Source organism: Streptomyces sp. NPDC031210 (assembly GCF_055570395.1).
The window spans coordinates 110097-165748 of the sequence record NZ_JBVIHH010000008.1; the positions used below are offsets into that span (position 1 = coordinate 110097).

51 protein-coding genes, 1 pseudogene and 1 riboswitch (2 of these 53 cut by a window edge) are annotated in these 55652 nt (G+C 73.2%); of the genes and pseudogenes, 26 read left to right on the forward strand and 26 right to left on the reverse strand.

Going from position 1 to position 55652, the window contains the following annotated elements; genetic code table 11:
- The 3 genes from ACZ45Z_RS16850 to ACZ45Z_RS16860 form a co-directional block, all read right to left on the reverse strand.
- Positions 1-219, reverse strand: the start of a protein-coding gene (locus ACZ45Z_RS16850; protein ID WP_468362583.1) for a hypothetical protein. 279 nt of this gene lie to the left of the window's left edge; only the first 219 of its 498 coding nucleotides appear in the window; it begins with the start codon at positions 217-219; its stop codon lies off the left edge, out of view.
- Positions 220-447: 228 nt separating this feature from the next.
- Positions 448-1131, reverse strand: coding sequence for a response regulator (locus ACZ45Z_RS16855; RefSeq protein WP_468362585.1), 684 nt, complete (start codon positions 1129-1131; stop codon positions 448-450).
- The gene (locus ACZ45Z_RS16860) at positions 1128-2456 is read right to left on the reverse strand and encodes a sensor histidine kinase (RefSeq protein ID WP_468362949.1); all 1329 of its coding nucleotides are present in this window, start codon (positions 2454-2456) and stop codon (positions 1128-1130) included. The genes ACZ45Z_RS16855 and ACZ45Z_RS16860 overlap by 4 nt, the downstream gene beginning before the upstream one ends.
- Before the next feature lie 515 nt (positions 2457-2971).
- Between ACZ45Z_RS16860 and ACZ45Z_RS16865 the strand changes: the two genes are divergently transcribed.
- Positions 2972-3535 (forward strand): GlcG/HbpS family heme-binding protein, encoded by a 564-nt coding sequence (locus ACZ45Z_RS16865; protein ID WP_468362951.1) that lies wholly within the window; start codon positions 2972-2974, stop codon positions 3533-3535.
- Positions 3536-3754: 219 nt separating this feature from the next.
- On the opposite strand, the gene ACZ45Z_RS16870 is transcribed toward ACZ45Z_RS16865, so the two are convergent.
- A complete protein-coding gene (locus ACZ45Z_RS16870; protein WP_468362587.1) occupies positions 3755-4330 on the reverse strand; it encodes a TerD family protein in 576 nt (191 codons plus the stop codon).
- A gap of 210 nt (positions 4331-4540) precedes the next feature.
- Between ACZ45Z_RS16870 and arfB the strand changes: the two genes are divergently transcribed.
- Positions 4541-4969 carry an alternative ribosome rescue aminoacyl-tRNA hydrolase ArfB gene (gene arfB / locus ACZ45Z_RS16875; RefSeq protein WP_468362589.1) on the forward strand — a complete coding sequence of 143 codons (429 nt, stop codon included), beginning with the start codon at positions 4541-4543 and terminating at the stop codon, positions 4967-4969.
- A gap of 71 nt (positions 4970-5040) precedes the next feature.
- On the opposite strand, the gene ACZ45Z_RS16880 is transcribed toward arfB, so the two are convergent.
- Entirely contained in the window at positions 5041-5655 is a 615-nt protein-coding gene (locus ACZ45Z_RS16880; RefSeq protein ID WP_468362591.1) for a flavin reductase family protein, read from the reverse strand.
- 314 nt (positions 5656-5969) lie between these two features.
- On the opposite strand from ACZ45Z_RS16880, the gene cdgB reads away from it, so the two are divergent.
- Both cdgB and ACZ45Z_RS16890 read left to right on the forward strand, forming a co-directional pair.
- The gene (cdgB, locus tag ACZ45Z_RS16885; RefSeq protein ID WP_468362593.1) at positions 5970-7634 is read left to right on the forward strand and encodes a diguanylate cyclase CdgB; all 1665 of its coding nucleotides are present in this window, start codon (positions 5970-5972) and stop codon (positions 7632-7634) included.
- 224 nt (positions 7635-7858) lie between these two features.
- Complete coding sequence (locus tag ACZ45Z_RS16890; RefSeq protein WP_468362595.1) at positions 7859-8773, forward strand: carbohydrate-binding protein; 915 nt, start codon at positions 7859-7861, stop codon at positions 8771-8773.
- Positions 8774-8903: 130 nt separating this feature from the next.
- Here ACZ45Z_RS16890 and ACZ45Z_RS16895 read toward each other — a convergent pair whose 3' ends face one another.
- From ACZ45Z_RS16895 to ACZ45Z_RS16905, 3 genes are all read right to left on the reverse strand, one after another.
- Positions 8904-9830, reverse strand: a complete 927-nt coding sequence (locus ACZ45Z_RS16895; RefSeq protein ID WP_468362597.1) for a 1-phosphofructokinase family hexose kinase — start codon at positions 9828-9830, stop codon at positions 8904-8906.
- A gap of 200 nt (positions 9831-10030) precedes the next feature.
- Complete coding sequence (gene nagA / locus ACZ45Z_RS16900; protein ID WP_468362599.1) at positions 10031-11302, reverse strand: N-acetylglucosamine-6-phosphate deacetylase; 1272 nt, start codon at positions 11300-11302, stop codon at positions 10031-10033.
- Complete coding sequence (locus ACZ45Z_RS16905; protein ID WP_468362601.1) at positions 11302-12234, reverse strand: ROK family protein; 933 nt, start codon at positions 12232-12234, stop codon at positions 11302-11304. Before ACZ45Z_RS16905 ends, nagA begins: the two co-directional genes overlap by 1 nt.
- Positions 12235-12488: 254 nt before the next feature.
- On the opposite strand from ACZ45Z_RS16905, the gene ACZ45Z_RS16910 reads away from it, so the two are divergent.
- The 3 genes from ACZ45Z_RS16910 (at position 12489) to otsB (ending at position 15176) form a co-directional block, all read left to right on the forward strand.
- Complete coding sequence (locus ACZ45Z_RS16910) at positions 12489-13757, forward strand: extracellular solute-binding protein (protein WP_468362603.1); 1269 nt, start codon at positions 12489-12491, stop codon at positions 13755-13757.
- 56 nt (positions 13758-13813) lie between these two features.
- On the forward strand, positions 13814-14128 hold the full coding sequence (locus ACZ45Z_RS16915) for a DUF3263 domain-containing protein (protein ID WP_468362605.1): 315 nt from the start codon (positions 13814-13816) through the stop codon (positions 14126-14128).
- 154 nt (positions 14129-14282) lie between these two features.
- Positions 14283-15176 (forward strand): trehalose-phosphatase, encoded by an 894-nt coding sequence (otsB, locus tag ACZ45Z_RS16920; RefSeq protein WP_468362607.1) that lies wholly within the window; start codon positions 14283-14285, stop codon positions 15174-15176.
- A 55-nt stretch (positions 15177-15231) separates the two neighbouring features.
- Here the strand turns inward: otsB and ACZ45Z_RS16925 are convergent, their stop codons facing one another.
- Positions 15232-16713 (reverse strand): alpha,alpha-trehalose-phosphate synthase (UDP-forming), encoded by a 1482-nt coding sequence (locus tag ACZ45Z_RS16925; protein ID WP_468362609.1) that lies wholly within the window; start codon positions 16711-16713, stop codon positions 15232-15234.
- A gap of 48 nt (positions 16714-16761) precedes the next feature.
- Positions 16762-17721 (reverse strand): glucosyl-3-phosphoglycerate synthase, encoded by a 960-nt coding sequence (locus ACZ45Z_RS16930; RefSeq protein ID WP_468362611.1) that lies wholly within the window; start codon positions 17719-17721, stop codon positions 16762-16764.
- A 172-nt stretch (positions 17722-17893) separates the two neighbouring features.
- A riboswitch (SAM riboswitch) is annotated at positions 17894-18045 on the forward strand.
- A 17-nt stretch (positions 18046-18062) separates the two neighbouring features.
- On the opposite strand from ACZ45Z_RS16930, the gene thrC reads away from it, so the two are divergent.
- The 6 genes from thrC (at position 18063) to ACZ45Z_RS16960 (ending at position 25061) form a co-directional block, all read left to right on the forward strand.
- Positions 18063-19346 (forward strand): threonine synthase, encoded by a 1284-nt coding sequence (thrC, locus tag ACZ45Z_RS16935; protein ID WP_468362613.1) that lies wholly within the window; start codon positions 18063-18065, stop codon positions 19344-19346.
- 62 nt (positions 19347-19408) lie between these two features.
- Positions 19409-19687, forward strand: coding sequence for a MoaD/ThiS family protein (locus ACZ45Z_RS16940; protein WP_468362615.1), 279 nt, complete (start codon positions 19409-19411; stop codon positions 19685-19687).
- A 414-nt stretch (positions 19688-20101) separates the two neighbouring features.
- Positions 20102-20308: a cold-shock protein gene (locus tag ACZ45Z_RS16945; protein ID WP_030576453.1), complete on the forward strand. Its 207-nt coding sequence runs from the start codon at positions 20102-20104 to the stop codon at positions 20306-20308.
- 405 nt (positions 20309-20713) lie between these two features.
- Entirely contained in the window at positions 20714-22339 is a 1626-nt protein-coding gene (gene groL, locus ACZ45Z_RS16950; RefSeq protein WP_468362617.1) for a chaperonin GroEL, read from the forward strand.
- 268 nt (positions 22340-22607) lie between these two features.
- Positions 22608-24107, forward strand: a complete 1500-nt coding sequence (locus ACZ45Z_RS16955) for a hypothetical protein (protein WP_468362619.1) — start codon at positions 22608-22610, stop codon at positions 24105-24107.
- Positions 24108-24299: 192 nt separating this feature from the next.
- A complete protein-coding gene (locus ACZ45Z_RS16960) occupies positions 24300-25061 on the forward strand; it encodes an alpha/beta fold hydrolase (protein WP_468362621.1) in 762 nt (253 codons plus the stop codon).
- Here the strand turns inward: ACZ45Z_RS16960 and ACZ45Z_RS16965 are convergent.
- The 3 genes from ACZ45Z_RS16965 to ACZ45Z_RS16975 all read right to left on the reverse strand — a co-directional run bounded on the left by ACZ45Z_RS16965 (position 25058) and on the right by ACZ45Z_RS16975 (position 27263).
- The gene (locus ACZ45Z_RS16965) at positions 25058-25993 is read right to left on the reverse strand and encodes a hypothetical protein (RefSeq protein ID WP_468362623.1); all 936 of its coding nucleotides are present in this window, start codon (positions 25991-25993) and stop codon (positions 25058-25060) included. The genes ACZ45Z_RS16960 and ACZ45Z_RS16965 overlap by 4 nt on opposite strands.
- A gap of 225 nt (positions 25994-26218) precedes the next feature.
- Positions 26219-26440 carry a DUF397 domain-containing protein gene (locus ACZ45Z_RS16970; protein WP_468362625.1) on the reverse strand — a complete coding sequence of 74 codons (222 nt, stop codon included), beginning with the start codon at positions 26438-26440 and terminating at the stop codon, positions 26219-26221.
- Positions 26424-27263, reverse strand: a complete 840-nt coding sequence (locus ACZ45Z_RS16975) for a helix-turn-helix domain-containing protein (RefSeq protein WP_468362627.1) — start codon at positions 27261-27263, stop codon at positions 26424-26426. The genes ACZ45Z_RS16970 and ACZ45Z_RS16975 overlap by 17 nt, the downstream gene beginning before the upstream one ends.
- Before the next feature lie 117 nt (positions 27264-27380).
- On the opposite strand from ACZ45Z_RS16975, the gene ACZ45Z_RS16980 reads away from it, so the two are divergent.
- Complete coding sequence (locus ACZ45Z_RS16980; protein ID WP_468362629.1) at positions 27381-27620, forward strand: hypothetical protein; 240 nt, start codon at positions 27381-27383, stop codon at positions 27618-27620.
- Positions 27617-27841: a hypothetical protein gene (locus ACZ45Z_RS16985; RefSeq protein WP_468362631.1), complete on the forward strand. Its 225-nt coding sequence runs from the start codon at positions 27617-27619 to the stop codon at positions 27839-27841. The genes ACZ45Z_RS16980 and ACZ45Z_RS16985 overlap by 4 nt, the downstream gene beginning before the upstream one ends.
- Here the strand turns inward: ACZ45Z_RS16985 and ACZ45Z_RS16990 are convergent.
- From ACZ45Z_RS16990 to ACZ45Z_RS17000, 3 genes are read right to left on the reverse strand one after another with little or no spacing between them, the layout of a single operon-like run.
- Positions 27807-29354 (reverse strand): PTS transporter subunit EIIC, encoded by a 1548-nt coding sequence (locus ACZ45Z_RS16990; protein WP_468362633.1) that lies wholly within the window; start codon positions 29352-29354, stop codon positions 27807-27809. The two genes, ACZ45Z_RS16985 and ACZ45Z_RS16990, sit on opposite strands and share 35 nt — an antisense overlap.
- Positions 29355-29412: 58 nt before the next feature.
- On the reverse strand, positions 29413-30351 hold the full coding sequence (gene murQ, locus ACZ45Z_RS16995) for an N-acetylmuramic acid 6-phosphate etherase (protein WP_468362635.1): 939 nt from the start codon (positions 30349-30351) through the stop codon (positions 29413-29415).
- 44 nt (positions 30352-30395) lie between these two features.
- Positions 30396-31334, reverse strand: coding sequence for a MurR/RpiR family transcriptional regulator (locus tag ACZ45Z_RS17000; RefSeq protein ID WP_468362953.1), 939 nt, complete (start codon positions 31332-31334; stop codon positions 30396-30398).
- A 142-nt stretch (positions 31335-31476) separates the two neighbouring features.
- On the opposite strand from ACZ45Z_RS17000, the gene ACZ45Z_RS17005 reads away from it, so the two are divergent.
- From ACZ45Z_RS17005 to ACZ45Z_RS17015, 3 genes are all read left to right on the forward strand, one after another.
- Positions 31477-31839 (forward strand): hypothetical protein, encoded by a 363-nt coding sequence (locus ACZ45Z_RS17005; protein ID WP_468362637.1) that lies wholly within the window; start codon positions 31477-31479, stop codon positions 31837-31839.
- Between the two features lie 51 nt (positions 31840-31890).
- Positions 31891-32187: a DUF4031 domain-containing protein gene (locus ACZ45Z_RS17010; protein ID WP_468362639.1), complete on the forward strand. Its 297-nt coding sequence runs from the start codon at positions 31891-31893 to the stop codon at positions 32185-32187.
- 90 nt (positions 32188-32277) lie between these two features.
- A complete protein-coding gene (locus ACZ45Z_RS17015; protein ID WP_468362641.1) occupies positions 32278-32811 on the forward strand; it encodes a pyridoxamine 5'-phosphate oxidase family protein in 534 nt (177 codons plus the stop codon).
- A gap of 6 nt (positions 32812-32817) precedes the next feature.
- Here the strand turns inward: ACZ45Z_RS17015 and ACZ45Z_RS17020 are convergent, their stop codons facing one another.
- Both ACZ45Z_RS17020 and ACZ45Z_RS17025 read right to left on the reverse strand, forming a co-directional pair.
- The gene (locus tag ACZ45Z_RS17020; protein ID WP_468362955.1) at positions 32818-34038 is read right to left on the reverse strand and encodes a Cmx/CmrA family chloramphenicol efflux MFS transporter; all 1221 of its coding nucleotides are present in this window, start codon (positions 34036-34038) and stop codon (positions 32818-32820) included.
- A gap of 169 nt (positions 34039-34207) precedes the next feature.
- The gene (locus tag ACZ45Z_RS17025) at positions 34208-34888 is read right to left on the reverse strand and encodes an HD domain-containing protein (RefSeq protein ID WP_468362643.1); all 681 of its coding nucleotides are present in this window, start codon (positions 34886-34888) and stop codon (positions 34208-34210) included.
- A gap of 176 nt (positions 34889-35064) precedes the next feature.
- Here ACZ45Z_RS17025 and ACZ45Z_RS17030 point away from each other — a divergent pair, with 176 nt between their 5' ends.
- The gene (locus ACZ45Z_RS17030) at positions 35065-35787 is read left to right on the forward strand and encodes a copper homeostasis protein CutC (protein ID WP_468362645.1); all 723 of its coding nucleotides are present in this window, start codon (positions 35065-35067) and stop codon (positions 35785-35787) included.
- A gap of 91 nt (positions 35788-35878) precedes the next feature.
- Here the strand turns inward: ACZ45Z_RS17030 and ACZ45Z_RS17035 are convergent, their stop codons facing one another.
- Complete coding sequence (locus ACZ45Z_RS17035) at positions 35879-38035, reverse strand: HelD family protein (protein ID WP_468362648.1); 2157 nt, start codon at positions 38033-38035, stop codon at positions 35879-35881.
- 434 nt (positions 38036-38469) lie between these two features.
- Between ACZ45Z_RS17035 and ACZ45Z_RS17040 the strand changes: the two genes are divergently transcribed.
- Both ACZ45Z_RS17040 and ACZ45Z_RS17045 read left to right on the forward strand, forming a co-directional pair.
- Positions 38470-38652: a hypothetical protein gene (locus ACZ45Z_RS17040; RefSeq protein WP_468362650.1), complete on the forward strand. Its 183-nt coding sequence runs from the start codon at positions 38470-38472 to the stop codon at positions 38650-38652.
- Between the two features lie 163 nt (positions 38653-38815).
- Positions 38816-40102, forward strand: coding sequence for a glycosyltransferase 87 family protein (locus tag ACZ45Z_RS17045; RefSeq protein WP_468362652.1), 1287 nt, complete (start codon positions 38816-38818; stop codon positions 40100-40102).
- Positions 40103-40234: 132 nt separating this feature from the next.
- Here ACZ45Z_RS17045 and ACZ45Z_RS17050 read toward each other — a convergent pair whose 3' ends face one another.
- Together ACZ45Z_RS17050 and ACZ45Z_RS17055 are read right to left on the reverse strand one after the other, a co-directional pair.
- On the reverse strand, positions 40235-41899 hold the full coding sequence (locus tag ACZ45Z_RS17050; RefSeq protein ID WP_468362654.1) for a DNA repair helicase XPB: 1665 nt from the start codon (positions 41897-41899) through the stop codon (positions 40235-40237).
- Between the two features lie 177 nt (positions 41900-42076).
- Positions 42077-44578: a helicase-associated domain-containing protein gene (locus tag ACZ45Z_RS17055; protein WP_468362656.1), complete on the reverse strand. Its 2502-nt coding sequence runs from the start codon at positions 44576-44578 to the stop codon at positions 42077-42079.
- A gap of 233 nt (positions 44579-44811) precedes the next feature.
- On the opposite strand from ACZ45Z_RS17055, the gene ACZ45Z_RS17060 reads away from it, so the two are divergent.
- Positions 44812-46116: a hypothetical protein gene (locus ACZ45Z_RS17060; RefSeq protein WP_468362658.1), complete on the forward strand. Its 1305-nt coding sequence runs from the start codon at positions 44812-44814 to the stop codon at positions 46114-46116.
- A gap of 129 nt (positions 46117-46245) precedes the next feature.
- A pseudogene (locus tag ACZ45Z_RS17065) lies at positions 46246-46977 on the forward strand (HAD family hydrolase).
- Here the strand turns inward: ACZ45Z_RS17065 and ACZ45Z_RS17070 are convergent.
- Complete coding sequence (locus ACZ45Z_RS17070; RefSeq protein ID WP_468362660.1) at positions 46941-47192, reverse strand: hypothetical protein; 252 nt, start codon at positions 47190-47192, stop codon at positions 46941-46943. The pseudogene ACZ45Z_RS17065 and the gene ACZ45Z_RS17070 sit on opposite strands and share 37 nt — an antisense overlap.
- Before the next feature lie 193 nt (positions 47193-47385).
- Between ACZ45Z_RS17070 and ACZ45Z_RS17075 the strand changes: the two genes are divergently transcribed.
- Complete coding sequence (locus ACZ45Z_RS17075) at positions 47386-47769, forward strand: cold-shock protein (protein WP_069572471.1); 384 nt, start codon at positions 47386-47388, stop codon at positions 47767-47769.
- Positions 47770-47885: 116 nt separating this feature from the next.
- Here the strand turns inward: ACZ45Z_RS17075 and ACZ45Z_RS17080 are convergent, their stop codons facing one another.
- From ACZ45Z_RS17080 to ACZ45Z_RS17095, 4 genes are read right to left on the reverse strand one after another with little or no spacing between them, the layout of a single operon-like run.
- Positions 47886-48734, reverse strand: a complete 849-nt coding sequence (locus ACZ45Z_RS17080; RefSeq protein WP_468362662.1) for a 1,4-dihydroxy-6-naphthoate synthase — start codon at positions 48732-48734, stop codon at positions 47886-47888.
- Between the two features lie 9 nt (positions 48735-48743).
- Positions 48744-49535, reverse strand: a complete 792-nt coding sequence (locus tag ACZ45Z_RS17085) for a futalosine hydrolase (protein ID WP_468362664.1) — start codon at positions 49533-49535, stop codon at positions 48744-48746.
- On the reverse strand, positions 49505-50008 hold the full coding sequence (locus ACZ45Z_RS17090) for a hypothetical protein (protein WP_468362666.1): 504 nt from the start codon (positions 50006-50008) through the stop codon (positions 49505-49507). The genes ACZ45Z_RS17085 and ACZ45Z_RS17090 overlap by 31 nt, the downstream gene beginning before the upstream one ends.
- Before the next feature lie 60 nt (positions 50009-50068).
- On the reverse strand, positions 50069-51457 hold the full coding sequence (locus tag ACZ45Z_RS17095; protein WP_468362957.1) for an MFS transporter: 1389 nt from the start codon (positions 51455-51457) through the stop codon (positions 50069-50071).
- Positions 51458-51866: 409 nt separating this feature from the next.
- On the opposite strand from ACZ45Z_RS17095, the gene ACZ45Z_RS17100 reads away from it, so the two are divergent.
- Together ACZ45Z_RS17100 and ACZ45Z_RS17105 are read left to right on the forward strand one after the other, a co-directional pair.
- Positions 51867-52784: a DUF3027 domain-containing protein gene (locus tag ACZ45Z_RS17100; RefSeq protein ID WP_468362667.1), complete on the forward strand. Its 918-nt coding sequence runs from the start codon at positions 51867-51869 to the stop codon at positions 52782-52784.
- 390 nt (positions 52785-53174) lie between these two features.
- A protein-coding gene (locus ACZ45Z_RS17105) for a sacsin N-terminal ATP-binding-like domain-containing protein (RefSeq protein WP_468362959.1) crosses the window boundary here: on the forward strand, positions 53175-55652 show its 5' portion. It continues 888 nt past the right edge of the window; 2478 of the gene's 3366 nt are visible here — the first part of the coding sequence; its start codon is at positions 53175-53177; the stop codon falls past the right edge of the window.

The window sequence follows — 55652 nt, forward strand, 5'->3', positions numbered from 1 at the left end:
GGTGTCGAGCTGCTCGACGATGTCGCACAGCGCCCAGGCGAAGTCCAGGACCGGTACCCATCCCCAGGCTGTGGACAGCTCACGGTCCGTCTTGGTGTCGGCGATGTAGACATCGCCGCAGAACAGGTCGTGACGCAGCGTGCGCACGTCCGCCGTCCGGTAGTCCATCTGCGGGGGGTCCGGGAAACGACGGGAAAGGGAATAGCCGAGGTCAATCACGCATTGATGGTGTCACGCCGGTGTGGTGATGGAAGCCCACGCCGGCCGGTCCACGGGCCGCCAGCCGGCCCGTGGATCAAGTGGATCAAGGAAGGGGTGCGGGAGGGGACGGGGGGCCTGGCCTGTCCAGGGGTGTCGGTGCGCTAGCCGAGCCGCTCGGCCAGGAATTCCTCCCAGGTCTTGCCCACGGCGGCCCCCTCCACAGACAGGTTCGCGACCGCCCAGGCCCTACGGCAGCAGGCGCTGTTCCTTGGCGACGGAGACGGCGCCTGCGCGGGTTTCGACGCCCAGTTTGTCGTAGATGCGACCCAGGTGGGTTTTGACCGTGGCCTCGCTGATGAACAGGGCGCGGGCGATTTCGCGGTTGCCGAGGCCGCGTGCGAGTTGGCCGAGGATGTCGCGTTCGCGGTCGGTGAGGGTGGGGCGGGGGCTGCGCATCCGGGCCAGGACGCGGTGGGCGACCGGTGCGGACAGGGTGCTGCGGCCGCGGGCTGCCGCGTGGATGGCGGCGAAGAGTTCCTCCGGGCGTTCGGCCTTGAGGAGATAGCCGGTGGCGCCGGCTTCGATGGCGCGGGTGATGTCGGCGTCGGTGTCGTAGGTGGTGAGGACGAGGACGTGGGGGGTGGCGGGAGGGGCCGTGGTGTCCGCCGGGGCGGCGTGGACGCGGGTGATGCGGCGGGTGGCCTCGATGCCGTCAATGCCGGGGCCCAGTTGCAGGTCCATCAGCACGACGTCGGGGCGGAGCCTGCCGGCCATCGCCACGGCCTCCTCGCCGCTCCCGGCCTCGCCGACGACTTCGATGTCGGGGGCGCTGCTGAGCAGGGCGAGCAGCCCGGCGCGTACGACGGCGTGGTCGTCGCAGAGCAGGATGCGTACGGGGGCGCCGGCGGGTGCGGAGGCGGGGGTGGTCATGGGGCGGGCTCCAAGGGGACGGCGGCGGACAGGACGGTGCCCTCGCCCGGTGTGGACTCGATGGTGAGGGTGCCGCCGAGTTGCCGCATCCGGGCGTGCATGGCGGGCAGGCCGTGGCCTCGGGTACGGGAGTGGGAGTGGGAGTGGGAGTGGGTGCTTGTGTTGGTGCCGGTGCCGGTGCCTGCGTCTGTGCCGGTGCCCGCGTTCGTGCCAGTGCGGGTGGGGGAGTGGGCGGCGGAGTCGGTGGGGAGGGCTGACGGGTCGAAGCCGTGACCGTTGTCGGCGATGTCCAGGACGACCTGGTCGCCGAGGTAGGAGAGGGTCAGCGCGACGGTGGTTGCCGCGGCGTGCTCGCGGACGTTCGCGAGTGCTCCTTGCGCCACCCGTAGCAGCGCGGACTGCACCCGGTCCGGCAGGGGGGCGGGGGTGCCGTCGAGGTGGAAGCGGACGGTGATTCCGCTATCGGAGCGACCGGTAGGGGTGTCGGCGGCCGCCGACGCGGCGCGTCCGGTCGGGGCGCCGCCGCGGGTCTCCTCGCCGCTGCGCGCGGCGAGTTGGCGGAGGGCGTCGGGGAGGGAGGTGCCGTCGGCGAGGTCCGCCGGGGCGAGGTCGTGGACGAAGCGGCGCGCCTCGGCGAGGTTGCGGGCGGTGATCTCTGTGGCCGTACGGATGTGGCCCCGGGCGGTGTCCGGGTCGGCGTCCCAGGTGCGGTCGGCGGCCTGGAGCAGCATCTGCTGGCTGGACAGCCCCTGGGCGAGGGTGTCGTGGATCTCCATCGAGAGCCGCTGCCGCTCGGCGAGCGTGCCCTCGCGCCGTTCGGTGGCCGCGAGTTCGCGGCGGGTGCGGATCAGGTCGTCGATCAGCGCGCGCTGGCGGGCGGTCTGGCGCTCCATGTGGACGAAGACGGCCGTGGCGAGGGCGGCGACGGCCGGCGGCGCGAGCAGCAGGTTCGGGTCGAATCCGGTGGACAGGCGCAGTTGCGCGACGACGACGAACGCGGTGAGCACGCCGACGAGCAGGGACGCGGCGCGGGTCGGCAGGGTGCGCAGGCCCGTATAGAAGAGGGGCACCGCGCACCACGCGAAGCTGGGCGCGAGGAGCACGAGGACGACCCAGGCCGTGACGACCGCGCCGAGCCAGAGCAGTCGGCGGGCGGTGGGCCGCGACGCGTCGTGGGTGCGGGGGCCGACGGCCGGGCCGAGGACGTAGAGGAGGGCGAGGGCGAGGCTGAGGGCGATGATCCACGGGGTGCGGGGCTCGCCGGGGTGCCGGGTCAGGAAGCGGGCGAGTGAGGCGCCCAGGAGCAGGAAGAACGCGGTGTGCATGACCGGTCCGAGCCAGCGCGCGTCCGGATTCGGGTCGCGGCCGGGGTCTGTGGTGCCGGAACGGCGGCCGGGGTCCGTGGTGCCGGAGCGGCGGCCGGAGTACGCGGTGCCCGGGTCGAGGCCGGGGGCCCCCGTGCCGGAGTCCGCGGCGCCGGCGTCCGCGGTGTGGTCCGGGGGGTGGGGGGTGAGGTGCACGGGGATCTCCTAGCCGGGTTTTCCCGAAGGGCCGTCGCCGTCGGGAGCGGCTCTGCCGGGCGGCCCCCGGGTACGGCCACCGGTAGTCGTATCCCGTGCGGAGCACCGCTCGCATCAACCGATCGGCTGACACCCGTATCCACCATCATGCGCGCTCATGCCGGCCGGCAGGTCGACCCGCGCGAGGCGGTTCCGCTCCCAGGATTAAGTGCACGGCGACCCGCCGCCCGCCTCCTCACCCCCCCCGGAGCCCGATCGTGAAGAACGCAGACAGCCTGAAGAACGCCGAGAGCCCGAAGGGCGCAGAGAGCGTGCAGAGCATGAGGAAGATGTCGATGCGTGCCCGTGTGGTCAGCGGTGCCGTCGCTGCCGCCCTGATCGGCGCCGGTACGCTCGGCGCCGTTTCCGCGACCGCCGCGCCCGCCCCGGCCGCCTCCCCCGCCGCCGCGGCCACCGTCACGGAGGCTGAGGCCAAGGACCTCACCCGCACCACGCACCTCACCATCGCCGCTGCCACCAAGGCCGCGCGGGCCGCGATGGACGCGGCGCAGAAGGCGGGGCAGAAGGTGTCGGTGGCCGTCGTGGACCGTAACGGGACGGCGCTCGTCCAACTGCGTGGCGACGGCGCGGGCCCGCAGTCGTACGAGTCGGCGGTGAAGAAGGCGTACACCGCCGTCTCCTGGAACGCGCCGACCTCCGAGCTGGTCAAGCGCCTGGAGCAGGCCCCCACGCTCAAGGACATCCCCGGGACGCTGTTCCTGGCCGGCGGTGCCCCGGTGCGGTCCGAGGGCGCGCCGATCGCCGGTATCGGCGTGGCGGGCGCCCCGAGCGGAGCGGCCGACGAGGAGTACGCGCAGGCCGGCGCCCAGGCGCTCGGAGAGTAGCGCGCGCCGGCGGGCGGGCCGTACGGGCGGCGCGGGCCGCGCGTGGGCCTGGTGCGAAGCTCGCCCCGCCGCGGAACGTGCGGAGGGCCGGCCCCCTGGGGGACCGGCCCTCCGCATCAGAAGTCAGACGTCGGCCGTCCGAAGTCAGACGTCATAAGCCAGATGCCAGACGTCAGACGTCATAAGCCAGACGTCAGCCGTCCGAAGTCAGACGTCGACTCAGACGTTGACGCCGAAGTCCTGCGCGATGCCCACGAGGCCGGAGGCGTAGCCCTGGCCGACGGCGCGGAACTTCCACTCGGCGCCGTTGCGGTAGAGCTCGCCGAAGACCATGGCGGTCTCGGTCGCCGCGTCCTCGCTGAGGTCGTAGCGGGCGATCTCGGCGCCACCGGCCTGGTTGACGATGCGGATGAAGGCGTTCCGCACCTGGCCGAAGTTCTGGCTGCGGTTCTCGGCGTCGTAGATGGAGACCGGGAAGACGATCTTCTCGACGTCGGCCGGCAGGGCCGCGAGGTTGACCTTGATCTGCTCGTCGTCGCCCTCGCCCTGGCCGGTGACGTTGTCGCCGGTGTGCTCGATGGACTGGTCCGGCGTCGCCTTGTTGTTGAAGAAGACGAAGTGCTGGTCGGAGTAGACCTTGCCGCTCGGGTTGACCGCGATGGCGCTCGCGTCGAGGTCGAAGTCCGTGCCGGTGGTGGTGCGGACGTCCCAGCCGAGGCCGACCGTGACGGCGGTGAGGCCCGGCGCCTCCTTGGTGAGCGAGACGTTGCCGCCCTTGGACAGGCTTACAGCCATGGGGATGCCCTTTCCTTCGTCGATTCGTCGGGCTCCGTACTTGCTGAACGAAGCTACCGTCATCCACCTCAACGCCCTCAGGGGACCACGAGGTTCCAGCTCTCTTTACTTTCTTTGCCCAATCCTGATGCCCCGGGCCGAAGCGGGCCCGGCGGCGCACCGGGGAAAAGTGGGTGACGGGAAGCCCGCGGAGGCGGGATCATGGGACGCATGTCCGGGCCCCATGTCATCCGCGGTTCGGTCGTCCTTCCAGAGGCCGAGCTCGTATGGCGATTCTCGCGGTCCTCCGGTCCGGGCGGCCAACACGTCAACACCAGCGACAGCCAGGTCGAGCTGCGCTTCGATCTCGTCGCGACGCAGGCGCTGCCTCCGGTGTGGAAGGAGCGCGCCCTGGAGCGGCTGGCCGGCCGGCTGGTCGACGGCGTGCTGTCCGTGCGGGCCTCCGACCACCGCTCCCAGTGGCGCAACCGCGAGACCGCGTCCGTCCGGCTGGCCGCGCTGCTGGCCGAGGCCACCGCGCCGCCGCCCAAGGCGCGCCGCAAGTCGCGGATCCCCCGTGGCATCAACGAGCGGCGGCTACGGGAGAAGAAGCAGCGCGGCGACACCAAGCGCGGCCGCTCGGGCCGCGACTGGGGCTGACCCCGCCGGGGCCGACGTGCCCGCGCCCGATACGGCCACGGCCGACCCGCCCGGAGCCACGCCGCACCCCCTCACCCCAGCCGCCGGTACTTCCCCCGGAAGTACGTCAGCGGACCGTCGTCCGCCCCCAGCGTCGCCGCGGTCAGGACGCGGCCGATGACCAGGGTGTGGTCACCGGCGACGACGCGCTGTTCGGTGCGGCATTCCAGGGTGGCGAGGGCGCCGGTGATCAGTGGTGCGCCGGCGGCTTCCCCCCGTACGTGCGGAAGGCCCTCGAAGAGCAGTCTGTCGCTGATGCGCCCCTTCATGGCGAAACGGCCGGCGATATGGCTTTGGTGGTCGGAGAGGACCGAAACCGCCCACAGCGGCTGCTCCGCCAGCAGGTCGTCCATCCGCGAGTCGTTGCGAACGCTCACCATCACCAGCGGTGGATCAAGCGAAACGGACAAGAACGCGGTGGCGGTCATCCCGACGTCCTCGCCGCGCGGCCCGTCGTCGGGATCGTGGGCGGTGATCAGCACCACGCCGGCGGCGAGGCGGGACAGGGCGGCACGGAACTCGTCGTCACTCACCCCACCAGAATGGGGGATCACCGCTCCGCCCGGTACGGACGCGGGCGCGACGACGGGCGCGGCGGCGGCGCCGGCGGTGGCGGGCTGGGCTGTGACAGGCGTTTTCGTGAACACGCCAGGCACGCTAACGCCGCCCGGCCCGGGCGCGCATCGGGCCCTGGGACCAGTCGCGTCCTAGGTCCGAGGGCGGAGACGGGCGGCGGGCCCGGATTTGCGTTCACGAAGAAGGGGAGGGGCCTTCGGGAGGGAACCCGGCAGGGTTCCCCGGGGGCTCCCGAACCACTCCTGATCTGCTGTGACTTGAGTCACAGCGCCCGCAAATTGTTGACCCTGTGTACCGAGTGAACAGCTCACTGTGATTCAGTGAGCGAGGAATCGGACGACAAAGAATCCTGGAGTTGCTGTCGAGGTCTCAGGGAGAGCGAGCGATGGAGACCGAGTCGGAGCCATACGTCCGTCTTGCGACCCTGCGGCAACTGCACCAAGTGGTCGCCGAGCTGAACACCGCACGCAGCCTTGCGGACACCTTGCAGGCGGTCGCCGACGGCGCCGTCGCCGGGCTCGGCTATGAGCTGTCGGCCGTCAACCTCGTCCGCCCGGACGGCGATCTCGTCGTGGCCGCGGTCGCCGGCAGCGCGGGCGCCGAGGCGCTGATGGCCGGGCGCGTCGGCTCCCGGACGTCCTGGGACCGCCGGCTGTCGATGGGCGAGCGGTGGGGCGACCTGTGCTTCATCCCGCACACCGAGGGCTGGGTGCTGGACGACGACGACGTCCCGCAGTGGCACACCGCCGGGCCCGCGCCCCGCTTCCCCGACGAGTGGCACCCCATGGACCGCCTCTTCGCGCCCATGTACGCGGCGGCCAACGGCGGCGGCGAGCTGCTCGGCGTGATCTCCGTCGACCGGCCCCGCAACGGCCGGCGCCCCGGCGCCTGGGGCCAGGAAGCGCTCCAGATGTACGCGTTCCAGGCCGCCATCGCGATCAGCAACGCCCGGCTGCGGGCCAACATGCAGCGCGCGCTGGTCCGCCTGGAGCGCGAGCAGCAGGCCCTGCGCGCCAGTGAGGAAAGCTTCCGCCAGGCTTTCGAGTACGCGCCCAGCGGCATGGCCGTGGCCGAGATGGGCGGCGACCAGCACGGCCGCCTGCTGCGCACCAACGACGCGCTGTGCCGGCTGCTGGGCCGCCCGGCCTCCGCCATGCGCCGCTACTCCTTCTCCGACCTGGTCCACCCCGAGGACATCGGGACGCTGCTGCGCACCTCGGCCGAGGGCGGCCGCGCCGAGCTGCGGCTGGCCCGCCGCGACGGCACGTACGTGTGGGTCTCGCTGCGCAACTCCGTCGTCGCCGACACCGCCGACGGGCCCCGGTTCCTGCTCACCCACGTCGAGGACATCGAGGAGCGCAAGCGGCACGAACTCCAGCTCGCGCACCGCGCCAGCCACGATTCGCTGACCGGGCTGCCCAACAGCGCCGAGCTGCGCACCCGGCTCGGCGCCCGGCTCTGCTCCCGCCCGCCCAGCTCGCTCGCCGACGCCTACGCCTCGTCGGCCACGCTCTCCTCGGACCCGCCGGGCCTGCGGGGGCACGGCAGGGAGCCGTTCGAGGGCATCGACGGGTTCGAGGGCAAGAGCCCGGCTCCCTACGACCACCACGTGCACACCGTGGCGCCCCCGGACACCGGCACGGACGACGGCTCCAAGGGGCTCGCGGTCCTCTTCTGCGACCTGGACGGCTTCAAGTCGATCAACGACCGCTTCGGGCACCACACCGGTGACGCGGTGCTCATCGAGGTCGCACGCCGGCTGACCAGCGGCGTCCGCGACGGCGATACGGTCGCCCGGCTCGGCGGCGACGAGTTCGTGGTGCTCGCCGACGGCCTGGGCACGGCCGACGCCCAGGACCTCGCGGTCCGGCTGCGGAACGCCATCATCCCGCCGATCCGGGTGGACGGCCGGGCGGTGCGGGTCGGCGCCAGCTTCGGCATCGGCTGGGCGAGCTGCGGCATGACGGCCGAGGAGGTGCTCGCCTCGGCCGACCAGCGGATGTACGTCGAGAAGCGGTCCCGGTCGAAGGCGAACCGGCGGGCCGGCTGAGAGCGGCGGGTGCCGCGTCTCACATCCGTACCCGCCGTCCCGGCCCACCTGCCGTTCACCGATCTGTAGCGATCTTGTGGCTGTCGGGGACCGGCGTGGCATGAGGCGAACGGGGTAGGCTGCGCCGATGCGGCGCGGCGCCGCCGGGGGCCCGAAAGAGACAGTTCGCGCAGTGACGTGCGAACGCGTACTGACGCGTACAGATCGCTTGGGAGTGACACGGAATGACGGCCGGCAACAACGGCGCGGACACGCCGGAGAACGACGACCCGTTCGCCTACCTCTACCGCTCGGAAGGCGGCGAGGGCGGGGCGCAGGGCCCGTCGGGCGACGGCGCGGCGACGCGGCAGCCGGGTGTCCCGAGGACCTCCTACAACCAGGTGCGCGCGGTCGGCCAGCGGCAGTACGGCGGCCCGCAGGCCCCGCAGCAGCAGGCGACCTACGGACAGCGCAACGCCCACTACGCCGCACCCGAGACGCTGCCCGGCGGCGACCGCACCCGGCCCGTGCCGGCCCCCGGCCACGGCCAGGAGCCCCGCCGCAACCGCAACGGCCTGCTGATTGCGGCCGTCGCGGTGGTCGCGGTGGTGTGCATAGGCATCGGCGTCGCGATGCTCACCAACGGCAAGGGGGAGGCCGAGAGCTCCGCCGGCAAGCCCGGCCCCACGGCGGGCGACTCGGTGGCGCCGAACGAGGACCCCACCACCAAGCCCACGCCCGGCGCGCTGCCCAAGATCGAGGCGGGCGGCTTGCGCCTGGAGGGCGGCGCGACCACGGCGAAGGACGTCCCCGGCGCCCGCTCGGCGAGCGGCGCGTATGTGGCGGGCATGAACACACCCGGTGCCTCCGCCACGTGGACAGTGGACGTCCACAAGGCCGGCCAGTACAAGCTGTGGGTCGGCTACGGCGTGCCCGGCAAGGACGCGAACCTCACCCTCAGCGTGAACGGCAAGGCCGAGACGCGGCCGGCCAACATGAAGAACTTCGCCGGCGCCCCCGAGGGCGCCTGGGACAAGGGCTGGACCAAGACCTGGTCGTACATCCAGCTCAACGAGGGCACGAACACCGTCAAGTTGTCCTGCGAGAGCGGCAATCAGTGCGAGGTCAACCTCGACAAGCTCTGGCTCGCGGACAAGTAGCGCCGCCGGCCGCGTCCCGCTACGACACAGGCCGTTCCGTACGACACGCGGCCTCCCCTACGGCACACGCCGTCCCGTACGACACACACCGCGCGGACACCTCACGCCGCCCTCCCCGTGAGCGGCCCGCTCACGCCGACGGATGGGTCGTCACCGCCACGCTCTTGAGCAGCTCTTCGTAGGTCGCCAGGTCGAACTCCCCTGCCGCCGGGGCCCGGACGGTGGCGGCGGACAGGGCCACCGCGCGGATCAGGCGGTCCGGCCAGGGCAGGTTCTCGACGAGGGCGGAGAGCAGGCCCGCCACGGCGGAGTCACCCGCGCCGGTGGGATTGCCCGTCAGACGGCGGGGCGGAGTGGCCTGCCAGGTGCCGTCGGCGGTGACGGCGAGCATGCCGTCGGGGCCCAGGGACGCGGCGACGGCGTGGGCACCGCGGCGGCGGGCGTCGCGGGCGGCGCGCAGGGGTTCGGTGCTGCCGGTGAGCGCGGCGAGTTCGTCGGCGTTGGGTTTGGCGAGGTCGGGGCGGGCGGCGAGGCCGCGGCGCAGGGGTTCGCCGCTGGTGTCCAGCAGGACCGGGACGCCCGCGGCGCGCGCGGCGCGGGTCAGACGGGCGTAGACATCGACCGGGACGCCCGGCGGGAGGCTGCCGCACAGCGCCACCGCCCGCGCGTCGCCGAGCAGGTCCTGGTAGGTGCCGAGGAAGGTCTCCCATTCGGCGGGCGAGACGGTCGGGCCCGGTTCGTTGAGCTGGGTGGTGTCACCGGTGGCGTCGTCGACGACGGCGACCGTGCGGCGGGTGGCGCCGCCGACCGGGACCAGGGCGTCGGTGACGCCGGTCTCGGCTGTCAGCAGGGCCCGCAGCGCGTCGCCGGTGCCGCCGCCCGCGAAGCCGGTGGCGACGGTCCGGTGGCCGAGCGCGGCCAGGACGCGGGCGACGTTCAGGCCCTTGCCGCCGGGGCGTTCGGTGACCTCGGTGATTCGGTGGGTGGTGTGCGTCCGGAGCCGGGGCACGCGATAGGTCAGGTCGAGGGCGGCGTTGAGCGTGACCGTGAGGATCATTCTTCCCCCTCCCGCGCGGTGCTCGGGCGTCCGAGCCGGTGGGCGGTGCCCGGCCGGGCGGCGTGTGCCGAGCATGGGGTGGCGCGGCGGCCGCCTCTTGGACGGCCACTGGTCTGGCGACCGCGCTCGGCGGTGGCATGCGGACAAGTGCGCGAGCGATCATGCCATCGCTGAGGGGGGTTGGCCCAGACCCGGAGCGGTCAGACCCCCGCCGGCCGGACCACCCATTCCCCCGCGCGCATGACGCCCACCACTTCGTACGCGGCGTCGAAGACCACCAGGTCGGCGTCCTTGCCGGTCTCCAGCGAGCCGGTCCGGTCATCGATGCCCAGGAGGCGGGCGGGGTTGGCCGAAAGTGCCCGGACGGTCTGGTCGATCGTCAGGTGGTCGACGGTGACGGCGCGTCGGAAGGCGCGGTCCAGGGTGAGGGTGGAGCCGGCGATGGAGCCCGCGGTCGGCCCCTCGCTGATCCTGGCGACGCCGTCCCTCACCTCGACGCGCATCGGGCCGAGCGGGTACATCCCGTCGTTCATGCCGGCCGCGCCCATCGCGTCGGTGATGAACGCGACGCGGTCGGCACCGGCGGCGCGGAAGGCCATCTGGAGGACGGCGGCGTGCAGATGGGTGCCGTCGTTGATCAGCTCGACGGTGACCCGCTCGTCCTCCAGGAGGGCGGCGACGGGGCCCGGCGCGCGGTGGCCGAGGGCGGGCATCGCGTTGAAGAGGTGGGTGGCGACGGTGGCGCCCGCGTCGATGGCCTCGCGGGTGGCGTCGTAGGTGGAGTCGGTGTGGCCGACCGCCGCGATCACGCCGTCGTCGGCGAGCAGCCGTACGGACCGCAGCCCGCCGGGCAGTTCGGGCGCGACGGTCATCATCGCCGCGGCGCCCTGGGCGGCGTCCAGGAGTTTGCGCACGTCGGCCGGGTCGGGGTCGCGCAGCAGCTCGGGCTGGTGGGCGCCGCAGCGCTGCGGGGAGATGAACGGGCCCTCGAAGTGGATGCCGGCCAGCTCGCCCTGCTGGACGAGTTCGGCGAGCACCGCGGCCTGCCGGGCGAGCGCGTCCAGGTCGCCGGTGACGGTGGAGGCGACCATGGTGGTGGTGCCGTGCCCGCGGTGGGTGCGGGCGACCGTCAGGCACTCCTCGGGGTCGGCGGAGGAGAAGGAGCCGCCGCCCCCGCCGTGGACGTGCAGGTCGATGAAGCCGGGGACGATGAGGTGGCCGGTCAGGTCGACGGTGCGGGTGTCCCCGGACCGGTCGGCGTCGGTGCGCCGCCGGCCCTCGTCGGCCCGGTCGCCGGGGCGCCGCCCGTCCGCGCCGGCGTCGAGGTCGCGGCTGCGGATGTCGGCGATGCGGCGGCCCTCGACGGTGATCCGGCCGCTTTCGACGACGCCGGACGGGCGGGCGAGGCGGGCGCCGGACAGGACGGTGCGCCGGGGCTGCGCGGGCCGTCCCGCGGATTGTTGCTGGGCCATCAGGCGGTTACCTCCGTGGAGAGAAGATCCCAGGCGAGCAGTCCTGCGCCCAGGCACCCGGCGGCGTCCCCGAGGGCCGCCGGAACGATCGAGGGGAGCCGCTGGAAGGTAACGCGCTGCCGGACCGCTTCCCGCAGAGGCGTGAACAGCGTGTCGCCGGCCTCCGCCAGCCCGCCGCCGATGATCAGCGTGCGCGGGTCGAGGAGGGTCAGCGCGGTGACCAGGCCGTCGGCGAGGGCGTCGACGGCGGCCTGCCAGACGGCCCGGGCGCGCGCGTCGCCCGACTCCACGGCCTTGGCCGCGTCCGCCGCGCCCGCCCCCGGGTCGCCGCACGCGGCGGCCCACTCGCGGCCGACCGCGGCGGCCGAGGCGAGCGTCTCCAGGCAGCCGCGCCGGCCGCAGCCGCACAGGGGCCCGTCGGGCCGTACGACGATGTGGCCGATCTCGCCGGCGCCGCCGTGGGCGCCGGCCTCGATGCGGCCGGCGATGCCGATGGCGCCCGCGATGCCGGTGCCCAGGGGCACGAACAGGAAGCGGTCGGCGTCCTTGCCGGCGCCGATCCGGCCCTCGGCCAGGCCGCCGGTGCGCACGTCGTGGCCGAGGGCGACGGGTACGCCGCCGAGCCGTTCGGAGAGCAGGGCCCGCATCGGCACGTCCCGCCAGCCGAGGTTGGCGGCGTAGACGGCGATGCCGCCCGCCTCGTCGACGATGCCGGGGACCGCGACCCCGGCGGCCGCGGCGGGGCGGCCGAAACGTTCCTCGCCGAGGGCGCGCAGCTCGGCGGCGAAGCCGAGGATGGTCTCGACGACCTCGCCGGGGCCGCGTTCGCGCCCGGTGGGGCGCCGCGCCTCGTACAGCAGCGTGCCGTCCGCCCCCACGAGGGCGGCCTTCATCCCGGTGCCGCCCACATCGAGGGCGATGACGTGTCTCACGGGGACAGTTTCGCGCGAGAGGCCCTGAAAGGTCTAGTCCACTCGCCGTACGGCGGTATTGGCCTGACCGTCGCCCGGTCTCGTGATCTCCGTGTGGGAAGGGCGATATGTAAGCGAGATGAACAGTGGTGTAGACCTTGTGTAGGTGCGCGGGGGAGACTCGCGGTTCATGCCGGTCGGGGGCGATCCCCGCGGCTGCGCATGGGCACACCGAGCAAGCGCGAAATTAACGGCACAAAAGGGCGGTAATAGCGGTGCAGCGGCGGTACTTGAGCCTGGCGGCGGCGGGACTCGCCACAGCCATGACACTGACTCTCGCCGGCTGCGGCAGCGGCCCGGACGGCGACGAGGTCACCCTCAAACTGATCGCGGCGGACTACGGCGACAGCCAGGCCAACAGTTCCGAGAACTACTGGGCCGAGGTCAGCCGGGCCTTCGAGAAGAAGAACCCGGGCATCAAGATCGACGTCGACGTCTATAGCTGGACCGATGTCGACAAGAAGGTCGAGGACCTGGTCAAGGCCGGCAAGGCACCGGACCTGGCGCAGATCGGCGCGTACGCCGACTACGCCGCCAAGGACAAGCTCTACAGCGCCGACGAGCTGCTCTCCATCCCCGTCCAGGCCGACTTCACCACCTCCCTGGCCGAGGCCGGCGAGTACAACCGCGTCCAGTACGGCCTGCCCTTCGCCGCCAGCACCCGGCGGCTGTTCTACAACAAGAAGCTCTTCGCGCAGGCTGGCATCACCGACCCCCCGGAGAGCTGGGACGAGATAGCCCGCGACGCCGAGCGGCTGAAGGCGCGCGGCGTCAAGATGCCCTTCGCGCTGCCGCTCGGCCCGGAGGAGACGCAGGCCGAGACGCTGATGTGGATGCTCAGCGGGGGCGGCGGCTACACCGACAGCATCGACAAGTACACGATCGACTCGCCGGAGAACATCAAGACCTTCCAGTGGGTCCAGAAGGAACTCGTCGGCAAGGGGCTGACCGGCATCGAGCCCGCCGACCTCAACCGCGGCGAGGCGTTCCAGGGCTTCGCCAACGGCGAGGTGGGCATGCTCAACGGGCACCCCACCCTCATGAAGCAGGCCGAGGCCAAGGGCATCGACTACGGCACCGTCGAGCTGCCCGGCATCAACGGCAAGGCCAAGGCCACCATGGGCGTCGCCGACTGGATGATGGCGTTCAAGCACAACGGCCACCGCGCACAGGCCGGCAAGTTCCTGGACTTCGTCTACAGCCGGGAGAACGTGCTGAAGTTCTCGGGCGAGTACGGCCTGCTGCCGGTCACCGCCTCGGCCTCCCAGGCGATGCTGGCCGACGACAAGTACGCCAAGCTGCACGGCTTCCTCAAGCAGCTCGGCACCGCCGAGTTCTACCCGGCGAACAAGACCTCCTGGCCGATGATCTCCAAGACCGTCAAGGCCAAGATGGGCGCCGCGGTCGGCCCCAAGGGCAACCCGGAGGGCGTGCTCACCGACATCCAGAACGCCGCCGACATGGCGGACAACACCGCCGAGTGACCGGCCGGCCGGCGCGCCGGGTGTTGTCCGACCGTGGGCTTATCGTGGAAACCGTGATGACGAGCGGGACGGGCGGCGGCGACGCGCGGGGACCCGGCGACGCGGGCGGTCCCGGCGCGGGTGGCCCCGGCGCCGGGCCGCGCGCGGCCGCCCTGTCCGCCGGGGACGAAGCGGTCCTCGCGGTCGAGCGCCGCTCCTGGCCGGGGCCCGGCGCCAAGGAGCGCGTCATCCGCGAGCGCCTCGGCATCTCCCCGACCCGCTACTACCAACTCCTGAACGCCCTGTTGGACGACCCCCGCGCGCTCGCCCACGACCCGGTCACCATCAACCGCCTGCGCCGCGTGCGCGACGCCCGGCGCGCCCGCCGCTGACCGGCGAAGCGGGCCCGCCACCGGCCCGTCCCCGGCCCCGTTTCCGGCCCGCCCCCGCGCGCGGCCCGTGCGCGCGCCGGGGACCCGCGGGCCGACGCCCCGATGCTTCCGTACACCCGGCGCGCGCCCTCGGCCCGCCGGTAGGGTCGGCGCCATGGGCAGCCACCCGAACTCCGCGCCGCACCCCCTCCCCACCCCGGACACCGCAGCGGGCCGTGACGGCCTCGCCGCGTTCCTGGACCGGCCCGAACGCGCCGTGATCGCCCTCGACTTCGACGGCACCCTCGCCGACATCGTCCCCGACCCCGAAAAGGCCAGCGCCCATCCCGGCGCCACCGCCGCCCTCGGCCGGCTGGCGCCCCGGCTGCGCGCCGCCGCGGTGATCACCGGCCGCCCGGCCGGCGTCGCCGTGCGCCTCTCCGGAGTCACGGGCGTCCCCGGCCTCGACCACCTCGTCGTCCTCGGACACTACGGCGCCGAGCGCTGGGACGCGGCGACCGGCACCGTCAACGCCCCCGCCCCGCACCCCGGAGTCGCCGCCGTCCAGGCCGAACTCCCCGGCGTCCTGGACCGCACCGGTGTCTGGCACGGCACCTGGGTGGAGTCGGCCATCGAGACCAAGGGCGGCCGCGCCGTCGCCGTGCACACCCGCCGCGCCGCCGATCCCCAGGGCGCCTTCGACCGGCTGCGCGGCCCGCTCTCGGCGCTGGCCGAACGCCACGGCCTGATCGTCGAGCCGGGCCGCCTGGTCCTCGAACTGCGCCCGCCGGGCGTCGACAAGGGCGTGGCGCTCGCCGACTGGGTGCGCGAGACCGGCGCCACCACCGTTCTCTACGCCGGCGACGACCTCGGCGATCTCGCCGCCTTCGCCGCCGTCGAGAAGCTGCGCTCGGACGGCCTGAACGGCGTGCTGGTGTGCAGCGGCAGCGCGGAGGTCGCCGAACTCGCCGAGCGCGCCGACCTGGTCGTCGACGGACCGGCGGGAGTCGTCGCCCTGCTCGGCGCGCTCGCGGACCGACTGGCCGGAACGCCACGGCCGGGCGCTTGACCCCCGCCTACGAGGCGGCGCCCCCGCCACACCCGGTCTGACCCGGAAGACCCGCCTACCCCCGCAGCGCGTTCAACTGGTCCAGGAACCACCGGGCCGGCGGCAGCGCCGTGGCGGCCGCGGCCAGGCGCTTGGTGCGCTCGGCGCGCTCGCCGCCGTCCATCGACAGCGCCGTGTGCAGCGCCTCGGCGGTGGCCGTGATGTCGTACGGATTGACCGTCAGCGCGTCCTTGCCCAGCTCCTCGTGCGCGCCCGCCTCCCGCGAGAGGACCAGCGCGCAGCCGTGGTCGGAGACCACCGGGATCTCCTTGGCGACGAGGTTCATGCCGTCCCGGATCGGATTGACCAGCGCCACGTCCGCGAGGCGGTAGGCGGCGAGCGAGCGGGCGAAGTCGTCCTTGACGTGCAGGACGACGGGCCGCCAACCGGGCGTGCCGTACTCGGCGTTGATCTCCTCGGCCAGCCGGTCGACCTGCGCGGTGTACTCGCGGTAGACGGCCAGGTCCTGGCGCGAGGGATAGGCGAACGCGACGTGCACCACCCGCTCGCGCCACTCGGGGCGGTCGGCCAGCAGCCGGCGATAGGCCAGCAGGCCGCGCACGATGTTCTTGGACAGCTCGGTGCGGTCCACGCGGACGATGGTCCGGCGCTCCGCCCCACCGACCTGCGCGCGCAGCGCCGCGAGCCGCTCCTCGACATCCGGGCGGTGCGCCCGCTCCTGGAGGAACGCGGCGTCCGCGCCGAGGCCGTACACCCCGATCGACGTCCGGTGCGGCTCGCCACCGGGCACCGCCGAGAGGAGGTACGGCGACTCCTCGCGCGGCCGGAAGGCTTCGCAGTCCGCGCCCAGCGCGTCCTGGCAGCAGCCCATGAACGCCCGCGCCCACCGCTGGGTCAGGAAGTTCGCGTGGTCCGCGCCGAGGAGGCCCGCCGCCAGCTCGCGGCGGATGTCGTCGGGGAGCATCGCGAAGTATTCGGCGGGCGCCCAGGGGGTGTGCGAGAAGTGGGCGATGCGCAGGTCGGGCCGGCGCTCGCGGAGCATGCCGGGCACCAGCGCCAGGTGGTAGTCCTGGACGAGGACGGCCGCGCCGGGCGCCGCCTGCGCGGCGAGCTCGTCGGCGAACGCGGCGTTGTACGCCCGGTAGGACGCCCACCGGGCGCGGAAGTCCGCGTCGAAGGCGGGCTCCAGCGGCGTCTGGTAGAGCATGTGGTGGACGAACCACAGGACGGAATTGGCGATGCCGTTGTAGGCGTCGGCGTAGACGTCCGCGGGAATGTCCAGCATCCGGACGCGCTGGCCGCCGGTCTCCGCGGGGTCGAGCGCGCCGCCGGTGCGCCGTACGGCCTCCCGGTCGCCCTCGCCGAGCGCGGCGCACACCCATATCGCGTCCGTGTCCGGACCGATGGCGGACAGCCCGGAGACCAGACCGCCGCCGCCCCGCCGGGCGGTCAGCGCGCCGTCCTCGCCCAGGGCGTAGGAGACCGGACCGCGGTTGGACGCGACGAGAACCTCGGCACCACTGCGCTCGGAAACCATGCCGCGAGACTAACCCGCGACAGATCCGCGCAAACGTACGGAGGGCGCTCAGGCCGCGCGGCGTGCGGCGTACTCCGGTATTTCGGCCATGGGCGGCCGCTCCTCGGTGTCCACCTCCGTGGTGCGCGGGACGAAACCGCTCTCGCCGCGCTCGAACTGGGTGAGCTGGGGACGCACCAAGTGGCCACGGGTCAGGCGCAGTTGGGCGGTCCGGTAGATCGCCGCCGCCATCCTTCCCAGCGCCTGGCCGTCCTGGTGGCGGTGCTTGCGCACGCCCACGTCGACCTGGGCGAGGGCGTCGAGGCCGACGGTGTGCAGCGCGTCGACGAGCAGGCCCAGCTCGACGCCGTAGCCGACCGGGAACGGCAGCCTCTCCAGCAGCGAGCGCCGGGCCGCGTACTCCCCGCCCAGCGGCTGGACGAAGCCGGCCAGCCGCGGCCAGTGCAGGTTCAGCAGCGGGCGGGCGACCAGCTCGGTGACCCGGCCGCCCTGGCCGGGCCCGCCGCCGGAGCCGGTCTCCAGCGGCCGGTCGTACATCGCCTTGACGAACTGGATCTCCGGGTCGGTCAGCAGCGGCCCGACGATCCCGGAGACGAAGTCGGACGAGAACTCGCGCAGGTCGGCGTCCACGAAGCAGACGATGTCGCCGCAGGTGGCGAGCAGGGAGCGCCACAGCACCTCGCCCTTGCCGGGCAGGGCGGGCAGGCGCGGCAGGACGCTGTCCCGGCGGACGACCCGCGCGCCGGCCGCCGCCGCGACCTCGGCCGTACGGTCGGCGGAGCCCGAGTCCAGCACCACCAGCTCGTCGACCAGGGGGACCGCGCCCGTCATCAGGTCCGCGCGGATCGCCGCGACGATCGCGCCGACCGTCGCCTCCTCGTCGAGCGCGGGCAGCACTACGCTGACCGTCAGGCCCGTCTGCCGTTTGGCGTCCAGCAGCCGGCCGAGCGGGCGCTCGGCGGCGGACCAGGAGCGGCTGCCAAGCCAGCGCTCCACCTCTTCCAGCACGTCTACGACTCCTCGTGGCCGCCAAAAGAGCCGGCCGGTGTGATCCATCTCGCGGTTCGGACGACTATCTCAACCGTCCGGGCCTTCGGTTACAGTCTTGAACAACGCGGATGACCGTCGCATGTCGGGGGTGCCGCACCACAAACGCCTGGGTTTCGGCCCAGTGCCATACCGCTCATCCAGAGGGGCAGAGGGAAACGGCCCGTTGAAGCCCCGGCAACCCTCCAGCCGGTCTCCGCCATGATCACAGTGCGCGCGAGGCTCCCGGCTAGGGAAGGTGCCAAATCCGTCTCGTGGCGAGATGCGCCGCGAGGAAGATGAGGAGAAAGGGCCTCGCCTCCATGGCTGTGCAAGTCACCGAAACCACTCCCTCCGTCGCTCTCGGTCCCGCCGTCGCACTCTCGTGCCGCGAGTGCGGACAGCGCTTCGACCTCGGCCCGATCTTCGCCTGCCAGGAATGTTTCGGGCCGCTCGAAGTCGCCTACGACCTGCCGAGCGGCGATCCGGAAAGCCTGCGGAAGCGGATCGAGGCCGGTCCCGACAACATCTGGCGCTACGCCCCGCTGCTGCCCGTCCCCACCGACGTGGCCGAGAAGCCGAACCTGAACCCGGGCTTCACCAAGCTCGTCAAGGCCGACAACCTCGCCCGTGAGCTGGGCGTCACCGGCGGCCTGTACGTCAAGGACGACTCCGGCAACCCGACGCACTCCTTCAAGGACCGCGTCGTGGCCATCGCCGTCGAGGCCGCCCGCGCCTTCGGCTTCACCACGCTGTCCTGCTCCTCCACGGGCAACCTCGCCGGCGCGGTCGGCGCCGCGGCGGCCCGCGCCGGTTTCCGCTCCTGCGTGTTCATCCCGCACGACCTGGAGGCGGGCAAGGTCGTCATGGCCGCGGTGTACGGCGGCGAGCTGGTCGGCATCGAGGGCAACTACGACGACGTCAACCGCTTCTGCTCGGAGCTCATCGGCGACCCGCTGGGCGAGGGCTGGGGCTTCGTCAACGTCAACCTGCGCCCCTACTACGGCGAGGGCTCCAAGACGCTGGCGTACGAGATCTGCGAGCAGCTCGGCTGGCGGCTGCCGGACCAGCTCGTCATCCCGATCGCCTCGGGTTCGCAGCTCACGAAGATCGACAAGGGCCTGAAGGAGCTGATCGCGCTCGGGCTCGTCGAGGACAAGCCGTACAAGATCTTCGGCGCGCAGGCCGAGGGCTGCTCGCCGGTCTCGGCGGCCTTCAAGGCCGGCCACGACGTGGTGCGGCCGCAGAAGCCGAACACCATCGCCAAGTCGCTGGCCATCGGCAACCCGGCCGACGGGCCGTACGTGCTCGACATCGCGCGTCGGACGGGCGGCGCGGTGGAGGATGTCGACGACGAGCAGATCGTGGACGCGATCAAGCTGCTGGCGCGGACGGAAGGGATCTTCGCGGAGACCGCCGGCGGGGTGACCGTCGGTGTGACCAAGAAGCTCATCGAGAACGGTCTGCTCGACCCGTCCCTGTCCACCGTCGTCCTCAACACCGGTGACGGCCTCAAGACGCTTGACGCCGTCGCACCCACCACCGGGCCCACAGCCACCATCCGCCCGAGCCTGGACGCGTTCCGCGCGGCCGGCCTGGCCGGCTGAGCCCCGCCCGTACGCCGCCGCTGGCAGCACCGAACTCGCACCCGTCGCTGGAAGGCAGAACCATGAGCGTCAACGTCCGCATCCCCACCATTCTCCGCACGTACACCGGTGGCAAGGCCGAGGTCCCCGCCCAGGGCGCGACCCTGGCCGAGGTGATCGCCGACCTGGAGAAGAACCACCAGGGCATCGCGGCCCGTGTGCTGGACGACGCGGGCAAGCTGCGCCGTTTCGTGAATGTGTATGTCAACGACGACGACGTGCGTTTCGAGCAGGGTCTGGAGACGCCGACGCCGGAGGGCGCCGGTGTGTCGATCATTCCCGCCGTGGCCGGCGGGTGCTGATTCGCGCCATCCCTTCCCCCGCGTGACGTGAATTGCCCCGTTCGCCGAAAAGCGGACGGGGCAATTCCGTGTCGTTAAAGGGGATACCATTGTGGCGATCCCGCTCCGCGCGCATGCCGAACGCATATGAGACCGCGCCGAGTTGTGCGCAAAGTGTGTGCGGCTTTTGCCGCCTAGGTGCCGCTATGCCCGGCCCGACTCGCCCGGGATAAAGGGGAATCGCGGCATATCGCCGATTCCATGGGCCCCAGAATTCTCGTCCGATTGACCTGTTGCGCTGGGCAGTGGTGCAGATACATTCAGCGGCGGTCGACGCGTTCCGGCGCACACCCCACGGGCCTCTCGCGGGGTGAGGTCTGACCCGGGGTCGCGGAGTGCGGTCCTGTGCAAGGGCCAGTAATAGGGGAGTTAGGCATGGCTCAGGGCACCGTCAAGTGGTTCAACGCGGAGAAGGGGTACGGCTTCATCGCGGTCGACGGTGGTGCGGATGTTTTCGTCCACTACAGCGCGATCCAGATGGACGGCTACCGCACCCTTGAGGAGGGTCAGCGGGTCGAGTTCGAGATCTCGCAGGGCCAGAAGGGGCCGCAGGCGGACATGGTCCGGGTGGCGGCCGGCTGAAGCGCCGACCGACTGCAGCGTCAAGGAGGCCCGCACCCCTCGGGGGGTGCGGGCCTCCTGCCGTCCGCCGGGAGGCCCGCACCCCTCTACGAGACTCCGCTGGAGCCGCTTGCGCCCACCCGTCGCCCGACCACCGCCCCTATACAAGACTCCGCTGGAGCCGCTTGCGCCCACCCGTCGCCCGACCGCCACCCCGATACGAGACTCCGTTGGAGCCGCTTGCACTCTCGGGGGTCGAGTGCTAATCATTGCGTTAGCACTCTCCCAGTGAGAGTGACAGAACTTGGACCGGGCCGGTGAGGCCCGCAGGCGCGGTGGGGCAAGGAACCACCGGGCACGCTGGCCGTCCGTCGCGGGCGCCTCTCGGTCCGGAGCAATCCACCCCGTCCGGGAGGACCACTTCACATGGCCAAGATCATCGCGTTCGACGAGGAGGCACGGCGCGGTCTCGAGCGCGGGATGAACCAGCTCGCCGACGCCGTCAAGGTCACCCTCGGCCCCAAGGGCCGCAACGTCGTCCTCGAGAAGAAGTGGGGCGCCCCCACGATCACCAACGATGGTGTTTCCATCGCCAAGGAGATCGAGCTCGAGGACCCGTACGAGAAGATCGGCGCCGAGCTGGTCAAGGAGGTCGCGAAGAAGACGGACGACGTCGCCGGTGACGGCACGACGACCGCGACCGTCCTGGCGCAGGCGCTGGTCCGCGAGGGCCTGCGCAACGTAGCCGCCGGCGCCAACCCGATGGCCCTCAAGCGCGGCATCGAGAAGGCCGTCGAGGCCGTCTCCGCCGCCCTGCTGGAGCAGGCCAAGGATGTGGAGACCAAGGAGCAGATCGCCTCCACCGCCTCCATCTCCGCCGCCGACACCCAGATCGGCGAGCTCATCGCCGAGGCGATGGACAAGGTCGGCAAGGAAGGCGTCATCACCGTCGAGGAGTCCCAGACCTTCGGTCTGGAGCTGGAGCTCACCGAGGGTATGCGCTTCGACAAGGGCTACATCTCGGCGTACTTCGCCACCGACATGGAGCGTATGGAGGCGTCGCTCGACGACCCGTACATCCTCATCGTCAACTCCAAGATCAGCAATGTGAAGGACCTCCTTCCGCTGCTGGAGAAGGTCATGCAGTCCGGCAAGCCGCTGCTGATCATCGCCGAGGACGTCGAGGGCGAGGCCCTGTCGACCCTGGTCGTCAACAAGATCCGTGGCACCTTCAAGTCCGTCGCCGTCAAGGCCCCGGGCTTCGGTGACCGCCGCAAGGCCATGCTCGGCGACATCGCCATCCTCACCGGTGGCACCGTCATCTCCGAGGAGGTCGGCCTCAAGCTGGAGAACGCCGGTCTCGACCTGCTGGGCCGTGCCCGCAAGGTCGTCATCACCAAGGACGAGACCACCATCGTCGACGGTGCCGGCGACAGCGACCAGGTCCAGGGCCGCGTGAACCAGATCCGCGCCGAGATCGAGAACAGCGACTCGGACTACGACCGCGAGAAGCTCCAGGAGCGTCTGGCGAAGCTGGCCGGCGGCGTGGCCGTCATCAAGGCCGGTGCCGCCACCGAGGTCGAGCTCAAGGAGCGCAAGCACCGCATCGAGGACGCCGTTCGCAACGCGAAGGCGGCCGTCGAGGAGGGCATCGTCGCCGGTGGTGGCGTGGCTCTGCTCCAGGCTTCCCAGGTCTTCGAGAAGCTTGAGCTCGACGGCGACGAGGCCACTGGCGCCAACGCTGTGAAGCTGGCCCTGGAGGCCCCGCTGAAGCAGATCTCCGTCAACGGCGGCCTTGAGGGTGGCGTCGTGGTGGAGAAGGTGCGCAACCTGCCCATCGGCCACGGTCTGAACGCCGCGACCGGTGAGTACGTCGACATGATCGCCGAGGGCATCATCGACCCGGCGAAGGTGACCCGTTCCGCTCTGCAGAACGCCGCCTCCATCGCCGCGCTGTTCCTCACCACCGAGGCCGTCATCGCCGACAAGCCGGAGAAGGCCGCCGCCGGCGGCGCTCCGGGCGGCATGCCGGGCGGTGACATGGACTTCTGATCCTCCCGGATCACTCGTCCTCAACGTTCGCCGGGGCGGCACCCTTTCCGAAGGGTGTCGCCCCGGCGGCGTTCTCTCGCCACACGTCCATTTCACGCCGTCTTCACCCTTCCCCTACAACTCTCTCCGGTCGTCGCGGGTCTTGTGAGCGTCAACTGCCGCTCGGGCCAAGGGAGAAGGATCGCGCCCGCGCCTGTGGCGGCAGCGGCACACCATTCAGCCGTGGATGCCGCGTGCATCCATCCCGCAGGCAGCAGGAGAGTCCCGCATGCCCCAGCACTTCCGTACGACCCTGGCCACCGCGGCCGCCACCGCTCTGGCGGCCGGGCTGCTGACGGCCGTCACCGGCACCGCTTCCGCCGCCGGCAGTGCCGCCGCGAGCGGCGCTGACAGCGCCGCGCCGGCCGCCGACGGACGCCAGGGTGACTTCAACGGCGACGGTTACCGCGATCTCGCGGTCGCCGCGCCCGCCGCCACTGTCGACGGCAAGAAGGGCGCCGGCGCCGTCACCGTGCTCTACGGTTCGGCGCGCGGCCTGGACGCGTCCCGGCGGATCACTTTGAGCCAGAACTCCCCGGGCGTTCCGGGCGCCGCCGAGGCCGGTGACCTCTTCGGCTCGGCCCTCGCCGCCGGTGACTTCAACTCCGACGGCTACGCCGACATCGCGGTGTCCGCCCCGCAGGAGGACGTCGCCTCCGACACCGACGGCGGCACCGTGCAGATCCTGTGGGGCGCGGCCGGGGGTCTGTCCGGCAGCGGCGCCGCCACCCTCGCCGACCCCGCCCCCGCGCAGCACGACCGCTTCGGCGCGGCGCTGGCCGCCGGCGATTTCGACCGTGACGGCAGGAGCGACCTGGCCGTCGGCACCTCGTCCTCGAACCTGCACGTCTTCAAGGCGGGCTTCAGCCGGGCGGGCGCCGCAGGCGCGCATACGGCCATCGCGCTGCCCATCCTCGGCGAGTCCCGCAACGGCATCCTCCAGCTCACCGCCGGCGAGGTCACCGGCCAGGGCTACACCGATCTCGTCGTCAGCGCCTACGACAAGAACTCCCCCTACTACAACGTCAATTACTACCTGCCCGGCACCGCCTCCGGCCTGGTCGGCGCCCGCGCCAAGCGGCTGCCCGCCGGCATGATCACGGCCATCGGCGACGTCAACGGCGACGGTTTCGGCGACCTGGTCACCGGCATGACCTTCGACGACCGCGTGCCGGGCAGCACCAAGGGCGGCAAGGTCAACATCATCCACGGCTCGGCCGACGGCCCGAGGGTGGATCTGATCGACACCGTCACCCAGGAGTCCGGCTCGGTGCCCGGCAGCTCCGAGGCCGGGGACGCGTTCGGGTACGAGGTCGCGCTCGGCGACATCAACCGCGACGGCTTCCAGGACCTGGCCATCGGTGTGGCGCACGAGAGCATCGACGGCGCGGTCGAGACCGGTGCGGTGACCGTGCTGCGCGGCTCGTCCTCCGGCATCGACACCTCGCACAACGTCCAGTACTTCCACCAGAACACGCCGGGCGTCCCGGGTGCCAACGAGAAGGAGGACCTCTTCGGCGGCGAGGTCTTCCTCTCCGACCTCAACGGTGACAAGAAGGCCGACCTGACGGTGGGCGCCACCTACGAGGACGGCGGCAACGGCGCGCTCACCACCCTCCCCTCGGACGGCACCCGCCTGGTCACCACGGGCTCCCGCTTCCTCTCCCCGTCCACCGTGGGCGTCTCCACGGACGGCGCCCCGCAGTTCGGCAGCATCATGGCCGGCTGAGGCCGGCTCAACCCGCTCGGCTCGATCCGCTCCGCTCGGCCCGTTCGGCTCAGCCCGCTCCGCTCGGCCCGCCTGACGCACGTGTCAGGCGGGCCTTGCCCATGGCGGCGGGCCTGTGCGTGGCGCGTTGACCTGCCCGCCACCGGACACGACAGTTGCTCTCTGATGATTTCTCACGATCAGAGGTGAATTGTGACACCGCAGGTCCTTCCGCATGACGTGCAGGGCTCCGGCCCGCGACGAGCCCTCCTGCTTCACCACTGGTTCGTCGGCCGGTCGAGCTTCGACGGGATGCGCGCGCACCTCGACGGGGACGCGTACAGCTACGCGTTCCTGGACTGCCGTGGCTACGGCGAGGCGAAGGGCGCCGACGGTGACTTCACCATGGAGGAGATCGCCGGCGATGCCCTCGCCGTGGCCGACCACCTGGGCTGGGAGACGTTCTCGGTCGTCGGCCACTCCATGGGCGGGATGGCGGCCCAGTTGATGCTGCTGAACGCCCCCTCGCGCGTTCGCTCGATCATCGGGGTGGCGCCGGTCGCGGCGTCCGGCCTGCCGCTCGAAGGAGAGATGTGGGAGCTGTTCGCGGCGGCCGACCGGGAGCCGGGCAACCGGAAGGCGATCATCAACACCACCACCGCCGAACGGCACGACGACGCCTGGCTGGACGCCATGGTGAGCCGCTCGCTGGAACAAGCCTCCACTGCCGCCTTCCGCGCGTACCTGGACTCCTGGTCGCGGACCGATTTCCATGAGCGGGTCCAGGGCAACCCGACACCGGTTGCCCTCATCGCCGGCGCCCACGATCCCGTGGCGGGGGCTGAAGCCCTGCGGGACACGTGGCTGCGGTGGTACCCGAACGCCACGCTGACCGAGCTGGAGGACGCGGGCCATTTCCCGCCCGAGGAAGCTCCACAAGCCCTCGCCGTGGCCGTCGAGCGAGCCCTCGGCTAAGGGAGCGCCGGAGCGCGGGTCGCCGCCTCGCGCAAGTGCTGGACGCGGGCCCGGACCTGGTCGGCCGTGGGCCCCGCCGGACGGTGGTTCGGTGGGGTCTCGCCCCGGCAGGGGCCGCAGACGCCTCCGGGCAGCGCCTCGGGGCGCCCGGGGGCACGGCAGACGGTGCATTCCATGACGCGGAGGGTGTGGGGTGCCCGGGGCGTCGGGCGCGCGGGCCGTGCCGGGGCGGGGTCCGGCTCGGGCGGCATCTTGGCGAGCAGCCTGCCTCGGGCGAAGCGGCCGGGGTGGTGGACCTGCGGTGGCAGCCCGGAGGTCAGCGCGGCCAGCAACTCGTCGGTCGTCGCGCCCCGCGCGAGCCATTCCTCGGCGAGCGCTTCGAGCGCGTCGCAGTCGGCGGCGGACAGCGTCATACGGGGTTCGGCGCGGCCGAGGGCGGCGAGGAACGCGTAGGCGGGGCTGTGCGGGCGGCGTGGCGGCCGGGGCGCCGTGGCGGGATCCGGTGCGGGGGAGGCGGGCCGGTCGCTGGTCGGGACGTTCCCGGCGCACAGCGCCATCCACCAGGCGTCGTCGCGGGCGGTACGGGAGAAGTACGTCCGCGTCACCCAGAGGGGACTGCCGCCGTCACTCATGTGGTGCTCGGTGACGCGACGCAGATGACCGGCTTCCGACAGGCGCCGCAGCGCCGTCCGCAGGGCGCACTGGCCGTAGTCCGGTAACACCTTGGCCAGCGTCTTCACGGAGATGTCCGCGCCCTCGGGCAACCGGTCGAGGTAGGCGGCGATGGACGCCTCGCGGCGCGGCAGATGCGAGAAGTCGCCGGGCCGGGAAGGGCGTTGGTCGGGCGCGCTGCGCTTGCCGTAACCGGGGCGGGCGGAGGGGTGGGGGAGTGCGGACGCGCACGCGTCGGCGTTAGAGTCTTTGGAAGCCACGAGATCAGTCCTGTGGATCTTGATGGTCAGACCCCGGTCGGTGTTGGCGCACCTGCCGGGGTTGTTTGTTGTCGCGAACGCTAGACCGGCGTGACGTGTTGTGGCAAGCCGGTCACGGGTGGTCAAAGTCGGGCAGGGGGAGGGTGGGTGGGTTACTTCCCTCCGCCCGTTCCTTGGAAAGAGGGCTCGGGGTCCGTGGCTTGAGCCCCGGACCCCGAGTGGGTGTCAGACGCCCCGCAGATCCTCGGACTTGACGCCCGCGACGAACGCCGCCCACACCGGCGCCCGGAACACGAGCGCCGGGCCGTCGGGGTCCTTGGAGTCCCGAACGGGAACGATGTCGGAAAGCCCGTCGGCGACCTCCAGGCAGTCGCCGCCATCGCCACCGCTGTACGTGGACTTGCGCCAAGTGGCCGTGCTCACGTCGTACTCACGGTTGATCCTCATGTGCGTAATCCTCCGCCACTGATTCGATCAAGGCCAGGGATTCTTGTGGTGACAGTGCGCTGGCCACTAGCAGATCGTAGGTGAGTTGGTGGCGGCCGACCGTAGCTGGGTCGTCTTGCAGGCGGCCAGTTCCCAAGCCTTGGAGGTAGGCGAGCGGAGGCGCGTCCTCAAATTCCATCAGCTTGACGGAGCCGTTCAGCGCCGCATGAGCCCCCGCTGTGAACGGCAGAACCTGAATGACGAGCCTGTGCATCTTGGCCAGCGCCACCATGTGTCGTAGTGCCTCCGCCATCACTGCTGGACCGTCGACCTTGCGGCGCAGCACCGCCTCATCAAGGACGACCCACAACAATGGCGTTGTTGGATCGTCGAGGAGACGCGCGCGTTCGAGTCGGGCCTCGGCCAGTCGGTCGATCACGTCCTCGGTCGCGGTTGGCTGGTAGGCGCGGAACACCGCCCGCGCGTACGGCTTCGTCTGAAGCAGCCCGGGAATCAGCGCGGGCGCGTACTCCTTGATCACTTTCGCGAGCGCTTCCGCCTCCGCCGCTTCCGCGAAGTGATCCGGGTACTTGGACTTCGTCGCCGCCGTGCAATTGCGCGCGAAGTAGCCGTCCGTCTTGAGGATCTCGTCGATCCGCACGGCGTGGTCCATCTGCATCCGCCGGGTGCCCGCCTCCAGTTGGCCGATGAAGGAGCCGCTGACGAAGAGGGGGGCGCCGAGTTCGTCCTGGGTAAGGCCGGCCTTCTCACGCTGATGGCGTAACTCCGCGCCGAGCATCGCGCGGGGTGAGGAAGACGGATCGAGGGGCTTGGGTCCGGGCATCGCAGCAACTCCCTGTCGTACACGTTCGGTTGTTGGGTCTGCGCCTCTGTCCAGGCTAGCCCCGCAACCGCCACTCTGTGTGCACAAAGCGAACACTCAGCGTGGAAGGTGATGGTCATGGCGGAGACACCGGTTGAGCAGGTGCGGGCGGCCGAGGACGTGACGGCGGAGCTGAATGCCGCGCTGCGGGCGGTGGGGGTCACCCTGCCCTCGCTGCGTACCGATCCGGTCTCCTGCGCGAGCGCGGCGATGGGGCCGCTCATCGAGCTGGGGCGCTGCAATCTCAGCACCGCCCGCAGGCTCACCGAGATCCTGGCGGCCTACGAGGTCACGGCGTGCCGGGAGCGTCAGGCGTGAGTCCGGTGACCGGCCCCGCTCCGGTCGGTGGCTACGCCGTGGACGGGCGGGACGGTCGGGTCGGCAAGGTCATGGGGCAGGTGGGGCCGTGCGTACAACTGCGCCCGCCCGGGGGCGGCCGGGAATGGGACTGTCCGGCGCACGCGCTTCGGGCCGCCCCGCCGGACGCCGTGCTGACGGCACGGGTCAAAGAGCTGAACTGGGAGAGCCGGATGCCGTGACGGGAGCGGGGCCGGGCGGGGGACCGTCGGGGGAGCGGGGGCCGGTGTTCAGCTCCGTCCGCAGGTGCTTGCCGAGGCCGAAGGAGTACGTGGCCAGGAAGCCGGTGAGGTAGCCGGCGGCCAGGCCCAGGGCGTAGACGGTGAGCGTGGCGGCGAAGCCCTGGTTGCCCTTGACCAGGGGAAAGAGGGCCCAGCCGGAGGGGCCGATGGCGGTGGAGCCCACGGTGGTGCCCAGTTGGTGGAACAGGCCCACGAAGCCGCCGCCGACGGCGCCGCCGAGACAGGCGGTGATGAAGGGGCGGCCCAGTGGCAGGGAGACGCCGTAGATCAGTGGTTCGCCGACGCCCAGGAAACCGGCGGGGAGGGCGGACTTGATGGTTTTGCGGATCGAGCCGTTGCGGGGGAGGCGGACGTAGACGGCGAGGGCGGCGCCCACCTGGCCCGCGCCGGCCATGGCGAGGATCGGCAGCAGGACGGTGTAGCCCTGCTGCTCGATCAGGGTGGTGTGGAGGGGGATGAGGGCCTGGTGGAGGCCCAGCATGACCAGCGGGAGGAAGAGGCCGCCGAGGACGAAGCCGGCGAACGCGCCGCCGTGGGCGAGGAGCCAGTCGGCGAAGGCGCCGATGGCGGTGGCGACCTCACCGGCGGCATACATCAGGCCGAAGAGGGTGACCAGGCCCGTGACCAGGACCGTGAGGGTGGGGGTGAGCAGTACGTCCAGCGCTTCCGGGACCTTCCGGCGGCACCATTTCTCGATCCGGACGGCGAGCAGTGCGGCGGCCAGCGCGCCGAGCACGCCGCCCTGTCCGGGCGCGAGCTTCTGGCCGAAGGCGGTGACGTGTGTGACGCCGGGAAAGACGATGATCGCGGCGACCGCGCCACCGAGGACGGCCGTGCCGCCGAACTCCTTGGCGGTGTTGTAGCCGACGAAGACGGCGATGAGGGACATGAAGCCGGAGGCGATGGCGGCCAGCGCGGGGACGACCGACGGGAGCACGCCGAGATTGGTGAGCAGACCGTTCAGCCCGGCGACGATGCCGCAGCCGATCAGGGCCGGGATCAGTGGCACGAAGATGTTGGCGATCCGGCGGAGGAACAGCTTGGCCGGAGTGGCGTTCGCGGCCTTCCGGCGGGCTTTGAGGGCGGCGCCCTGGGCGGCGAGTTCCTCGGCGGTGCGGGTGGGGGCCGCGTCGGCTGTGGGGGATGCGGAGGCAGCGGTGGGCGCGGTGGGCGCGGTGGTGCGGGCTTCTTCGGCCAGGCGCTCGAACTCCGGGGTGACGCGGGCGACCGTCCCGGGGCCGAGCACGATTTGGTAGGTGTCGTCCTCGACCACTCCCAGAACGCCGGGCAGCGCCTTGAGGGCGTCGTCATCGACCAGTGAGCGGTCCTGGAGGCCGAGGCGGAGGCGGGTCATGCAGTGGGCGATGGAGGTGACGTTCCCGGCGCCGCCGACGAGGGGCAGGAGCGCGGCGGCGAGGGCGCGGTTCTTGTCTCGTTTCTCTTCTTCGGGCATATGGGGTGCCTTGCTGTGTGGGCGACGAGGCGGGGGAAGGTCCGGTAGGGCGGGCGGGTCAGGTGGGGCGGGCGGCGTCGAGGGCGGCGCGGAGATGGCCGTGGGCGTCGCTGAGCAGGCGGTCGGCGGTCGGCGCGTCGACTCCGCCGAGGAGGGTGAGGATGGCGTGCTTGACCTCGCCGTCCGTGGCGGCGAGGGCGGCCTCGATCTCCTGGTCGCCGGCGCCGGTGGCGAGCGCGACGATGCGGTGCGAACGGGCCCGGAGCTTTTCGTTGGAGGCCCGGACGTCGACCATGAGGTTTCCGTAGGTCTTGCCCAGCCGGATCATCGTGATCGTGGAGAGCATGTTGAGCACGAGCTTCTGGGCCGTGCCGGCCTTCAGCCGAGTCGAGCCGGTCAGCAGCTCGGGGCCGACGACGACCTCGATGCCGTGTTCGGCCACCGCGGCCAGCTCCGAACCGGCGTTGCAGGACAGGCCGATGGTCAGTGCGCCCAGCGAGCGGGCGTGGGCGACCGCGCCGACGGCGTACGGCGTGCGGCCGGAGGCGGAGATCCCGACGACGGTGTCCCGGCCGGTCAGGCCGATCGCCGACAGGTCCTCGGCGGCCAGCTCCCTGCTGTCCTCGGCGCCCTCCACGGCACTGACCAGCGCGGACGGGCCGCCCGCGATGAGCCCGAGCACCTCGGAGGGGTCGGTGTTGAACGTCGGCGGGCATTCGCTGGCGTCCAGCACACCGAGCCGGCCGGCCGTACCGGCGCCGGCGTAGACCAGCCGTCCGCCGCGGGCCATCCGCGCGGCGGTGGCGTCGATGGCGGCGGCGATCCGCGGGAGCTGGGCGGCGACGGCGGCCGGGACGGCGGCGTCCTCGTCGTTCATCGTCCGGGCGATCTCCAGGGTGGAGCGCCGGTCGATCTCGGCGAGCTCGGGTCGGAACGCCTCGGTGGTGAGGGTCTCCAACTGGGCCCGCAGTCGTGCGTGGTCGGCGGTGGAAGTCATGGGCGTGGCAGCTCTTTCCGGGCTCCGGGAGGGGACGGTCGAGGTCAGCGCTGGGCGCGCGGGGAGTGGCGGTGGGCGAGGGCTTCGTAGGACGCGGACAGGGCGGGCGCCGCGGTCTCGTACGTACGCTGCGCGACACCTATGAACAGGCAGTCCACGACGAGGAGTTGGCTCGTGCGGGACGACATCGCGGCCGGGCGCAGCTCGCTCTCGCGGGCCGTCGAGGTGGTCAGGATGTGATCGGCGTACGCGGCGATCTCGCCGTCCGGCCGGCCGGTGATCGCGATCGTCGTCGCGCCGTGGTCGAAGGCCACCCGCAGGGGCTCTATGACATCGGTGGTCCGCCCGGAGTGCGTGATCGCCAGGGCGACGTCGCCGGGCCGCATCTGCACGGCGTTCGTCACCGCGAGGTGCGGATCCGCGTGCGCGTGCGCGATCAGGCCGATGCGCAGCAGCTTCTGGGCGAGGTCCTGGCCGACGAGGTTGGACGCCCCGATGCCGTAGACATCGATCCGGCGGGCGGTGGAGAGCGCGCCGACGGCCGCTTCGAGCTGGGTGACGTCGAGCGCCGCCGCGGTGTCGGCCAGGCACTGCCGCTCCTCCTGCGCGAGCTTGGCGACGACATCGGTCAGCGCGTCGTCGACCGCTATATCCGCGGTCACCGCGGGCGCGCCGCCGGCCGCCTGCTGCGCGGCGAGCGCGGCCAGCGCCAGGCGCAGATCGCGGTAACCCGGGTAGCCCAGCAGCCGGGAGGTTCGCACGACGGTGGCTTCGCTGGTGCCCGTGCGCTCCGCGAGGCCGGTGACGGTGAGGGCGGCGCAGCCGGCCGGATCGCCCGCCACCGCCTCCGCGACCCGCTGCATCGAGCGGGTCATCGTCGGCGCGAGCGTACGGACCTTGGCGGCCAGGGCCGCGGGGGCGGGGGGAGTCGGGGACGGTGCCGGCCGGGACTCGGCGGCCGGGCTCTTGAAAGTTTCCTTCATGACGCTGCTCACATCTGAAAAGTAATTTCAGCGCCAGACGGCGTCAACACCCGCCGTGCGCCCTGTGGAAAAGTCGCGCGACCGGCGGCGGGCTGTGGATGACGACCGGTGCGCGGCACCGGTCCGGGGGACAATGGACGGCATGGAGCTGGAACAGGCATTGCATGCCGCGCGGGCGCTGGTGCTCGCCGACCTGGTGGCGGACGACGTGGCCGACGCCGACATCGTCTCGCTCGTCGAGGACGCGGTCGTCCACCGCCGATGGTGGGTGGAGCAGTGGCCTGAAGGCGCCGGATTCGTCGCCGGGCTGATAGCCCAGGACGTCCAGGACGCGCTGCTGGAGCGGTACGGCCGCTGGCCGCTGTGTCCCGTGTGCACGCAGTCCGGAGATCCCCACGCCCTCGATGTGGAGCCGGAGTTGGGGCCCGATCCGCACTGGGTCTGTCCCAAGACGGCGGTCGCGGTGGCCCGCGTGGGCAGGCTGCGCGCTCCGGCGGAGGGCTGACGTGGCGACCGGGGCGGAGCGCTGACGTGGCGACCGGGGCGGAGCGCTGAGGTGGCGGTTTATATCGATCCGCCCACCTGGCCGGGCCACGGCCGGCTGTGGTCCCACCTGATCAGCGACACCTCCTTCGAGGAGCTGCACCGTTTCGCGGCCGCGATCGGCGCCCCCGAGCGGGCGTTCGAGCGGGATCACTACGACGTGCCCGCGGAGCGGTACGCCGACGCGGTGCGGGCCGGGGCGGTGGAGGTCGGCAGCAAGGAACTCGTACGCCGTCTGACGGCCGCGGGCTTGCGCCGGCCCAAGCACCGCCGCCCGCCCGGTGACGGCACGGCCGGCGGCGCGTCGTAGCGGCGGCGGGGCGGCGGGGCCGCGCACCATGGGCCTGATCGCGCGCCGCAGCCGAAAGGGACCGGCCCGCCGCAGCCGAAAGGGACCGTCATGTCAGGCAGAGAACCGGCCACCACGCTCGACACGCGATACAGCAGCGAGGGCGCCACCGCCACCGCGTGGGCCGCGGCCGTCGGCGGGATGACGGAAGCGGAGATCTTCTGGCTCACGACCGTCCGCCCCGGCGGCCGCCCGCATGTCACTCCGCTGCTGGCCGTCTGGGCGGACGACGCGCTCCACTTCTGCACCGGCCCGGACGAGCGCAAGGCCAAGAACCTCGCGCACGACCCGCGGTGCGTGCTGACCACCTCGACCGCCGGCGGGAACGACCTGCACGCGGGCCTGGACGTGGTCATCGAGGGCGAGGCGGTGCGGGTCGAGGACGAGTCGGCGCTGCGCCGGCTGGCCGAGACGTACGCCGCGAAGTACGGCAGCGAGTGGCATTTCGACGTGCGGGACGGGGCGTTCCACGGGGCGGGCGACCGCGCGGTGGTCTTCCGGGTCGAGCCGGTCACGGCCTTCGGCTTCGGCCGGGGCGAGACCTACAGCCAGACCCGCTGGAGCTTCGACGGCGCGGAGGGGTGAGGGCGCTCAGCGCTGCCGGGCCTCCTCCGGGGCGCGGGTGACCGCCGCCGACGAGGCGACGAGCCGGGTGCGCTGCGAGGAGCGGTGCAGCCGGAAGGCGACGGCGGTCGTGGCGACGGCCGCCGCGGCCAGCGCCGCGCCCGTCCACGCCACGGCCGGGTAGCCCCACTTCGCGCCGATGACCAGCCCGCCCAGCCAGGGGCCGATGGTGTTGCCGATGTTGAAGGCGGCGGTGGTGGTCGCGCCGGCCAGCGTCGGCGCGGCGTTCGCCACGTTGAACATCCGGGCGTTCAGCGCCGGAGCGGTGGTGAACGCAGTCACCCCCAGCATCAGCGAGAGCGCGACGGCCGCGACCGGGCTGTGGGCGGTCAGCGCCAGGACGGCGAGGACGACGGTGGACGCGGAGATGCCCACGAACAGCGTCCCGAAGAGGTGCGCGTCGGCGATCCGGCCGCCGATGAACGTACCGATCAGCGCGCCCACGCCGAACAGCCCGAGCACCGTCGGCACCCAGCTCTCGGCGAGTCCGGCGGTGTCCGTGAGCAGGGGCGAGAGGTAGGAGAAGAGGGCGAAGACCGCGGCGCCGTTCAGCGCGGTGGCGCTCAGGGCCAGCCAGACCTGCGTGTCCTTGTAGATGGCCAGTTCGCGGCGCAGCCGGGGCCGGTCCTCCCCGGTGGGCACGGGCGTCGCCGGGACCAGCGCGATCACCCCGATCAGACCGACCGCGGACAGCGCGGCCACCGCCCAGAAGGCGGCCCGCCAGCCCGCGTGCTGGCCGAGCAGCGCGCCGGCCGGGACGCCCGCGATGTTCGCGATGCTCAGCCCGCCGACCATGACGGCCATCGCCCGGGCCCGCGCGGTCACCGGGACCAGCGAGACGGCGACCGCCGCGCCGACCGCCCAGAATCCGGCGCAGGCCAGCGCGCTCACCACCCGTGAGACGAAGAGCACAGCGTACGAAGGGGCCAGCGCGCCCGCGACCTGCCCGAGGCCGAAGAGGGCGAGCAGCGTGATCAGCGTCGTGCGGCGCGGCAGCCGGAGCGTCGCGGCGGCCAGGACCGGCGCGCCGACCACCATGCCGATCGCGAACGCCGACACCAGCAGACCGGCTTGGGGGATGGAAACCCCCAGGTCACGGGCGAGCGGCTGGAGGATGCCGGACAGCATGAACTCGCTTGTCCCGAGCGCGAAAACGGACAGGCCGAGGACATAGACGGCTATGGGCATACGGGTGGAGGCGGGATGAGCTGGCATGTCAGCAACCAACAGCGGTGAAGCCACTGACATTCCCGGGTGGGCTCGCCCGGTCGGCGGCTGAGCGGTCGGCGGCTCAGCCGGTCGGGAGGCTCGGCCGGTCAGGACGTCAGGAGGCTCAGCCGGTCAGGGCGTCAGGAGGTCAGCTCGTCAGGAGGTCCAGTTCGGTGGCGAGGTTGCGGCGGGCGAGGTGTTCCCACTCGTCGAAACCCAGTGGGGTCCTGAACAGCCTTGGCAGGGAAAGGAGTTGGCTCAGAACGACGGCTCGGCCGGTGCGGAAGTCCGGCTCGGGGACGAACGCGTACTCCTCGCGGACCGCGGCGGCGTAGGCCGCGTACCGCTCGGGCGAGCCGGCGAGCACCGCCAGATCGGCGTCGCACAGCACCTCGCCGTCAGGGTCGTCGGGCGCCGGATCGTGGGTGACGGTGAGCCGCACCAGGCGGGCGACGTCGGCCGTACGGGCCGCGCCGATGCCCAGTTCGGGCAGCGCGCGCTCGGCGAGGGCGGCGCTGCGCTCCTCGTTCTCGGAGCGGTCCGGCCGGTAGACCGCGTCGTGGAACCAGGCCGCCAACTGGACGGCGGGCAAGTCGTCCGCGTAAGCGGCCAGTTCGTCGATCCGGTCCAGGACGGCGGCCAGATGCGCGACGTTGTGATAGCGCCGCTGCGGCTCGCTCCACCTGGCCAGCAGGTCGTCCGCGTACGGGAGGGGATCGGGGCCCTCGGCGCCCCGGGAGCCACGGGCATTCGCCACGGTGGCCGCCCAGCGCCGGCGCAGGTCCGGTGCCGGGTCGGTGGGGCGCGCCGTAGGGGACACGGGAGTCATGCGAGCCATTGTGCCCCGGGGGCGCGGGACGGTGCGCGGTGGCGGAGCGCGGGCGAGGCGCGGGCGGAGGGGGGTTTTGGGCCTCGCCTGATGAGGCAATGCGCGCATCCAGGGGTCGGCAGCCCTTACGCTGGTCTATTGGACTAGACCTGTCGTCGGCTCGGGATTGGGGTCACATGAGTAAGCGCGCACTCCTGGAGGTGATCGCGCTCGACCCGCAGGACGCGGTCGCCGCCCAGGCCGGAGGGGCTGACCGCCTGGAACTCGTCACCGACATGGCGGCCGACGGGCTGACCCCGACGCCCGCCGTCTTCGCGGCGATCCGGGCGGCCGTCGACCTGCCGCTACGGGTGATGCTGCGGGCCGCCGACGGGTTCGCCGCCGGTGACCTCGCGGCGCTGTGCGAGGACGCCGCGGCGCTGCGGGCGGAGGGCGCCGACGAGTTCGTCCTCGGCTTCCTGACGCCCGACGGCCGACCGGACATGGACGCCGTCCAGGCGCTGTCCGAGGTGATCGACGGCTGCCGCTGGACCTTCCACCGGGCCATCGACCGGGCCGCCGACCGCGACGCGTTGCGCAAGGAGCTGGCCGGATCGGCGGCGGCCGGCCTCGACACGATCCTGACGGCGGGCGCTGCCCAGGGGGTCACCGAGGGACTGCCGACGCTGCTGGCCGAACAGGCCCGCACGGCGGCGGACGAGCCGGGATACGCGCCGCGCCTCCTGGTCGGCGGCGGGCTCACCCTCGACCATCTCCCGGCGCTGCGCGCGGCCGGTCTCGACGCGTTCCACATCGGCGGTGCCGCCCGCCCGGACGGCTGGTCGGCGCCGGTGGACGCGGCGGCCGTACGGCGCTGGCGCGAGGCGCTGGACGACGTGGCGGGCCAGGCCCTGGCGTAGGGCGGCCACCGCGTGGGAAGCGGGCTCCGGGCAGGCGGCCGGGGCCCGTTTCCCACGGGCTTCGCCGACGGCCCGGCTCCCGGCCCGCGGCTCATGCCCTCAACGGCTCTCCCTCTGCCCCGGGCTCTCCCGCTGCCCCGGGCTCTCCGGCCGCCCCAGGCTCCCGCTGCCCCAGTTGCTCCGGAAGCCCCGCCGCGTGAATCACCGTCAGGCCGGAAACCGGGCGGGTCAGGCAGACGTACAGCCGGCGCAGCCCGGTGCGCTCGTCCGGTTCGCCGTCGACGATCGCGGCCGGCTCGTCCAGCACCACGTAGTCGTACTCCAGGCCCTTCGCGAGCGTGGCGGGCACCAGCGTCAGCCGGGACGCGGCGGTCGTCTCCTCGCCGGGGGCCAGGCAGGACACCCCCGCCGCCGCCAGGGCCGCCCGCAGGGCCGGAACGCGGGCCTCCGCCGCGATCAGCCCGACCGAGCCCTCCTTCGCCAGGGCCGCGTCGCAGGCCCCCAGGACGGCCGCGTCCAGCTCGCCGGGCGCGACGCGGCGTACCTCGAAGTCGCCCGCCGACTCGCGGATCGAGGTGGCCTCCGTCAGGTCGGGAGCGATGGCCGGCAGCAACCGGGACGCGTACGCGATGACCTCACGCGGCACCCGGAAGCCCTGCGTCAGCTCCTCCACCGTCGCCTCCGGCTTGCCCAGATGGGCCAGCGCCTCCTCCCAGGTGCCGGTCGCCCACGGGGTCGTGCCCTGCGCGATATCGCCGAGGATCGTCGCCGAACCCGTCGAGCAGCGGCGGCCCACCGCGCGGTACTGCATCGGGGAGAGATCCTGCGCCTCGTCCAGGACCACATGGCCCAGCGAGTGGGTCCGAGCCACCAGGTCCATCGCCTCGTCGATCAGCACCGCGTCCGCCGCGGACCACTTGGCGCTCTTGACGCTCCGGGCCGGCTTCGCCCACAGGATCGTCTTCTGCTCGTCCGGCGTCAGGATGCCCTCGGCCCGCTCGGCGAGGAACTCCGCGTCGCCCAGCAGCCGCAGCACCAGCTTCGCCGGATCGACCGGCGGCCACACCTCCTTCACCAGCGCCTTCACCGCGGCGTTACGGGCCACCGCGTCCTGCACACGGTCGTCCGGCGCCTCGCCGGCCTGCTCCATGCGGACCAGCACGGCGTGCGCGATCCGCTGCGGCAGCGCCTCGCGCGCCGCGCCGTAACGGATCTCCCGGTCCATCAACTCCCGGACGATCTCCTCCAGTTCGTACGCGGGGACGCGCCAGCGGCGGGAGCCGCGGACCACCACGCACGGCTCCCGCGGCATCGTGATGTGCGAACGGACGGCGCGGCGCAGCACCTCCGCCATCCGCGCGTCGCCCTTGACCGTCGCGGCGGCCGCGTCGTCCGTGCCGCGCACCTCCACATGCCCGACCAGGTCGTCGACCGTGGCCTGCTTGACCTCCAGCTCGCCCAGCGCGGGCAGCACCTGCTCGATGTAGTGGAGGAAGGAGCGGTTCGGGCCGATGACCAGGGTGCCGGAGCGGGCCAGCCGCTCCCGGTGCGCGTACAGCAGATACGCCACCCGGTGCAGGCCGACCGCCGTCTTGCCGGTGCCCGGCGCGCCCTGGACGCAGACCGAACCGCCGATCCCGGCGCGCACGATCTCGTCCTGCTCCGGCTGGATCGTCGCGACGATGTCCCGCATCGGGCCGACGCGCGGCCGCTCGATCTCCGACTGGAGGAGGCGGCTGGTCCGCTGCTCCTCGGACGGGTCGGTGAGGTGCTCGTCCTCGTAGGCCGTCAGCTCACCGCCCGTGTAGCCGAACCTCCGGCGCAGCTTCAGATCCATCGGGTCCTTCTTGGAGGCCCGGTAGAACGGCTGGGAGACGGGGGCGCGCCAGTCGATGACCATGGGGTCGCCGTCGGCGTCGTGGACGTGCCGCCGGCCGATGTAGAAGCTCTCGCCGGAGGCGCCTTCGGCGCGGTCGAGGCCGGGCGCGTGGAGGTAGTCCAGGCGGCCGAAGAAGAGCGGGGTGTGGGAGAGGTCGGCGAGGGCCTTGATGCGGGCGTCGATCTCGCCTTGCAGCACCTCGGCGTTGACCCAGTTCGCGGTGACGTCGGCGATGTTCAGCGCCTCGGCGTCGGCGCGCATGGCGCGGAGGGCGGCGCGGGAGGCGGCGAGGTGGGCGCGTTCGCGGTCGAGGGGGTTGGGGGAGGACGTGGCGTGGGGGTCGGGTGACGGGTGGGCGTGCGAGGGCACGGGGTTGCCTCCGGGAAGTGCTGCGGCGGGTGCGCGCCGGTGGAGCGGGCGCGGCGGGCCCGTGCGATGCGGCGGGCGGGTCATCGGCGTGAAGCGAAGGGCCGGCCGGTTTCCGTCCGGTCGGCGGCACTCCTCGGAGGGAGGCAGGCAGACGCGCGAGTGTAGTCAGCGGGGATTCGGGGCGCCAACGAATATTGGGCGGCCCGCGCCGAGGGATCTCCGGGGCCCGCGCCAACGGATCTCCGACGGTCCGCGTCAACGGATCTCCGACGGCCCGCGTCAACGGCTCTGCGACGGCCTACCCGTGCGGGATGACCCTGAGTCCGGTCCCCCTCCCGTAGGGGTCGGGGTCGGCCCGGAGGCTGAGGTCCGGCCCGTTCGGGATAGGCCCACGGGCCGATGTGCGGCAAACGCGTGAAATCCATCATGGAGACATGAGCAGCGCGATGATGAACCCCACCGCCGTCCACCCGTCCTCCCTGAGCGAGAAGCGCACCCGCCGCGCGGAGCGCATCCACGACGACCGCCCCCGGCTGAGCACCGCCCTGCGCGCGGTGAAGGTCTTCACCGTGGCCGCCTTCAGCGTGGTGGTGCTGGGGGAGTACGCCGATGACTGAACCGACCCCGGCCTGACGGATTGACCCGACACCGACACCGACACCGACACGACACCGACCCCGACCGGACAGCCAGATGACCGGAAACCGTTACAGACGGTCGGCTTCGATCGACTAGCGTCACCGACGAGAGCGCGCTCAGGGTGACGAGGAGGGTCAACCGGTGTCTGCCGCCGACGGAACGGGAACGTGGACGTGGAGACGCACCTGGGCGCAGAGCGTCGCCGACCCCCGCCGCCTGGCGCTCGCCGGAGCGCTGCTCGTGGCCTCGTTCGCCGGACTGTGGGTGCTCTACACCGTCCAGCCGCTGCCGATGTCGGACATAGTGGTCTACCGCGCCGAGGGGGAGGCCGCCGCCGTCGGCGGTGACCTCTACGGCTTCACCGTCACCAAGTGGAACCTCCCGGCCACCTACCCGCCCTTCGCCGCCCTCCTGTTCATCCCCACGACGTGGCTCTCGCTCAGCACCCTCAAGATCGCCTGCGTGCTGGTCAACGCGGGTCTCCTCGCCCTCCTGGTCCACCTCTCGCTCAAGGCCGCCGGCCTGCGCCGGGCCGCGCACACCGCCTCCACCCTGCTGGCCGCCACGGCCCTCGGCCTCTGGCTCGAACCGGTCTTCCAGACCTTCGTCTTCGGGCAGGTCAACCTCGCCCTCGCCTGCCTGGTGCTGTGGGACCTCTCCCGGCCGGACGGCGCCCGGTTCAAGGGGTTCGCCGTAGGTGTCGCGGCGGGCGTCAAGCTCACGCCCGCGCTCTTCGCCGTCTATCTCCTCGTCACGGGCCGGGTGAAGGCGGCGGGCACCGCGTTCGCCGGGTTCGCCGCGTCCGTGCTGATCGGCGCGCTGGTGCTGCCGGAGGCCAGCGTCGAGTTCTGGACCCGGCGCATGTTCGAGACCGGGCGGGTCGGCAAGGCGTGGATCGTCGACAACCAGTCCCTCCAGGGCATGATCGCGCGCGCTCTGCACGACCCGGAGCCCGGCATCCTGTGGGCGGGGGCGGCGCTGCTCACGGCCGTGGCCGGGCTGTACGCCGCGCGCCGGGTCCACCTGCGGCGCGGCCTGGACAACTGGGGCGTGCTCTGTACGGCCGTCACGGCGCTGCTGGTCTCGCCGATCAGTTGGTCCCACCACTGGGTCTGGTGCGTCCCGCTGCTGGCCGCACTCGCCGCGCACACCCGGGGCGTCGCCTGGCGCCGCGCGCTGCTGGCGCTCGTCACCATGGCGTTCACCGCCCGCACCCTGTGGATCGTCCCGCACGCCGGCGACCTCGACCTGCACCTCGCCTGGTGGCAGCAGCCGCTCGCGGCGCCGTACCCCCTGCTCGGACTGGCCCTCCCGGCCGCGCTGCTGTGGTGGACGCGCGCCGGCACCGGCCCGGCGGCCGAGCCCGGCCGCATCCCACCGCCGCGCACCGACCAACGACCGCTCACCACCCGGTCCCGCACGAGCTGAGCAAGCACCCGGCCCCAGCACCCTGCCCCCGTAGGGACCGCGCCTCAGATGCCCTCTCAGACGTCCCCTGCGACGTCCCTCTCAGACGTCCCCTGCGACGTCCCTCTCAGACGTCCCCTGGGGACGTCCCTCTCAGACGTCCTCCGCGACGTCCTCGCCCGCGCCCAGCAGCTCATCGGCGTCCACGATCCGGTACGCGTACCCCTGCTCGGCCAGGAAGCGCTGGCGGTGCGCCGCGAAATCCTGGTCGATGGTGTCGCGCGCGACGACCGAGTAGAACCGCGCCTCGTGCCCGTCCGCCTTCGGGCGCAGCACCCGGCCCAGCCGCTGGGCCTCCTCCTGGCGCGAGCCGAACGTGCCGGACACCTGGATGGCGACGGTCGCCTCGGGCAGGTCGATGGAGAAGTTCGCGACCTTGGAGACGACCAGGACGGAGATCTCGCCCTCGCGGAACGCGCCGAACAGCTTCTCGCGCTGCGCGTTGCTCGTCTCGCCCTTGATCACCGGCGCGTCCAGATGGTCACCCAGCTCGTCCAACTGGTCGATGTACTGCCCGATCACCAGCGTCTGCTCGCCCTGGTGCTTGCGCACCAGCGCCTCCGTCACCCGCTGCTTGCTGGCCGTCGTCGCGCAGAAGCGGTACTTCTCCTCCGTCTCGGCCGTCGCGTACGCCAGCCGCTCGGAGTCGGTCAGATTGACGCGCACCTCGACACAGTCCGCCGGCGCGATGTACCCCTGCGCCTCGATCTCCTTCCACGGCGCGTCGAACCGCTTGGGGCCGATGAGCGAGAAGACGTCCGACTCCCGGCCGTCCTCCCGCACCAGCGTCGCGGTCAGGCCCAGCCGCCGCCTGGCCTGGAGATCGGCGGTGAACTTGAAGACCGGCGCGGGCAGCAGGTGCACCTCGTCGTAGACGATCAGGCCCCAGTCGCGGGAGTCGAACAGCTCCAGATGCGGGTAGACGCCCTTCCGCTTGGTCGTCAGCACCTGGTAGGTAGCGATCGTGACCGGCCGGATCTCCTTGCGCGTCCCGCTGTACTCGCCGATCTCCTCCTCGGTCAGCGAGGTCCGCTTCACCAGCTCGTGCTTCCACTGGCGGGCCGAGACCGTATTCGTCACCAAGATCAGCGTGGTGGCCTTGGCCTGCGCCATCGCACCCGCCCCGACCAGCGTCTTTCCGGCGCCACAGGGCAGCACGACCACACCCGAGCCGCCGTGCCAGAAGCCCTGGACGGCCTGCTGCTGATACGGCCGCAGCGCCCAGCCGTTCTCGGCCAGCTCGATCGGATGCGCCTCACCGTCGACATAACCGGCCAGGTCCTCGGCGGGCCAGCCCAGCTTCAGCAGCGTCTGCTTGATCTGCCCGCGCTCGGAGGGGTGGACGACGACACTGTCCGGGTCCAGCCGCGCCCCGACCAGCGGCTGCACCTTCTTGGAGCGCAGGATCTCCTCCAGCACCGGACGGTCGGTGGTGGTCAGCACCAGACCGTGCGCGGGGTGCTTGGTGAGCGTGAGCCGCCCGTAGCGCGACATGGTCTCGGCGATGTCGACGAGCAGCGCGTGCGGCACCGGATAGCGCGAGAACTGCACCAGCGCGTCGACGACCTGCTCGGCGTCGTGCCCGGCAGCCCGCGCGTTCCACAGCCCCAGCGGCGTCACCCGGTAGGTGTGGATGTGCTCCGGAGCCCGCTCCAGCTCCGCGAAGGGCGCGATGGCCCGCCGGCACGCGTCCGCCAGCTCGTGGTCCACCTCCAGAAGCAGCGTCTTGTCGCTCTGGACGATGAGAGGTCCGTTCACGCGCCTCGCCTTTCGCTTCCTGGGCACCGACCGCGGCTACCGGCCGACCGGGGGATCCGACCGCGGATACGGCCAAACGTCCAGTGTGCCCCATCCCCGCAACCCCCGGGCTCGGCTACCCGCCCGCCCGACCGCCACCGCCTTCAGCGCTCGGCCGGGTGCGGGGATTCCCCTTCCTCACACCGCGTCGTCCGCCAGTTCCGCCACGCCCGTGATGCGGTGCAGGGGGTAGGTGCGGACCTCGTCGGAGGTGTGGTCGTAGGCGGTGACGAAGCCGCCTTCGACGCGTACGGGGGCGATGACGCGTTGGCTGGCGGCGCCGTCGGCGTTGACATAGCCGATCCAGAGGGCGGACTGGGTCAGGACGGCGGCCTGCATCGTGGCGAGGGTTTCGGCGGACGTGGTGCGTGGCAGGGCGCCGGAGGCCGGGGCGGGGACGGGCTTGCGTTCCGCGGTGGCGGCCAGGTCGCCGGCGCGGATGGCGCGCACCGCCGCGTCCAAGAGGGTGGGGTCGGGCGACGGGGGGCCCTCGGGGACCGGGGCGGGGGCGGTGCGCGGCGGGGTGCGGTAGGAGTCGGGGCGGGCGATCAGGACGTCGCCCTCGGAGGATTCGGCGGCCGGGGCGTAGCCCATCGCGCGCAGGCCGTCCAGGAGTTGGTCGGGGGCGGTCTGCGCGGCCAGGACGGTCGGGGCGAGGCGGCGCAGCCGCAGGTTCGCGGCGCGGCGGTCGGCGAGGATCTCGGAGAGCAGGGCGTCGTCGTCGCAGCGGACGTAGGCGGAGGCGGCGCCGATCCGCAGCCGGCCGTGCTTGCGGGCCACGTCGTCGATCAGGTAGGCGAGCGGCTGGGGCACGGGGGTGCTGGAGTGGGCGGTGAGGAAGTCCCGCAGTTCGGAGGCGGACCGGCCGGCGTCCAGAGCGCGGCGTACGGAGCCGGGCGTGAAGCGGTAGACCGTCGCGCCGCCCTTGGACTCGATGTCGGCCAGGACGCCGAGCGCTTCGGCGAGCGGGCGGCGCAACGGGCCCGGGGCGACCGCGGTCAGGTCCGCCTGGAGCAGGACGTGGTCGAGCGGCTCGGGCAGGAGCGGGGCCAGCAGCGCGGCGGCGCGCTCCGCGGCGGCGCGGGTTTCCGCGGGCGTCGGGGCGGCCGAGGCGGTGGGGGTGTCGATCAGGGCCCGGCCGTGGGCGGCCAGCGCGCCGCGCCCGGTCACGCCGAGGAGCTCGGCCTCCCCCAGTGCCCACTGGGCGAGCCGGGAGCGCAGGTCGTCGGCGGGGGCGGGGGCGCCGGCGGGCGCGGCGGCGCCCCCGCTCGCCGGGCCGGGGATCTGGGACGCCGCGCCGCGCAGGGGACGCTCCCAGCGGAGGCGGGCGAGGACGGCGGCGGGCGGTACGGAGGTGCCGGGCGGCAGGGAGGCCAGGAGGGCGAGGGCGCGGCGGCGGACCTCGGGGGCGGCGGAACGATCGAGGTGCGGGCCGAGCGCGGCGAGCGCGCGCCCCTTGGCGTCGGCGCTGCCGACCAGGCCCGGGGCGCGGGTCGCGGCCAGCCAGCCGGCCGCCAGCGCGGCCCAGCGCTCGTGGTCGGGCAGCCGCAGCCACTCCTCGGCGGCCGGGGTGGCGGCGTACCGCTCGTCGGCCTCGCCGTCGGAGGCCACCAGCCCGGCCGCGTAGGCCAGTTCGAGCCAGAAGGCGGCGAGCTGCTCGGTGGTGTCCAGGGCCGCGGCGGTCCGCTTGAGGTCGCGGACGCTCAGCCCGCCGGCGCGCAGCACGCCCGGACCGCCCAGATCCCACTCCTTGAGCAGCTCCTCGACGGTCGCCAGCGCCGTGAACGCCTGGCTCGCGGCGGCGTGGTCCACCAGGCCCGGATCGCGTTCGGTGGTGGGCGACAGCGCGGGCGGTACGGGCTCGGGGGTGCGGTGGGCCCGCCCGTCGCGCAGGTGGAGCGCGGCCTCGCGGGGCAGGACGACGTTGCGCGCGCCCGCCGGGATCAGCAGGCCGCGGTCGAGCAGCCACCGCAGATGCGGCGCCGGCCGGTCGGTGACACCGCCGTAGGGCGGGCCCCACAGCAGCTTGTCGAGGACCGCGACGGACTCCGCGGGCGCGGTGTCCAGCAGCGCCGCCATCCGGGCGCGGTCGCCGAAGAGGTCGGTGAGCGCGGCGACGGCGGAGACCGGGTCGTGGGTGGCCGGCAGCCCGGCGGCGGCCAGGATCTCCTGGAGCCGGCCCGGCGACATCCCGGCCGTGGCCTCGGCGACCGTCGGGCCCAGGCCGGTCGGCGAGGGGTGCGCGGCGCTGGGCGCGAGCAGCTCACGTGCCGTACGCACCAGCCGCAGCCGGTCGTCCGGACCCCACACCAGCGCCTGGGCGCGCAGCTCGGCGACCGCCCGGGGCAGCTCCGCGGCGACCGCCTCGTCCCCGGCGTCCCCGGCCATCAGCGCGCCGAGCGTGTCGTACGGGCAGGGGTCGGGGGCCACCGCCAGCGCCTCGGCGGTCTGGAGCGCGAACCGGTCGAGCCGTTCCACGGCGCGGACGACGGACGCCCGCGTGCCGGCCCGGGTGGCCAACTGCGTCACATCGCCCGGGACCGGATTGAGCAGGTCGGGCCTGGCCCGCAGCAGGCCGGCGAGCCCGCTGTCGGTGCGGGTTCTGAGCTCCTCGGCGAGGGTGCGGGGTGTACCGGTCATTCGTCCTACGTTAGCGGTGCCGGGGGCGCGGAGGCACCGGTTGACGGCGCGGTGGCCGCCGTACGCGCGCCCCTCGCGCCCTTACGCGCACCCGGGCCGGGCGCGCCGTCCTCGTCGCCCCGGGAGCCGGGCGGGTTCGCGTCCCGGGCCGGTCCGTCCGGCGGCCTTAGGCCCGCGCGAGGGGCGAAGCGGTACCGTCGGGGCAGCAACCAGCGGACGCCGCAGGGGATTTCGTGGGGATCGAGAGCGAACAGCTCGTCTTTGACTATCTGAGCCGGGTGGGCGACCTGGCCCAGCAGCGCGGTCTGCCCTCCGGCGCGCGAATGCGGCTGGTGGCCACGCTGCGGGCCGAGATCGAGGCGCAGAAGACCGACTCGGTGCCCGGCGTGAAACGGATCCTTTCGCGCCTGGGCACGCCGGAGGCGGTGGTGGGCGCGGCCGGGGCACGGGCGGGCCGCGAGCCGGCCGGCGACGCCGCGACCGGGCCCGCCGGCCCCGAAATCCCGAGCCCTGCCGAACCGGCCGCGCCCCCTGCCCCCCGGCCGGCCGACTCGCCCCCCGCGCGCCAGGGGACCCTGGGCAAGCTCGGCGGGGCGGCCTGGCTCGGCGGGCTGACCGGCAAGGTGCCCGCGCCTCGGGAGGGGGCCGCCGGGGCCGGGACGTCCGGCCGTAGCGGCTTCCTGAAGAAGACCGCCCGGCCCGCGCGCGCCGCCCGCCCCGAGGAGCGGATCGCCTCACCGCCGCATCTCGCGAGCGCGGAGGAGCTGGGTGACGCGGACGCCTCCGCCGACTGGTGGCGGGTGGAGCCGACGCCGTTCGGGCCGGGCGAGACGGTGCACGGATTCGTCGGCGGCATCGAGATCCCGGAGGTCTGGCAGCGGCCGGAGGAGGACCGTCCGCTGTCGCCGGAGAAGTCGCCGGAGAAGGCGTTGGGAAAGCCGCCGGGGTGGTCGCTGCGGACGGCGCTGGGGAAGCCCGCTGGGAAGTCGCCGGAAAAGGACGGGGCGGCCGGCACCGGCGGGGGCCTCAAGGACGGCGCGGACGGCGGGAGTGTGGCCGCCGGGCAGCGTCCGCCTCCCGGCCTGGCGGGTCGGGTGCTGCGCCGGGCGCTGGGCCGGCGGGGCGCGGCACCGGTGGCGGACGAGTCCGTGGCGGAGGGCGGCGCCGAGGAGCCGGCGCCCGCCGCCGGGAGGGCGCTGTGGGCGCGGCTCGGCCCCGTCGTGACGTTGGCCGTGCTGCTGCTGGCCGCCGGCGCGCTGCTGGGCTCGTGGCTCGCCCTGGCGGGCGGCTGGGCGCTGGCGTACGTCTCCCGGCGGCTGAGCCGGACGGAGGCGAAGTTCGCGGCGCTGGGCGTGCCGGGAATCGTTTTCGGCGGGGTGCTGGTGTGGCTGTGGGGACGGTTCGACAAGCGGTGGGGCGAGCCCCTCGCCGAGGGCCGGCTGGGCCAGGAACTGATCGACGGGCTGCCGGGAACGGCGCGGGTCGCGGCGATCGCCACCGCCCTGTACCTGGTGTGGCGGACGAGGAACCGGGCCTGAGGCGGGCAGCGACCGAGAGCGGGTACCCGGCCCGCCCACCCGGCCCCGCCCGCTCACCAGGGCCCTGGCCCCGGCCCGCTCACCAGGGCCCCCGCCCGCCTGCCCACCCCGCCCCACCCGCCCGGCACAATGGCCGGCATGGCTGCGCAACCCCTGACGGTCGGCTTCGACCTCGACATGACCCTGATCGACTCCCGCCCCGGCATCAAGGCGACGTAACAGGCTTTGTCGGCCCGGACGGGGACGTTCGTCGACGCCGACCTGGCCGTGACCCGGCTGGGGCCGCCGCTGGAGGAGGAGATCCGCCGCTGGTTCCCCCAGGAGCGGGTGGCGGAGATCAGCGCCCTGTACCGGGAGCTGTATCCGGAGCACGCCATCACCGGGACGCTCGCGATGGCCGGCGCCCGGGAGGCCCTCGCGGCGGTCCGGTCCCTTGGGGCGGGCGTGCGGCCCCTCCCGGCGCCGGACGGCGGACGGCGGGTGGGCGGCCGGGCGGTGGTCGTCACCGCGAAGTACGAGCCCAGCGCCGAACTGCACCTGCGGCATCTGGGGATCGAGGCGGACGCCGTCATCGGCTCCCTGTGGGCGGAGGCCAAGGCCGTGGCGCTGCGCGCACAGGGCGCCCGCGTCTACGTGGGCGACCACACCGGTGACGTGCGCGGGGCGCGGGCCGCCGGTGCGCTGTCCGTCGCCGTGGCCACCGGGCCGTGCGACGCGGCGGAACTACGCGCCGCCGGCGCCGACGTCGTGCTCGGCGACCTGACGGAGTTCCCCGCCTGGCTGGAGGGCTACGTGGCCGGCGCGGCGCAGGCGCCCGACGGGGACTACGTGGCCGAAGGGGCGGACGCCGCCTCGGCCTGACGGCGCTGGGCGAGGGCGGACCGGATCACCCCGGCCGCGGCGGTGAGGAACCCGGCGCCCATGAGCATGCAGACCCAGTAGAAAGCGGACGGCAGCGGTTCGGTTCCGAGGAACAGCGGCGTCACAGTGGCGAGAGTGGCCAGTGCGCCAACTAGGAACATGATCGCGCCGATTCGGACCAGCAGATCCCCGGCCTGGGGAGTTTCGTCAGACACCTGACCAGGGTAAGTCGGGGCCAGATGCACTGAGGATCCCCCCGGGGACGGCTTGTCAGCGGGCACCGGACCATTAGCCTTGGTGGTGGCGGGCCCTGCGGCCCGCTGCACTGCTATCCGGACCACTTTTCCTCCGGATTCCGCGGTGGCCCCAGCCCAGCTTTTTCCAACGAGTACGAGGACGAGGACAGACGTGCCTACCGGCAAGGTCAAGTGGTTCAACAGCGAGAAGGGCTTCGGCTTTCTCTCCCGCGATGACGGCGGTGACGTCTTCGTGCACTCGTCGGTGCTGCCCGACGGCGTGGCCGCGCTCAAGCCGGGCCAGCGCGTCGAGTTCGGCGTCGTCGCAGGCCAGCGCGGCGATCAGGCGCTGACCGTCACGCTTTTGGACCCCGCGCCCTCGGTGGCGGCGGCGCAGCGCCGCAAGCCCGACGAACTCGCGTCGATCGTGCAGGACCTCACCACGCTCCTGGAGAACGTCACCCAGCAGTTGGAGCGCGGCCGTTACCCGGACAAGGCGCACGGCTCGAAGATCGCCGGCATGCTGCGGGCGGTCGCCGACCAACTGGACGTGTGAGGCGGTCGCCCGAAGAAAACCGGCGCACGGCGTAGCGCATCTCACACCGGGAACCCACGGGAACCGACCGGGAACGCACCGGGAATTCCGCCCGGCGGGCCGCATACCGGAGAAATTCAGACAGCCAGCGCATCGCGGCCGAGGGGCGGTACGAGCCCCTCGGCCGCGGCGCGTGTCAGCAGTCCGCGCACCGCGGCGTAGCCGTTCTCGCCCAGGTCCGCGGTGAACTCGTTGACGTACAGCCCGATGTGCTGGTCGGCGACCGCCGGGTCCATCTCCTGCGCGTGCTCCCGCACATACGGCCGGGACGCCTCGGGGTCGTCCCACGCCATGCGGACGGAGGTGCGGATCGCGGCCGTCAGGTCGTGCAGGGTCCGCTCGCCCAGCGACCGCTTGGCGATGATCGCGCCCAGCGGGATCGGCAGGCCGGTGGTCGACTCCCAGTGCTCGCCCATGTCGGCCAGGCGGAACAGCCCGTAGTTCCGGTAGGTGAAGCGCGCCTCGTGGATGACCAGGCCCGCGTCCACCTTGCCGTCCCGCACGGCCGGCATGATCTCGTGGAACGGCAGCACCACGACCTCGCCGACGCCGCCCGGCACCTCGGCCGCCGCCCACAGCCGGAACAGCAGATACGCGGTGGACCGCTCACTGGGCACCGCCACCGTGCGGCCCGCCAGGTCCGCGGCCGCGCCCGGCTCCCGGGTCAGCACCAGCGGACCGCAGCCGCGCCCCAGCGCCCCGCCGCAGGGCAGCAGCGCGTACTCCTCCAGCACCCACGGCAGCACCGCGTACGACACCTTCAACACGTCGAACTCGCCGCGCTCGGCCATCCCGTTGGTGACGTCGATGTCGGCGAAGGTGACCGCGACCTCCGGGGCGCCGGGGACCCGGCCGTGGGCCAGGGCGTCGAAGACGAAGGTGTCGTTCGGGCAGGGCGAGTAGGCGAGGTCCAGGGGGCGGGTCACGGGTTCCTCCTACGAAAGCGGTGCGGGGGCCGGAACCGGCGTCGCCGTCAGGGCGCCGGGCAGCGCGCGGAAGGCACCGGTCAGCGCGGCGAGCGCCTCACCGATCCGCCAGGCGGCGCGGTCGCGCGGGCCGACGGCGTTGGAGACGGCGCGGATCTCCAGGACGGGCACGCCGTGCGCGGCGGCCGCCTCGGCCACCCCGAACCCCTCCATCGCCTCCGCCAGCACCCCGGGATGACGACCCGCCAGCTCCTCGGTGCGGGCCGCGCTGCCGGTGACCGTCGAGACGGTGACCACCGTGCCGGCCGTGGCGCCGGTGGCCGCCGCGACGGCCCGTACGAGCGCGGGATCGGGCCGGTGCGCCACCGTGCCGAAGCCCAGCTCGGTGACCGGTACGAAACCGTCCGGGGTCTGCGCACCGAGGTCGGCGGCGACGATCGCGTCCGCGACGACCAGTGAGCCCAGGGGCGCGCCGGGCGGGAAGCCGCCGCCGATACCGGCCGAGACGACCAGGGCGTACGGCGTGCCGGAGAGCGCCGCGGCGGTCAGCGCGGTGGCCGTGCCGGCGGCCGCGGCGGCCGGGCCGACCCCGGCGGCGAGCACGTCGAACGCGGGCCCCGCACCGGTCGGCCGGGCCGCGCGCAGCAGGACCTGACCGCCGGGCAGCGGCATCCGCTCAGGGGACTCCCCGGCGGCGCACACCGCGTCGCGCTCGGCGGCCACCGCCGTGACGACCAGTACCCGCGGCGGGCGGTCCCCGGTCAGAGGGCTCAGTCCTTCTGCTTCAGCGAGAAGTGCCACATGGTCTTGGGGCCCTCGCCGGCGCCCAGCTCGGCGACCTGGAGGGTGACAGTCTTGGAGTACGACGTCTGCCCGGTCTGCGGGTTCTGCTGGGCGAAGAGGTCGTCCGCGTCGAAGCTGCGGTACGTCTCCTTGCTGGGCTCGCGCATGACGGGCCCGCCGCCGATGACGATCCACCCGGACTTGGCCACGTCCGGCTCGACCCCGACGCGCACCTTCTCACCGGGGTGGACGGTGATCGTCTCGCCACCCTTCTTGGTGAGGCACTTCTGGATCGTCTTCTTGCCGAGAACCTTGTCGTCACCGTCACACCCGGGGGTGGCCTCGGCCGTGACCGTCGACGAGCCGACGGTCACGGTCGCGAGCGCGGTCGGCTTCTCGCAGGCGGAGAGGGTGAGGAGACCCAGGGACACGGCACCGATGGCGGCAGCGGCACGGCGGCCCTTACCCCAGGAGATCAACGCAGCGGTCATACGGGCAGGCTATCGGGCGCCCCGGCTCGCGCCACGCGCGGGTGCGGCGTGCCGCGCCGCTCACTCGACCCGCGGGCCCGCCCCGCCCCGGCGGGCCGCCCCCAGCAGCCCCCGTACGGCCGTGAGCACACCGACCATCACCAGGCCGGCCGCCACCGACATGCCCACCATGCCGATCAGCGGCATCGAGATGCCGATGGCGCCGCCGACCACCCACGACATCTGGAGCGCCGTCTCGGACCGGGCGAACGCGGACGTCCGTACGCCCTCGGGCACATCGCGCTGGATCATCGCGTCCAGAGACAGCTTCGACAGCGCCTGGCACAGGCCCGCGGTGGCCGCCGCCGCGGTGACCACCACGATCGCGATCACGTCGTAGAAGACCGCCGCGAGCAGCGTGGCGGACAGCGCGAAGCCCTGCATCGTCGCGATGAGCCGCTCCGGGCCCCGGGCCTTGAGCCACGCGCCGATGGCCGTGCCCAGCGCGTTGCCGGTGCCGGCGGCCACCGCCACCAGGCCCAGCGAGGTGGCGGGACCGAGCCCGCCCAGCGGGTGCTCGCGCAGCATGAACGCCAGGAAGAACGTCAGGAAGCCCGACAGCGAGCGCAGGCAGGCGTTGGCCTGGAGGCCGTGCAGCACGGACGGGCCGACCGTCCGCAGCCCCGGCCGCCGCTTGGACAGCACCGACCCCTCCTCCACCTCCTCGCCCGAGGCCAGGCGGGCCCGCGCCTCGCCCTTGGCCGAGTCGACCTTGTGCGGCAGCGAGAACGACAGGAACGTGCCCGTCACGAACACCGCGAACGCGCCGTAGAGCGGCCAGCTCGGCCCGATCAGGTGCAGTCCGCCACCGATCGGGGCCGCCAGCCCCGTCGCCAGCAGCCCGGCGAGCGTGACCCGGGAATTGGCCTTCACCAGCGCGAACCGCGGCGGCAGCAGCCGCGGCACCACCGCGCTGCGGACCACGCCGTACGCCTTGGACGACACCAGCACGCCCAGCGCCGCCGGATACAGCTCCAGGCCCCCGCCCGCCACCGCGCCCGCCATCGTCAGGGCCAGCAGCGCACGGGCCAGCATGGCGCCGGCCATCGCCGCCCGGCGGCCGTGCGGCACCCGGTCCAGCAGCGGCCCGATCACCGGCGCGAGCAGCGCGAACGGCGCCATCGTCACCGCCAGATACAGCGCCACCCGGCCCCGCGCCTGGTCGGTGGGCACCGAGAAGAACACCGTCGAGGCCAGCGCGATGGTGATCATCATGTCGCCGGCGGAGTTCACCGCGTGCAGCTCGATCAGCTTGCCCAGGCCCGATTCGCCCGCCCCGTGCGCGTGCGTCGCCCGCCGCACCCCGCGGGCCGCGCCGGTGAACGGTGTGTGCAGCACGCGGCCGACAACCCGGCCCGCCCGGCGGGCCCGGTTGCCTCCCTCCCCGCCTCTGGTCGATGCGCGCGACACCCGTGATGTCTTCGACACCTTCGACGTCCTTGCGGCAGCCACCCCGCCATACTGCCCCAACTCGCCCAGGAGAGGGCGGTTTCTCCGGCCGGGCGCGCGGCGCGGACCGCCCGGCGGAGCGTGTCGGTGACATTTGCCGCTCCCACCGAGGGGCCGTCCACGATTGAAGGGGTAGCGTGTGTAGCGCGCCACCGGCGGTCGTTTTTGGCCGCGCGCCTTACCGCGATCCCGCAGAATGGTTCGTAATAGGTGCGCTCGACCGAAACGACCGGGCGCGGACGTCGACGCGGTCCCCTGGTCCGCTCCGCCCGCCCCGGCCCCGCCGGTCGTCCGGACAGGACAGGACAGCTATGGCTGGCGCACTCGTGAGACGGCGTGGAAGAGAGAATCGATTCTTGTGAGTGCTGCGATGCGAAGCCGTATCCCTGACCGCCTGTGCGCCGAGGCGGTCGACCTGGCACGGGCGGCCGCGGAGGAAACCGCGCTGCCCGGAATGGTCGGCGAGCACCTCGACGTCGTCGTCGAAGGAGACCGCGTAGTCACCCATCTCTTCGCCTGCGAAGAGCCCGGCTACCGCGGCTGGCACTGGGCGGTGACGGTGGCGCGCGCCTCCCGCGCCAAGAACGTCACCCTCGACGAGTCGGTGCTGCTGCCCGGCCCCGACGCGCTGCTCGCCCCCGAATGGGTGCCGTGGAGCGAGCGGCTGCGCCCCGGCGACATGGGCCCCGGCGACCTGCTGCCCACCGAGGCCGACGACCTGCGCCTGGAGCCCGGCTACACCGGCGAGGACGTCCCGCCGCCCAACTCGGTCGTCGCCGACAAGGCGCCCTCCAGCCTCGTGGAGGACCTCGCCGACGTCGAGGACGCCGACGTCGAGCCCGGCTCGCCGGCCGTCCAGCCCGCCCCCGTGCGGGGCAGCGCGGCCGACGTCGCCCAGGAACTGGGCATGGGCCGCGCCCGCGTCCTGTCCCGCTACGGCCTGCACGTCGCCGCCGACCGCTGGGAAGAGGCGTACGGCCCCAAGACCCCGATGGCCCAGGCGGCCCCCGCCTCCTGCGTGAGCTGCGGCTTCCTCACCCCGCTCGCCGGATCGCTGCGCCAGGCGTTCGGCGTCTGCGCCAACGAGTTCTCCCCGGCGGACGGCCGGGTGGTCTCCCTCGCCTACGGCTGCGGCGGCCACTCCGAAGCCGCCGTCATGCCCAAGCCGCCGCGGCCGGCCGAGCCGGTCATCGACGAGACGATCGTCGACGCGCTGTCGCTGCGCCCCGAGCGGGACGGGGGCTCCGTGGAGGACGCGGGGCCGCCCGAGGAGCTGGGCCACAGCTAGGCGCCGCGGGGGCGGCCCGGCCCCACGTTGTCGGGTGCGCCGCCGTGGGCGTCGGCGTCCGGGGGTTCTCCGCCTTCGGCGGTGGGGTTCCGGCGGCGGATGGCGTCCGGGTTCGGGGCGTGTGGGATCGGTGAGACGGGCGTGTAGTGGTCCGGCGGCGGACCTCCGGGACCGCGTCCCTGCGGACCGCCGCCTCTCGGCCGGTGGGCTGCTCTCCGTCCGGTGGGGGAGAGGTGGGACAAGGGTGCGTGTCCAGCGTCCGCTCGCGGGCCGTTCCCCTCGCGCGCGGGACAATGACACCAGGTACGGGCACCGCTCACCGGGCGGCGTGGCGGGCGATACGGTCAAGGCCGACCAACTCTAGGGAGACGGACAGTGACCGGTACGGCGATGGTGCGAGGCGCGGCCGAAGGGGCGGACCCGTTCGGGACCGCGCGACTGCGGCGCGGTGTCCTGGACGCCTGGGCCGCCTCACCCGCCCGGTTCCGCGAGGACGCCAACGCCGAGGAGGACCTCGCACTGGGCGGCTACCGCGACCGGCTCGCCGTGGAACTGGCGCAGAACGCCGCCGACGCCGCCGCCCGCGCGGGCGTCCCCGGCCGCCTGCGGCTGACCCTGCACCCGGCCGACGGCACCCACTCCGCCGTCCTCGTCGCCTCCAACACCGGCGCCCCGCTCGACGCCACCGGCGTCGAATCGCTCTCCACCCTGCGCGCCTCCGCCAAACGCGAGAGCAGTGCCGCGGCCGGCGCGGTCGGCCGCTTCGGCGTCGGCTTCGCCGCCGTCCTGGCCGTCAGCGACGAACCGGCGCTGGTCGGCCGTACCGGCGGGGTGCGCTGGTCGCTCGCCGAGGCCCGCGAACTGACACGTGAGGTGGCCGCGCACAGCCCCGGCCTGGGCGGCGAGCTGCGCCGCCGGGACGGCCACGTGCCGCTGCTGCGCCTGCCGCTGCCCGCCGAGGGCGGCGCCCCCGAGGGCTACGACACCGCCGTCGTCCTGCCGCTGCGCGACGGCGCCGCCCAGGACCTCGCCGAGCGACTGCTGGACGGGATCGACGCGGCGCTGCTGCTGACGCTGCCCGGGCTCTCCCAGGTCGTGATCGAGACGCCCGAGGGCGTACGGGAGTTGACGCGCACCCAGGAGCACGACCACGTCCTGATCGAGGACAGCGAGCGGGGCGCCACCCGCTGGCGGGTGGCGAGCGACGGCGGGCCGCTGGATCCCGCGCTGCTCGCCGACCGGCCCGTTGAGGAGCGGCTGCGGCCGGTGTGGTCGGTGACCTGGGCGGTCCCGGTGCACGACGACGGCGCGCCGGCGCGGCCCGCGACCGCGCCCGTGGTGCACGCCCCCACCCCGACCGACGAGCCGCTGGGCCTGCCCGCCCTGCTGATCGCCTCGTTCCCGCTGGAGCCCACCCGCCGCCACGTCGCGCCCGGAGCGCTGACCGACTTCCTGGTGGAGCGGGCGGCCGCCGCGTACGCGACGCTGCTGCGCGACTGGCAACCCGTCTCGGTCGGCACCCTGGACCTGGTCCCCGGCCCGCTGGGCAAGGGCGGCCTGGACGGAGAGCTGCGCCGCCAGGTGCTCGCGCTGCTGCCCCGGGTGCGGTTCCTGCCGAGCGCGGGCGCCCCGGCAGGCGGGAAGTCGACGCAGAGCGCGGCGCCCGTGAGCGGAGCCGGCCGGCCCGCCCCTGACGACGAATACGGCCCGTACGCCGAGACCGCCGGCGACGCCGAGGACCCCGAGCGTTTCGTGCTGCGGCCGGTGGAGGCCGAGCTGGTGGAAGGCGCGGGCGCCGGGACCGTCGCGGTGCTGGCCGAGCTGTTCCCCAGCCTGCTGCCGGCCGGTCTGGAACGCCGTCCGGAGCTGCGTTCGCTGGACGTGGCCCGGGTGCCGCTGGGCGAGATGATCGACCGGCTGGCGGGCGTCGAGCGGTCGCCCGGCTGGTGGTGGCGGCTCTACGACGCGCTGGCCGGCACCGACCCGGACCAGCTCAGCGGCCTGCCGGTGCCGCTGGCGGGCCCGGCGGGGCGCGGGCCCGGTGGCGGCGGCCGGACGGTGATCGGGCCGCGCCAGGTGCTGCTGCCGCTGCCCGGCGATGGCGCGGACGGCGACGGCGACGCCGCCGAGCGGCACCGTACGCTCGCCCGGCTCGGGCTGAAGGTCGCCCACCCGGACGCGGTGCACCCGCTGCTGGAGAAGCTGGGCGCCACGCCCGCCTTTCCGCGCGCGGTGCTGACCACCCCCCAGGTCCGGGCGGCCGTCGCGAACTCCCTGGACGCCGACGAGGACGCCTACGACGTCTTCGCCGACGACATGGAGGACGGCCCCGGCGCGCCGCTGGGCGCGGAAGCGCTGGCCGACACGGTGCTCGCCCTGGTCCGCGACGCGAACCTCGCGCCGGGGGACGAGCCGTGGCTCGGCGCGCTCGCCCTGCCGGACGAGGACGGCGAGCCGGCGCCGGCGGGCGAGCTGGTGTTCCCGGGTAGCGCCTTCGAACGCGTCATCCGGGAGGGCGAACTCGCCGCCGTCGACGCGGAGTTGGCGGAACGCTGGGGTGAGCAGCCGCTGACGGCGGTGGGCGTGCTGGCCGCCTTCGCGCTCGTACGCGCCACCGACGTGGTGCTGGATCCGGACGAACTGGAGCCGCGCGACGGGGACTTCGCCGAGCCGGACGACGCCGGGCTGCTGGACGCGGTCGACGTGTGGTGCGAGGACGTCCTCGACGGCCTGGAGCTCACCCAGCGGCCGGACGGCGGCGGCGAGGGGTGGCCGGGCCAGGGCTGGTCGGTGCCGCCGGTGGCGACCGAGCTGGTCGCGGTGCGCGACCTGGACCTGGTCGACGACGACGCCTGGCCGCAGGTGCTC

Excerpts from the sequence above, each read along its gene's own strand:
- ACZ45Z_RS16855 (WP_468362585.1), bottom strand. The coding sequence starts at position 1,131 with ATGACCACCCCCGCCTCCGCACCCGCCGGCGCCCCCGTACGCATCCTG.
- ACZ45Z_RS16860 (WP_468362949.1), bottom strand. The coding sequence starts at position 2,456 with ATGCACACCGCGTTCTTCCTGCTCCTGGGCGCCTCACTCGCCCGCTTC.
- ACZ45Z_RS16865 (WP_468362951.1), top strand. The coding sequence starts at position 2,972 with ATGAGGAAGATGTCGATGCGTGCCCGTGTGGTCAGCGGTGCCGTCGCT.
- ACZ45Z_RS16870 (WP_468362587.1), bottom strand. The coding sequence starts at position 4,330 with ATGGCTGTAAGCCTGTCCAAGGGCGGCAACGTCTCGCTCACCAAGGAG.
- arfB (WP_468362589.1), top strand. The coding sequence starts at position 4,541 with ATGTCCGGGCCCCATGTCATCCGCGGTTCGGTCGTCCTTCCAGAGGCC.
- cdgB (WP_468362593.1), top strand. The coding sequence starts at position 5,970 with ATGGAGACCGAGTCGGAGCCATACGTCCGTCTTGCGACCCTGCGGCAA.
- ACZ45Z_RS16890 (WP_468362595.1), top strand. The coding sequence starts at position 7,859 with ATGACGGCCGGCAACAACGGCGCGGACACGCCGGAGAACGACGACCCG.
- ACZ45Z_RS16895 (WP_468362597.1), bottom strand. The coding sequence starts at position 9,830 with ATGATCCTCACGGTCACGCTCAACGCCGCCCTCGACCTGACCTATCGC.
- nagA (WP_468362599.1), bottom strand. The coding sequence starts at position 11,302 with ATGGCCCAGCAACAATCCGCGGGACGGCCCGCGCAGCCCCGGCGCACC.
- ACZ45Z_RS16915 (WP_468362605.1), top strand. The coding sequence starts at position 13,814 with ATGACGAGCGGGACGGGCGGCGGCGACGCGCGGGGACCCGGCGACGCG.
- otsB (WP_468362607.1), top strand. The coding sequence starts at position 14,283 with ATGGGCAGCCACCCGAACTCCGCGCCGCACCCCCTCCCCACCCCGGAC.
- ACZ45Z_RS16925 (WP_468362609.1), bottom strand. The coding sequence starts at position 16,713 with ATGGTTTCCGAGCGCAGTGGTGCCGAGGTTCTCGTCGCGTCCAACCGC.
- thrC (WP_468362613.1), top strand. The coding sequence starts at position 18,063 with ATGGCTGTGCAAGTCACCGAAACCACTCCCTCCGTCGCTCTCGGTCCC.
- ACZ45Z_RS16940 (WP_468362615.1), top strand. The coding sequence starts at position 19,409 with ATGAGCGTCAACGTCCGCATCCCCACCATTCTCCGCACGTACACCGGT.
- ACZ45Z_RS16945 (WP_030576453.1), top strand. The coding sequence starts at position 20,102 with ATGGCTCAGGGCACCGTCAAGTGGTTCAACGCGGAGAAGGGGTACGGC.
- groL (WP_468362617.1), top strand. The coding sequence starts at position 20,714 with ATGGCCAAGATCATCGCGTTCGACGAGGAGGCACGGCGCGGTCTCGAG.
- ACZ45Z_RS16955 (WP_468362619.1), top strand. The coding sequence starts at position 22,608 with ATGCCCCAGCACTTCCGTACGACCCTGGCCACCGCGGCCGCCACCGCT.
- ACZ45Z_RS16970 (WP_468362625.1), bottom strand. The coding sequence starts at position 26,440 with ATGAGGATCAACCGTGAGTACGACGTGAGCACGGCCACTTGGCGCAAG.
- ACZ45Z_RS16975 (WP_468362627.1), bottom strand. The coding sequence starts at position 27,263 with ATGCCCGGACCCAAGCCCCTCGATCCGTCTTCCTCACCCCGCGCGATG.
- ACZ45Z_RS16980 (WP_468362629.1), top strand. The coding sequence starts at position 27,381 with ATGGCGGAGACACCGGTTGAGCAGGTGCGGGCGGCCGAGGACGTGACG.
- ACZ45Z_RS16990 (WP_468362633.1), bottom strand. The coding sequence starts at position 29,354 with ATGCCCGAAGAAGAGAAACGAGACAAGAACCGCGCCCTCGCCGCCGCG.
- murQ (WP_468362635.1), bottom strand. The coding sequence starts at position 30,351 with ATGACTTCCACCGCCGACCACGCACGACTGCGGGCCCAGTTGGAGACC.
- ACZ45Z_RS17000 (WP_468362953.1), bottom strand. The coding sequence starts at position 31,334 with ATGAAGGAAACTTTCAAGAGCCCGGCCGCCGAGTCCCGGCCGGCACCG.
- ACZ45Z_RS17005 (WP_468362637.1), top strand. The coding sequence starts at position 31,477 with ATGGAGCTGGAACAGGCATTGCATGCCGCGCGGGCGCTGGTGCTCGCC.
- ACZ45Z_RS17015 (WP_468362641.1), top strand. The coding sequence starts at position 32,278 with ATGTCAGGCAGAGAACCGGCCACCACGCTCGACACGCGATACAGCAGC.
- ACZ45Z_RS17020 (WP_468362955.1), bottom strand. The coding sequence starts at position 34,038 with ATGCCCATAGCCGTCTATGTCCTCGGCCTGTCCGTTTTCGCGCTCGGG.
- ACZ45Z_RS17025 (WP_468362643.1), bottom strand. The coding sequence starts at position 34,888 with ATGACTCCCGTGTCCCCTACGGCGCGCCCCACCGACCCGGCACCGGAC.
- ACZ45Z_RS17030 (WP_468362645.1), top strand. The coding sequence starts at position 35,065 with ATGAGTAAGCGCGCACTCCTGGAGGTGATCGCGCTCGACCCGCAGGAC.
- ACZ45Z_RS17040 (WP_468362650.1), top strand. The coding sequence starts at position 38,470 with ATGAGCAGCGCGATGATGAACCCCACCGCCGTCCACCCGTCCTCCCTG.
- ACZ45Z_RS17055 (WP_468362656.1), bottom strand. The coding sequence starts at position 44,578 with ATGACCGGTACACCCCGCACCCTCGCCGAGGAGCTCAGAACCCGCACC.
- ACZ45Z_RS17090 (WP_468362666.1), bottom strand. The coding sequence starts at position 50,008 with ATGACCGCTGCGTTGATCTCCTGGGGTAAGGGCCGCCGTGCCGCTGCC.
- ACZ45Z_RS17100 (WP_468362667.1), top strand. The coding sequence starts at position 51,867 with ATGCGAAGCCGTATCCCTGACCGCCTGTGCGCCGAGGCGGTCGACCTG.